Source organism: Comamonas kerstersii, from assembly GCF_002056725.1.
GTDB lineage: Bacteria > Pseudomonadota > Gammaproteobacteria > Burkholderiales > Burkholderiaceae_C > Comamonas > Comamonas kerstersii.
Genome location: NZ_CP020121.1, coordinates 2,756,504 through 2,810,672, shown reverse-complemented (window position 1 = coordinate 2,810,672; position 54,169 = coordinate 2,756,504). Strand labels below are relative to the sequence as shown.

Genomic DNA, 54,169 nt, shown 5'->3' with positions numbered 1-54,169 from the left:
CCTTGTTGGCGGGGGGGTATTGGGCGGGAGCGATAACTTCGGCACCGCGCAGCCATGCGGCGGTGGCCGCGTCGACCTCAATCTCTGCGCCTTTTTCATGCGCTTTGCCCGCATGGGTGTGCGGCTTGAGCAGCGTGACTTTTTCAGTGGCTGCAACGGCTTTTCCGTTGACGTCTGCGGCGGTGGTTTTGGGTGTGCTCATGGGTGGCCTCACTTTTGGAGCAAATGGGTCAGTTGATAGGTTTCGACGTACAGCACCGTGGAGGCGTCGTAGTCCATGACGCGGCCGCCTTCCCATGCCAGGGCAGTGGCGCCAGGCACCGGGGGCACCCAGCCCAGCAGTGCGCTGCGCACGGCACCAATCACCTGGCGCAGCTCCTCGCTGAGCTGCCCGCCTGCACCGGCGCGGTAGTTGCGCACGGCCAAGGCCACGCCAAAGCGGGTCTCAGCGGGCTGCACGCGGGGGCCACGGGGTGCGGGCCCAGCGCTGCCGGATTCCCCCGCAAAAATCACATAGGCCGAGGGCGTGCGGAAGGTACTCAGCTGTTGGATGGCCGCGTACTCGGCCGCGCCGCCCACTTCCAGCAGCACGGGCACTTGGGTTTTCAGGCGCTGCTCCACCAGGCCGGTGTCAAACGGCTCAAAGTTCATCGGAATGCCCCCAGCTGGCGGCGGCCGAAGACCGGGGCATCACCGGCAAAGCGCACATCGGTGCTGCTGCCGCCCGTGGCCACGGTGTCGTCAGCGCCCAGGCTGAACTTGCCGTCTGCAGTGAGCTGCAGCAGCTTTTGCGCATCGCGGTAGTCGCGCACGATGGGGTCGGTGCTTTCCATGCTCAGGCGGCTCTTGTGCAACAAGTAGCGGGCAATGGCGCGGCTCCAGCCGGTGACCAGCGTGGGCACCGGGTTCAGGGGCAGCGCATAGCCGCGCTTGGCCAGGAAGCCGTCAACCATGGCGTCGGCCTCGGTGACAGCGTTCAGGATGCGCGCCAAAGCCTCATCCGCCACCGCCTGATCCGCTGGTGCCCAGCTGCTGCGGTCGGTGCCGCGCAAGGTCGCGTCCATCAGCGCGGTGTCCAGGGTGCGCTTGCCATCGGGTGTGGCCACCTGGGCCAGCTCGGTGGCACCGGGTCGCTCAGCAAGATCAGGGGGGAGGATGTAGGGCATGGCGGTGCGACCTTGCTTTACAGCCAGCCGGAGACAACCACTTCCAGACGATCCTTGAGGTCGTTGGTCTCGGTGGTCACTTCATTGCCCACGGTCACGGGCACCAGCTCGGCAGTCATCAGCTTGTTGGCTTGACGCTGCAGCGCGGTAGGCACCACCAAGGTGGTCGCTTTCAGTGCCAAGGGGCGGCCCATATCGCCTTTGAGGCCTTCAATCGCATTGATAGCGGCCCACAAGTTATCGCTGTTCAAAGGCTTGTTGCTGGCATAAGCCATTTGCCAGAAGCCAAAGCCCACATTGCGGCGTGCGTCTACGCCGTATTGGAACTCTGCTTTCGTGAAGACATTCGGATCTGTCTCTGCCGTCATCGCCACAAAGTGGGGGTTCTTGCGGTTCTGGAAGATCAGAGGCTTGATGGAGCGGCTGGTGTCCAGCACATACCACCAAGGGCCGTTACCGCCAGCATCCACGTTGCTGACGGCCTCTACCTTGCCCGATGCGTTCTTGACAGGGTGATTGGCTGCAAAGAATGGCTTGCCGTCGTAGCACTTTTCGGCGGTGCCGCTAGACAGCAGGCCAAAAATCAGCTGATCAGGGTGCGCGGCAGCGGCGCGGCCAAGCTCACCCATCAGGGGCGTATAGACGCCATAGGTGTCATCTTCAATCGCGGTGCGGGGCACACCCACGGTCAGCTCGAAGGGCTTGTTCTTGATGCTGTAGCCGTGCGCTTCCAGGCCGTGGATGACGCGCTCGCCAATCCATTCACGCATGCCGGGCACCTGGCCCAGCCAGCCGTACTCTTCGGTACCCGTGGAACTGGGAACGACGGTGGCGAGCTTTTGGTAAATGCTCTGGGCTTCGTTGAGACCGCCTTGGAAGGCGGTTTTAAAACCCGTGAACAGGGTTTTCAGGCTAGATGGGGTCAGTTGCATGGTGCTGCCTTTTGACTGGTGGTAATGGGGTGCCAGGCCGGGGCTTAGGCGGTGGTGGGCACGGCAGCCTTGCCGATGTGCACCCAGACACCGACGTCGTCCACGTCGATGATTTCGCCTGCGATGCACGTGCCGGTCTTGGACACGGTGCTGTCGTCGGCCACAAAGGCGTTGTTGCCAATGTCTGCGCGGGTAATTGCTGCGGCCGCAGTGCTGTTGTCAAAGCGGAAGACACCGCGCTCACCCGGCACGGTTCCATCGGCCGGAACGGACTGGCGTGTGGATACGGCACGCACCGGCTTTTTGTCGGCTGCCACGGCGGGCTTGGCAGCGCCTGTGGCGTCCAGCACATACATCCCCCCGGCATAGAGCACGGTGGAAGCGGCGACGGGGTCACCCACCAGCATGGCGTCGCCACGGCGGGGGGTGTTGCGGTTATCGGTTAGAGCGGCCATGGGGTTTCCTTGAAGTGGTCGGTCAGTGGATCAAGCTCAGGCCGCAGCCTTGCTCTTGGCGAAGTCCTCGGGATTGATGCCCATGGCGCTGCACACGGCCACTTCCGAGGCATCCAGACCATGCGCGCCCTTGGCGGTGTTTTCAGGCTGCTTGCCTTGGGTCTGGGTGCCGGTCAGCGCAGCGATGGGCTGTGCAGTGGCCAGATAGCTGGTGAGCGCAGTCATATTGGTTTGGCCCAGCTCACGCGCCCAGGGCTCCATGGTGGGCTGCAAGCGCCCGTCTGCTAGCGCGGGCTGGATGAGGGCGTCGATCTCGGCCTCCTGCTGCTTGGCGGTCAGCGCAGCCAGTTGGGTTTGCAGAGCAGTGAGCGCAGCCACTGGCGCATATTCGGCAGGGTTGGGCTTACCGGTGGCCACAGCAGCCGTCAGCGCGGCGATCACCGTCTCGGCCTTGGCGTCAGCGGGCAGGCTCAATGCTGTGCACGCGGCGGTAGCCACTTGGGTGGCGGCCTCACCGGCGGCGGCTTTGGTCTGCAGGTCTTTGATGGAGCCCACGGCGGTCAAGGCAGCAACAGCGCCTTTTTCGTCGGTGGTGTTGGGCAGGCCAAAGGCTGCCAGCACAGCGGCTAACAATGGATTCATGGTGGTTTGCTCCTGGGGGGCGGGAAGAAAGGCCGCCGTTGCAGCAGCCAGAAGGGAAAGCGGCTCCAGCCCGTGCAAGCCGGGGTGGTTGGTGACAGCGCCCATGTGAATGGCCAGGACGTGGCCCTCCGGCTGGGAGTACTCAAACACGGGGCTGAAATAACGGTATTGCTTGGCGGCAATCAGCGCTTTGGCTTCGTCTGTCCACTCGACTTCGCCAAAAAGCCCACGGCCTTCAACCCAGCGCAGCCGGTGCAGCCAGCCCGCGGCGGGCGCGGGCTGACCGTTCTTTTCTTTGTGCAGGGTCTGGTGCTCGTAGTCGATCACCGAGGGCTGACCGCGTGCGGCGTGGCGGGCGATCACTTGCGCGGCCAGCTCGGCGTCGATGTACCAGCTGGCCACATCCATGGCGCGGCCATCGGCGGGCAGAAACTTTCCCGCCGGGGTGCACTGCACCAAGTGGCGGCCGCCGCCGATGTCTTCGCCGATAGCGGTGCCTTCGAGCGCAAAGCTGCAGGCAGCCAGGGCCAGATTGCCGGCGCCTGCACTGCACAGTGCGATGGCGCTGGCTGCGGCGGCAAGGGGGTGGGTGCGGTGTTTTTGGGCCATAGCCGCCATGGTCGGCGGCTGCGGCCTTGTGGTCTTTTAGCGGGCGCTAGTGATTGCCTAGCGGCCCAGCAGCCAGTCCCGTGTGATGGTTTGGATCTCGCGCTCGTCCTCGGTGCTGATGCCCAGGAATGGCCGGGCGGGCATGACGGCTTCGTGCGCAGGAATGGTAACGGCCATGCTGCGCTGGGCCTTTTTCTTTTTCACGAAAAGGCGCTCTGTGCTGCCCGCGCCAAAGTGCACGGTGCTTTGGCGGGCTGGCTGCTCAATGGTGCCACCATGCTGGTGGATGGCCGCATAGACACTGTTGCTGCCCCAGCGCACCGCATCATTGCCCACCGGCTGCCAGTGGATGCGGCGCAGGTAGCCGTCCAAAGTGAGCACCTTGTCTTTGTTTTTCTTTTTGCGCTTGAGGTAGCGCGGGGTGAGCGCCTGCCATGCGGTGCCATCGGGGCCGGACTGGCTTTTGAAGCGGGCCTCTGTGCTGCTTTGCCCGTATTCGCCCAGCTGGGCCAGCAGCTCGGCGGGGTTCTCCAGCCGCGCTTGAATTTGCCCCAGCACGTCGGGGCCAACCATGGATAAATCAACGCGGATGTGGGTGCCTGCCATTTTTGGGCTCCTGTGCTTACAATGTGATCAACTCATCGGGGGAGAAGGCCGCGCCAGGCCCACCGACCCTACCCCCGGAGGAGCCCAGCAAGTGGCGCTTTGCTGGGCTCGCCGTTTCAGCTGCGTGCATATACCTGCACGCCCACGCGCCACTCTTCGGCGCTGCCGCTCGCACCCTGAAACAGGGTGACACCGGCCCAGCCGTCATCCCCCAGCTCAAACACTGCCAGCGCTGGCAGCGCTTGGCCTTGCACCGCAAACTGTGCGATGTAGCGGCGGCGCACCACTGCCTTTTGCAGGGTGTAGAGCCACTCCAGCCGCACCCAGATTTCGTCCGGGTGGAGCAGCGCTTGGGCCAGCAGCGGCAAAAAGGTTTCACGGCCACGCTTGGTGACCTTCCACTCGCCTTGCGCCGTCTGGAACAGCTCTTTACCCACGACCAGCCGCTCACCCACTGCATCGCGCACGATGGCGGGCTGCTCCAGCGTGGCCCCCAGCGGCTGCAGGAATGCCTGCACATAGGCTTCGGGGGCCAGCCCTTGGGGCAACAGCGCATCGCTGGTGACGGGGCGTGGCGGCGGCAGTGGTGCCAATGGGCGGGTATTGGGCAGCCCTTGGCCGCCCGCGCTGCCCGGCACGGGTGGGTCTGGCCGCTCAGGCGGTATGGCGCTGCGCAGGCGGCAGCTGCCGGGTGCGTACTCAAAGCCGGGGCCAACGCCTTCGGGCACCTGCACCGTGCGCGGGCCGTTGGGACTGTTTTTGCCAATGGTGTGCTCGACAAGGCGGATCTCGGGCGCGGTATCTGGCCCGCTCTTGCCCAGGCGCTGCAGATCGCGTGGCCACAGGCCGCGCACCTTGCACTGGCAGCCCCAGTCGTTGGGCGGGAAGTGAATGCGCCACCACGGGTCTTCACGCAGCAGCACCAGGCCATCCCACGCGACGTGCTGCATGCGTGGGTGCTCGACCCAGTCGCTGTGCTCGTACTGCCAGTACGGCGCGGCCTGCAGCTGCTGCCAGCGGCCAGCGGCGTAGCTGGTGGACAGGTTGGTGTCATAGATGACGCGGCTGCGCCAGTTGCGCCCGCCGTTGTAGTCCCAGCCGTGCTTGGCGACGATGGCATCGAAGTCCTTGCGGAAGGTCTCCAGCGTAGTGCCCTCGGAGATGGCTTTTTCTACAGCCGCCCGAAAGTCCGTGACGATGTCGTTGCGGTTGGCCCCAGCCACGACGAACGCCCAGTCATGCTCGTGGGTGTAGATGTCTGTCCAACTGGTGGTGGGCAGGTTGAGCTTGCGCTGAAAAAAAGCCTGCTGCTCCTTGAACGGAAAACTGCCATACGCGGCGGCGGGTGGGCTAGTGGCCATAGCCAGCCGCCTCCTGCAGCACGTCATGGCGGCCTGCCAACTCGGCCGTAGCCAGCGCATCGGCCAAGGCACTGGCGTACTGATCCAGCGTCATATCGGGCAGCAGCTGCTCCAGCCCATCGCGGATGTCTTGCAGGCTGGTGGCCCGCATCACCAGCTCGCGCAGTTGGGCCACCCAGCCGCCCGCTGCCGGGTCAGCCTGGCGGGCCAGCTGGGGCAGCATGGCCCCGGCCACGGTGCGCGGCTGAGATGGGGCTGTCTGTGCGGTCAGCGCGGCGGCGGCCGCAGGTGGAGTGCCGGGCACAGCAGGCGCGGCATGGGCAGCTATGGTAGTTGGGGCTGGGGTCAGCACCTCTTCGCCTGCTTGCGGCAGCGGAATGCCCAGACGGCGGTTGGCCCAGGTTTTGGGCACTTGCACGCCAACAGCCACCAGCTTGGGCAGAGCGTTGGACATGGACTCCATGTCCTCGGTTTCGTCGGCCGTCAGCCGCATGCGTGGGCAGCGCTTGATACCACCCGGCGCCAGGCCATTGAGCGTGGCCATGGCGTAGACCAGGTCGCGGGTCAAGGTGGTGTTGAGCTGGCGCAAGTCGCCGTCGCGCAGGTCTTTGCGCACCTCGTTGTGCACATTGCCCAAGGCGTTGGTGCTGCTTTTGCCATCGGCCCCGCTGGTGAGCGTGCCGCCCAGGATGACCTTGGACTGGTTGCGCTCACACCAGCTGATCATCAGCTCAAAGGCTTTGGGGTCACCCGTGGCAGCATCCTTGAAGTCGATGAGCATGCCGTCGGGGATGATGCCCGCCGCGTTGTGGCCAATGCCCACCAGGGCACGCAGCAAGGTGGCTTTTTCCTTCTCAGTGGCATTGGCCGGGTATTTGCCCAGCCGCACAGGGATGCCATAAATCTCCAGAAACTCGGCCAGGTCGCCCACGGAGTAGTTTTTGAACAGGTACGTCCACACCAGCTGGCGAAACAGCGCCGTGCGCTCCAGGTAGCCGGATTTGGCCTTGTGGATGTGGGTGATCCAGTTGAACGGACGCAGCACCTCGCCCTGAATGCCGTCAGCGTCTGCGGTGTTGGAGCGCAGGCGCAGCTCCTGCCGGTAGCCACGGTGCAGCTGGAACCAGCTTTGCGGCCGGTGCGTGACGGTTTTGGGCAGCCACAGCTTGCCCTCACGGTGCCATTCCATTTCAAGGCATGCAAAGCCTTTTCCGATCGCGTCGGTGGCGTCAAAGATCACGTCTTCAAAGTCGGGGATAGCCTGCACCAGCTCGCCCAGTTGCTCGGCGTTGCGCTTTTCCAAGGCGCTGGCGCCCTCGGGCGGCACGACCTCCCAGTCCACGATGCAGGCGCGGCGGCGCTTGCCCATCTCGCTGGCAATGTGGCCGTCCTTCTCTTCCATGTCTTCAAACAGGTCGAACTGGGCCGTGAGGTCACCTTGCTCGGCCGCGTCCAGGATGGTGGCCAGTTTGCTGGGGGTGAGACCGCGTGTGGGGTGGGACTGCAGCTCACGCTGCAGGTGGCCCAGCTGGGAGGTTTGCGGGGTGCGGATGTCATCCATCTCAATCGGCTGGCCATCGGCCCCCAAAATCATGCTTTTTGCCATGTGGGCACCTCGTGAAGGGGATTGCGCCAGCGCATTGCATGGCTGCAAGGCGCGGCAAGGCGTTTACGGGCGTTTACAAGGCCGCAAACACAACAAACCGTGGGCGTTGCATACCCTCGGCCTAAAAATCGCTTAAATCGCCGGATTTCGGCAGCTGGGTGTTGCGGCATCACCAGCCCTCGGCCTCGGGCATGGCCCAGTCGTTGTCATCCACGGCGCTGGGGTCGGCCCGGTGGTCAAAGCCACGGGCGTGGGTGGGCACGGGGATATAGTCGATGGGAATAATCTTGAGCTTGGCCGCCGCATGGGCGTACACGCAGGCCATGGCGCGGTCGCCGTGGCTGTCGCCTTCGGTCTTGCCCTCCGGGATGCGCGCCACCCCGCGCACCAGCCTGAAGGCGCGGTGGTCTTGCAGCAGGCCATCGTGCTTGGGCAGCGTGATTGTGCCGTCTTCAAACGCGGCCTTGTAACCGGGCATGTTGTCGCGGTACCAGCCCTCGGTGGGCATGAGCTTGAGCACCATGGCCCCATAGCGGTCTTCGGCGGATTCACCGATGTAGGAACCATTGCCCCGGCTGTCAATGACGATGCCCGAGCAACGGGGCAACGCATCACAAATGGCGAACAGCACCTGCTCTTGCTGCTTGTAGGGGACGTTTTTCAGCTCGACCAGGAACGGCACACGCTCATGCAGGTTGGCTGCCACCTCCACCGGTGCCAGCACAGACAGGTCGCCCGTGCGCGCAAAGTCCATGCCCAGCGCGTGGCGCAGCTCGGGGGTGAGTTTCTTGAGCAGGGGCCGCAGCGTTTCGTCGATCCAGTCCTGCATGAGTGCTTTGCGCACTTCCGGGCTGGACTGGTTGAATGCTTTGGTGCCCGTAAAGCGGATGACGGGTGCCTCCACCATGCGGCTTTCCACCTGCACGCGGGTGAGCCAGGCACCACCGCCCTGGGCGGGAATGCAAAACAGCTCTTCGCCCTCGTTGGGGCGGTAGCGGTTGATGATTTCTTGCCGCCACTGGGCCTCGCCCTCGCGGCTCCAGGGCCGCTTGCTGACCGCACAGATCTTGCGGTATAGGCCATCACGCAGGGCGTCGTCAAAGTCCACGCGGTGCAGGCTGTAGGGGTAGCGGCCTGCGCGCACATCGGTAATCAGTTCGTTGAACGGGTTGTCCTCGCCGTTGTGGGTGCTGATGATGCGGATTTGCCCGCCCCACATGGTCATGGCCATGGCGGCCTTGAGCAGCTCTTTGATGTCGTCCACAAAGGCGGCTTCGTCAATCACCAGCCGTTCACCGGGGCGCCCCTTGGAGCGCAGGTTGCGTGGGTTGCTGGTGAAGGCCTGAATCTTGTGGCCGCTGTCGAAGTGGATGCTGTAGCTGAGGATTTGCTTGTCTTCCTCTTCCAGCACCGACTCTTGAATCTGGCTGGCGGCCGCATTGAAGGCCTTGGCCCAGCCGGCACAGTCCTGGATGAAGCCTTGGGTCATCTCCTTGTTGTAGGAGATGTAGTAGACGTTGGCCCCCTCGGCGCTGGCGGCATACAGCACGTCGTCGGCCGCCTCGGCATAGCTTAGACCGATGCGGCGTGACTTTTCCATGATCTTGACGGGTGCCATGTCTTCCACCCACTTGACCTGGTAGGCCATGAAGATGGCCTGGCTCAGCTCCGTAGGCTCTGGCGCTTGCAGCTCGGGGGTGACCTGCTCCATCACATGGTCCCCATGATGGCGGCGCGCAACGCTGCCACCCCGTTGGCGGACAAGCCAGCGGCCTTGGCCGTGGTTTCTGCGGTGGCGGCGGCGTCTTCCAGCGCTTTCTTGCGTGCCTCGGCCTCTACCTTGGCCTGGAATTGCTTCAAGTTGACGCTGGAGCGGGTGAGCGTGGCAATGTTCTTGGCCGCTTTGCTGAGCAAGGTGACGCGCTGGCCGGGGTCGGCCTCGGGGTCGTCGGCTTCTTGCAGCAGCAAGATGGCGTCAAACAGCTCGGTCTGCACCATGGCAACCAGGGCTTCAGAGCGGGCGTCTTCGTCGTCACCAGCATGCTGGCGAATCAGGCGTGCGGCTTCGGTGCTGGCCCGGATGGCGTTCAAGCGCCGATCCAGCTTGGCGCCGTAGCGGTGCAAGGCCGAGCGGCTGGGCAGTTCGCCCTTGCTGGCCTCGGTGGGAAAGCGCTCTTGCAGGTCTGCAATCAACGCATCCAGCGTCTGACTGCCTGTGGCCAGCATGGCCTGAATGTAGGCCTTGACGTCAGGACTCATGCGGTCGATGGAGCTTTTGCGGCCCATGGCTCAGCCCGCCCAGTACTTCTGGGGCCGGGCAATGCCAGGCTCGCAGTCGATGGTGTATTCGGCAATGTCTACGCCATTGCGGGTCAGCTCTGCATGCCAGGGGCCGCTGGGGTCTTTGCGCAGCTTGACCAGGTCACGGTCGCCCAGATAGTCCAGCTCACGGCGCAGCTCCAAAGGGCTGGCGTCGGGGTAGATGGACTGGGCCACGGACAGGATGGGCGACTCCTGCGCGCCACAAGGGCGGGCATTGTTCAGTGTGAGCAAGATGAGCCAGCGCAGGCTCTCGCGGCGGACTTTGGCGTGGTCAATGTGCATGGCTTACCCTCTGTTGTTCTGGATGCTGGCAACGCGCAGCTGGGCGTTTTCGAGCTTGACGGCCACAGCGTCCAGCTTGGCTTCAATGACGCTTTGACCCCGGATGTAGTCTTCGCGGCGCACGTACTGCAGCGGCAGGTCGGCCCGCAGCTGCAGCATTTCGCGCTCAAGGCGCTGCCACTGCGCGGCCTCTTGTTTGTTGGTCTGCTCCATGCTGTCCAAGCGCGAGAGCAGTTGCAGGTGTGCAGCGTCCTGGTGCTTTTGGGCTTGCATCAGCCCAAACTTGAGCAGGCCCACCACCACACCAAGCCCCGAGAGCAGCAGGCCTACCAGCTGCCAAAAATCAATCTGCAGGCTCACAAGAACCGTCCTTTCATGCGCTCTTGGGCGCTTTGGCACTTCACGCAGCGCGTGCACCCTGGCACCGCCCAGCGGCGTGCTTGTGGAATTGGCTGCTCACAGTCCTGGCATTCGGTGGCTGAATCGGTCATGGCTTTGCCCTGCAAGCCCGCCCTTGTGGCCTGGCGGCGCAAGGCGGTATCGCGCTGGCGTGCCTCCAGGTCTTGGGCGCGGTCGATGTCGTCAGTCACTGGGCGGCTCCTGCGGCTGGCACGGTGCAGACACGGCTGTGCCATTGCTGGAGGCCGAGGACTTGGTCTCGGAGGCGGTCAGCGTCTGCTGCCAGCACTGTGTATCTGTGGCTGCACGTGCCGAGTAGCTCTCGGGCGGTGGTGGCTTCGCGAGTGCAGGCGGCAAGGCCGGTGTCGTCAACGGTAAAAGGCTTGGGTCTGCTGTTAAGCCGCTTGATTTCTGCGCGCAGGCTGCGCTCAGTAGCGGCAGCAAGAGCAAAGCGCTTTTCAGTAGTTGCTTGGCGTTGTGCTTGTTCATCGGCCACTTTCTCGGCCGCACGCTGGCGCACGGCGTTGGCCTGGCCGGTGGCCAGATTGCGTTGGTAGGTTTCGGCGTTCCAGGCTTGCTGCACACGGGCAGCGCCTTGTGCATCGCCTTTGGCGATCAGATGGCCTTGGTAGCTGTGCACGCCCCAGACCAGGGCGGCCAGCGATGCTGCCCCCAGCAGCCAGTGCAGGCCCGGCTTCATAAGCCCGGCCCCCAGTGGCTGTAGCGGGGCTGCAGCTCATTCAAGATGCGGCGCGGATACTGCAGGTTCTCCCCGCAGTGCACAGCTGCGCGGCGGGCTTTCCCGCAGGCTGCGTCCACTTGCTCGCGTGTGGGCTGGGTGGCACCGGAAGCCACGGCCTCACGTTGCCAATGGCCCAGCCCGCCGTTGTAGGCACGCAGCGCCACCCACATGCGGTCGTAGCTGCTATAGCGGGTGGGCGTGCGGTCGTAGAGGTATTTGTTGTAGCCCACCAGGGCACGCAAGGCCCAGGCAGGGTTGTGCGGCAGGCAGGCTGCGGGGGCAATCTTGTTCAGGTCACACCACCAGCTGGCGGTGGCGGGCATGAACTGGGCCAGGCCCCCAGCGCCTACGCGGCTGATGGCCTCTGGCTTCCAGGCAGATTCTTGGTGTACCTGTGCGGCAAAGACGGCCACGGGTGCATCCAAGCCCCACACGCTGTGTGCGGTGCGCACCAGCTGGGCACGGTATTGCTGGGCTGCGGCTGGCACCTGGGCCTGCACAGGCTGAGCGCAGGTGCTGAGCACAGCACCTGTCAGCGCTGCAGCAGCCAGCAGCCAGGCACGCATGGAACGGGCGCGCATGGCTTATCCCCCCATGCTGACCGCAATCATTGCGGCCGCGATGATGACGGCCCGGCGCAGCATGCAGCCCAGCATGAAGTGCAGCGGTGCCGGGTCAATGGGGCCGCAGGTGGCGGTCATGACCTCGTCCAGCGGGATGCGTTGCCCGTCGCCTGCGAGGATGTAGCCGCGCTCCTGGTCTTCTTGCGTGATCTCGATGCCGTCCAGGTCCCAAAGGGTGCGCAGCGCACGGGTGTCGGGGCGTGCATAGGGAAAGACTTTGCGGTCAATCCAGTACCCGGACACAGCGGCCACAGCGATCAGGTTGAGCTTGTACAGGCTGACGGGGATTTGCTGCGGCGCGATGAAAAACACCGCCAGCGACAGCAGCGCTGCAATCAGCCACCAGCTGGTCAGTCTGGGCAGCTTGGATTCGGACACGGGGGCAGGGGCCATGGCGTACTCCATAAAAGACTTTCGGTCTGAAAGCCTTTACTGTGAAGCGCCGCATGCCTGCGGTCTTTTACCCCGCGTTACTAAAACAAAACGGCCAATTTGGCCGTTTTCAAATCCGCCAAATTGGCAGATTCCAGCGTGTCATCGTCGTGGGTGACAAGCTCAAGGAATGCACTGGCTCGCCAGTGAGTGCCAGCTCATCAATCTGTTCATCATCCAGAACCAGCATTTCAAACAGCTTGGACTGTGAATCGACTGATTTCAAAAGCGTCGACGTCGACGCTTTTGAGAACTTCAACGCCGATTGCATGAATTTCTGTGCCACGCGGGTTTCAATGCCCAGTGCTTTTGACCTGGGTGCTTAAAACCGCCAAATTGGCGGATTTGGCGGTCTTTGCCGCTGACTGCATAAAGCGTTGTTCTCAGGAACGTCACAATGCCAAGCCGTGCGCGACGGCTGGCAATGATCGCGGCCAGTGTGGCCAAGCCAAAAAAAACGATAAAGCCCAGTAGTTCCATGGTTTGCCCCCCCGGCGCTTATGCGCCTATTTCTTCGTGCATTTTGATTTCGCTTCGTTCAATGATCGTCTCACAGTAGCGGCGTGCACGAAATACCTCCCCGTCAGTCAGTTCAAGCACGCGGCTGGTGCCGAACGTGGTCTCCATCCACTTCACCACTGTCTGCTCTTTGCCGGTGCGGCGCATCAGCCGCAGCAGCTCCCTCCGGTCCACCGTGAGGCGCTGCTTTTTTTCAGTCTGCACTACTGGCCGGTTTTGAATGTGCAGGGTCACCTGGTTGACCACCACCGGGCCGCCTGCCTGGCCTATCTGTACATTGCCTTTGCCTACATCAGCCATGGTCATGCCAGTGCCCATATTTGCGGCCTCTGCTGCAGGCGTAAGTCCTTGCACTGGTGGTGGCGGGGGTGGCGGTTCTGTCTGTGGGGCCGGGCCATTGTTTAACACGTACCTCACTGCGGTTCGCAGCTTTTTTTTGAACCATTGCCACATTTCACACACTCCCTGCCGTGACCCGGCCTTTGTTGTTATTGCCCGATTACTGCCCTTGCTTGACTTTCACCCTCGCGCCTTGGCCCACCTGCACGTTGCCATCGCCCACATGCGACATCGTCATGCCGCCTGGCGCCCCCGACGCTAATGCCGCGATGGCGGCCTTGCGCACGGCAGGCGCCGCATCACGAAAGAGATGCAGCAGGGTTTGCTCTTCCATGGTGAGCTGCGGTGCTTGTGTGTCTCCGCGTTTGCCCGTAACCACATAGGCCACGTCTACGCCGGCCATGGCCACGCCTGCCAGGTATTCGGCATCTGGCGTGCGATCCCCTGCCTCGTAGTTGATCTGCGCGCGTTTTTGCACGCCGCCGATGGCGGCGAACCGTTCCTGAGAGACCTTGAGGCGCTCCCGTTCTTCGCGCAATCGTTGCCCTATGCTCATTTAGACACCAAAAAATGTATTGCAAAGGTGCACAAACGTGCACATAATGCGTTCAACAAGTTCAACAAATCACTACTAGTTAGCGCTAGTAGCTACACAAAGGGACGCAGCATGACACCCAAAACTTGCGAACAGGCCCCGGTGCTCAAAACGCGCGAACAAGTCCGCAACGAGTTCAGAAGCAAGGGCTTATCGATCTCCGCGTGGGCGGTGAAGCATGGTTTCAACCCTGCGCTGGTGACCGCCATCATCAACGATGACGATGCCAGGCCCGCACGCAAATGCCTGCGCGGCGACAGCCACAACATTGCTGTCGCGCTGGGCATCAAAAGCGGCGAGGTCTCCCGCGAGCGTCTGGTTGCCTGAGCGTCCCTATGTTGCAGCGAAATATTACAGGCAATCCGCCGGGCCAGGCGCAGCTGATGTTTGCCCAATGTCACCGCGTCACCCCCCGTACTTGCGGGTTTGAGGCAAGTCATTGCCGTCCACCAGTCCTGCCAGCTGGCACAGGTACAGCTGCCAGCTGTTCCATGCAGCGCCGTCGCGGTCTTTTCGTCCATCTGCCCGTGCCTGCAGCTCCAGCCTTTGCGCTGCATCCAGCAGGCTTTGCCGTGGCAGCTGGCGTGCCAGCTCAACCAGCAGCCAGTGCTGCGCCCATGCCTGGTCCTCGAGTGGCCGCAGGCGCTGCTGCACGGCCCGCTCGACCAGCTTTTGCATCAGTGAAGTGTCAACGCCCATATCGCCTCCATGCAGTTCGTTGGGGCCAGTGTCAAGGCGCGGTGCATTTCAGCGTGGATTTTTTTCGGAAGACATGAGGAAGGAGGAAGTTCAGATGCGCCTGCGCAATTGGAAACAGTACAGGCCCATAAGCCTGCCGGACGCCATCCGGGCCTGCAAGGACTACGCGCTGGAGAAAAAGGGGCTGTCTGTGGCCAGGATCTGCGTGTTCCTGTGCACCAACGAGGACACGTTTTACAAGTGGGCAAGCACTGGCCGCATGCCCGCTCTGGTCATCCCCCAGTTTGAGCTGATCTGTGGATGCCACTACGTGAGCGACTTTTTGTCGGCCCACGCTGGCCGCATCGTCATCCCGATGCCCAAGGGCCAAAAGGCCACGGAGTCTGCGCTGCTGGCCGTTAACCAGGCATGCGCGGACGCGGTGTCCACGCTGGCCAAGTTCTATGCCAACCCCGCCAGCGTGGACACCGGCGCGCTGTTGGCTCAGTTGCGGCAGCACCTGGAGCAGGTGGCATTCCACCACGGCAATGTCCAGCGCTACCACCAGCCAGAGCTGGAGGGTTTCAGCCATGACGACTAACGCCATCCCACTGGACGCTGTGCGCGCTGCGCTGACAGGCTGCGCCGTGAAAGCAAAGCGCGACAGACAGGGCAAGCCCACCGGGCGCGTGGCCGCATTTACGCGCTATCAGCACTTTGCGCCCTGCTGCAGCCGCAAGGGCGTGCCTGCCGACACGTTCATTCACTTTGCGGTGATGGAGCACGGCGAGCTGTCTCGCCTCGTGGATCGCGTCAGCGCTGAGCATGGCGCGGATGCCGTGCGCCACATCTGGGGCGTTGGCGTGCGTGCCCTGAAAGCAGAGATTGGTGCGGGGGTGCTTGTATGAGCGCCGGTGTCACCAAGAGCGCAGCACCCGTGCTGCAGGTCCTCGAAGCCCTGTGCGGCTTTGCCGAACAAGGCGCATCCAACAAGGACCTGGCCGACGCCTGCAAGACCACCCCCGTGCAAGTGACCCGTGCCACGCAGACGCTGATTGCTTACGGCTGGTGCCGCAAGAGCGATGAGACGGGGCGCTTTTACCCCACGGCCGCTTTTACCCGCCTGACTTTCAAGGTGTTGGACAGCTTTGACAAGGCCCAGCGGCGCCTGGAAGACCGCCGCCATTCGATGACTTCTGGTTTTTAACTGTTAACTGATTGGAGAAACCACATGGCTCGTACCCCTAACGCAGTGCTTAAACCCGTGGCCGACGTCGTGCTCAACGACCAGGCTGTTGCACGTATTGAAAGCGCACAGGAGGCGCTGGCTGTCATGGACCAGGAGGCCCAGGCCCGCGTCCGCGCTGTGGCCTTGAGTGTGGGCTATGAGGGCACATTGAGTGTGGGAGCGCTGGAAGGCGAGATTCGCTTTTATCAGCGCCGCACGGTCGAGGCCATTTTGGAAACCGGCAAGCGCTTGCTGGTGCTCAAGGAGATGACCCCGCATGGCGAGTTCAAGCAGCGTGTGGAGATGCTCGGATTTTCCGAGCGCACAGCACAACGCTTTATGCAGTCAGCGGCAAAGACCGCCAAATCCGCCAATTTGGCGGTTTTAAGCACCCAGGTCAAAAGCGCCAGTGCATTCCTTGAGCTTGTCACCCACGACGATGACACGCTGGAATCCCTCAAGGACATGGACGACATCGACCGCATGAGCGCCAGCGAGCTGCGCCAGGCCCTGCGCCAGGCCAAGGAGGACAACCGCTTCCTGGCAGAAAAGCGCGACAAGGAGTCGCAGCGTGCCGACAAGCTGGAAAAACAGCTGCGCTCTGGTCCCAGCACGCAGCCACTGGACGAACGTCTGCAGGGCTTTTGCGCCGATATCAACAAGGCTAACGACGCGGCATGCGAGGCATTGCTGCAGGCCAAGCAGCAGGCCCAGGCGCTGGAGCGCTGGTGGCTGGAAGAAGCCGCCAAGCAGCCCGGCTACTCGCCTGGCGACTACGTGCCGATGCCCGATGAGGTCAAGGCAGCGGCCCAAAAGCTCTACGACAACCTGTCACGCCTGACTCTGTCCGCCGCCGCATTGCGCCAGGAGCTGTGGGACACCTACGGCCAGGACCTGCAGGCTTTCGTGGATACCACCGCCGCATAAGCCATGCACACCGACCTGGAGGCTACTGACATGGCTTCACTGAGCCCTGCAATCTGCGATTACATCCGTCAGCTGGCGCGCAAGCTGGATGACGCGCCCCACGGCACGGGCGGCAAGCTGCTGGACGAGGCCACCGCATTCCTGGGCATGAGCCGCCAGACCGTGTACCGCCACCTCAAGAAGGTGGCGGGCTGGGAAAGTGGCCGCAAGTGCCGTGCCGACAAAGGCACCACTAGCGTGAACAGCGCCGCGCTGCTGACGCTGGCCACGATCCAGCGCGAGAGCGTGCGCGACAACGGCAAGCAGACCATGCACACCCCGGTGGCACGCAGCGTGCTGGAGGCCAATGGCCTGCAAGTGGACGTGAGTAACGCGCACCTGAACCGGCTATTGCGTGACCGCGGGTTGAATGTGCAGGCCCAGCGCCAGGCAACGCCTGCAACCAAGCTGCGCTACCCGCACCCCAATCACACGCACCAGGTGGACCCCAGCCTGTGCCTGGTGTACTACCTCAACGGCCGCCAGCACATCATGGAGGACAGCCAGTTCTACAAGAACAAGCTCGAAAACCTTGCGAAAGTGAAGTTCAAGGTCTGGCGGTATGCCCTCTACGACGGTGCGTCGGGCGCAATCGTGGTCTGGTACTGCGAAGCAGCGGGCGAGACCCAGGCCAACCTGTTCAACTTCCTGATGCACGCATGGGGCAAGCAGGATGGCCGCCTGTTTCATGGTGTGCCCAAGGTGATGGTGTGGGACAAGGGCTCGGCCAACACATCGCACGCTATCGGCCACCTGTTGCGCGCGCTGGAAGTGGAGGCGATCACCCACGAGGCCGGCAATGCACGCGCCAAAGGCGGCGTGGAAAACGCCAACAACGTCATCGAAACCCAGTTCGAGAGCCGCCTGCGCTTTGAACCTGTGGACAACGTCGAGCAGCTCAATGCTGCGGCCACGGCCTGGTGTGAGGCATACAACGCCAACCTGATCCCCGGCCAAGACACTCGCCTGCGCCGCGATGGCTTGGCCGAGCCTGTGTCGCGCTATGCACTGTGGCAGCGCATCCGCAGCGATGAACTGCGCCTGCTGCCTGATGTGGAGGTGTGCCGCGCGCTGATGGCGGGCAAAGAAGTGGAACGCAAGGTGGATGCGCACCTGTGCATCCGCTTTAAGCACCCCAAGGCAGAGTCCACGCGCACCTACAGCCTCAGCGGCCTGCATGGCGTGAATGTGGGTGACGTTGTCAGTGTGCGGCCCCTGGTGTATGGCGAGCAGGCCATACAGATCGAGCTGCAGCGCTACGACGGTGAGCCGCTGGTGTACCGCGTCGAACCAGAAACCGAGTTTGACGAATTCGGTTTCCCGCTGTCTGCCGCCGTGCCTGGCGAGGGCTACAAGTCCCACGCCAAGACCGTGGCCGAGGCGGCCGGCGAGGCGATGGACGAGCTGGCCTTCCCTGGCCAGGACGCCACGGCAGCACGTCAAAAAGGGGCTGTGCCGTTTGGCGGCGAGATCAAGGCGCACAGCTACCTGGCCGAAGTCGAGCACCCCAGCTATCTGCAGCGCCCCGGCGTGGAAATCGCCACACCTGCGCACGCCAAGGCCGAGCCGGTGCTGCTCGACGCTGTCACCGTGATGCTGCGCATCCGCAAGGAGCTGGGCCGCAATCTGACGGTGCAAGAGAACCAGTTTATGACCGCGCGTTTCAAGGACGGCGTGCCAGAAGACCAGCTGGCCGTGCTCATTGAGCAGCTCAAGAACGCCGGCAAGGATCAGCCCGCACGCGCCGCTGGCGGCCTGCGTGTGGTGTGAAAGCGAGGGAAATGATGAACCAAGAAACCGACCTGCTGCAGCTGCACTTGCACCAGATCCTGAAAGACCTGTGCACGACCCAGGCTGCGCTGGCCAAGTACCTGCGCAAGCAGCTCAAGCTGCCCATTTCATCGGCCACCGTGTGCCTGATTTGCCGCTACGACAGCTGGCCCCGCCGTCCGAGCATGGGCTACGAGGTGCTGGCGCCCCATATCAAGCGCTTTCTGCTCGAGAACGGCGCCACCGCACAGCAGCTGGAAATTGCGTTCGAGCGCGTACACGGCCCCCGCGAATCTCTTAACGGAGGTGAGCCACTGCAGCGCGGCAACGCTGCAGCGGCCCCTGTTTCCCCCGGCCAGAAGGCCACTTTTGATGAGGACTTGACGATGCTTTTGCGACACCAACGCCTGGCCCCCGAGACCCGCCAGCACTTCAAAATTGTACGGGACTCTTTTGTGAACGAGATGTGCGGCCCCGACGATGTCTTCCTGAGTGACGATATCCGGTATGTGCGCGCCGCAGTACGCCAGACCGCACAGCACGGCGGCATGCTGGCTGTGACAGGCGAGTCCGGCTCGGGCAAAAGCACGATCCGCAAGGACTTGCTGGCGTGGATCGCGGCCAGCGGTGAGCCTGTGATCGTGATCGAGCCCTACGTGGTGGGCATGAGCGCCACCAGCAAGGCCGGGCGCCCGCTGCTGGCAAGCGATATCACTGCCGCAGTGATCCGCAACCTGGCCCCCAGTGTGTCTCCCCGACTCAGCCACGAGCGCCGGACCGAGCAGATGCACAGCATCTTGCGCGAGAGCGCCCGTGTGGGCAACAAGCATGTGCTGATCATCGAAGAGGCACACGATCTGGCCGTGCCAACGCTCAAGGCCATGAAGCGCTTTTACGAGCTGGAGGACGGCTTCAAAAAGCTGCTATCCATCATCCTGATCGGACAGCCCGAGCTGGCACGCAAGCTCAGTGAACAAAGTCCGGAAGTGCGGGAGGTGGTGCAGCGCTGCGAGCTGGTGACGCTGCCGCCGCTGGACAACAACGTGGGCGACTACCTGGCTTTCAAGTTCAAGCGTGTGGGCATGGACGCGGAAAAGATCATCGAGCCTGGTGCGGTCGATGCCATCCGCACCGTGTTGCGCCGCCATGTGCGCGAAACCTTCGGCGCACGCCAGGGCACGGTGCAGTCCCTGTGCTATCCGCTGGCGATCAACAACCTGCTGACCCGCGCCATGAATGCCGCCGTGCAAATCGGTGCGCCCAAGGTCACGGATGAGCTGGTGATGGCGGCCATTCGCGGGGGAGACTGACATGCGCCGTTATCAAGTGCTGATCACGTTCGACGATGGCCGCCGTGGCGTGCTCTCTGGCCTTTTTGCCAGTGACTGGCAGGCCATCGACATGGTGTACCGGGCCTTTGATGACGAAATGGTGCTGGCCGCTGTGCCGCGCCGCTTGGAGGTCGCATGAACAGCTGCCGCAAATCTCGTCGCGTGCACCCCCTGGCGTACCTGGTGCTGTGGCTGGGCATCGGGTTGCTGGCCACGCTGGCCGCCCTGGTGCACGTCGTCGGCCGGCCGCCTAGCTCGGCGCAGCTGGAAGCGTCCCACATGGCCGGCATGCGCGTCGGCTATTCCATCTGCCTTGGCGTGAAAGAAAGCGATGCAGAGACGCTGCCAAGGCCCCGTTTAACTGCAACCACTGGAGGTCGACCATGAGCGGAATCAAGATGGGCCAGGCCAATCGCCTGCTGATCCAGTACCTGGCTGAAAACGGCCCTCGCACCATGGAAGCGCTGCTGCTGCGCTTCCAAGGGCACACAGCGTGCGATATGTCGCTGCGCCTGCGAAAGCTGGCCAGCAACTGGTGGGTCGAACGCGGCAAGTCGCCCACCGGCGAGACAGTGTGGCAGCTGCACCCGGACGCACGCACCAAGCTGCCCGATCTGGGCATCACAACGAGCAAGCGCGGCCGCCCGCGTGACGTGGTGCGCCCGCCGTCTGCCGACGCGGCCCAGCCGCGCCGCGTCAATTTGATGTCGGCCCCGGTCTGGACCCCGCCAGTGTCGGCGCCGGCGCGCCCAGGTGCAATGGATTTCATGGCATGCCCCAGCCGCGGCTTTTGATGAGGTGACACATGGATATCGACAACCGAACCCCCGCATCTGTGCTGGAACTGGAGCAAATGGGCGCAGCGCTGGCCAGGGAAATGGCCGCAACCCTCAAGGGACGCACGATCTGCACGCCCGTGATCCTGCACGCATTGATCACGTTGCACCTTTTTCATGTGCGTTCCATGCCTGTCGACGCACAACGTGAGATCGGCTTTGCCATGGCTTCGTATGCCGGGGAGCTGATCTCAGCGCCCTATGCAAACCCTCAGCACGACGCACACCAATTCCCCACCGATTTACCCACTGCCTTGCAATAAAGGAACGACAAACCATGAACCAAAATATTCCTGAAACCATTCCTGGCTACTGGAAAAACGCGCAGGGTGCCCTGGTGCCGGAAGACAAGGTCAAGCCGATCGACAAGCTGCGCGACCAGCTGGTGCGCAGCCTGGTCGAACAGGCCCACGCGGCCAGCAGCACGCTCAAGCAGTTCAAGCTGCACGCGCTGACTGAAGTAAGCGCTCTGGTGGAAACCAGCGTCGAGCAGTACGGCGTGAAAACCGGCGGCGACAAGGGCAATGTGACCTTGTACAGCTATGACGGCAAATTCAAGGTGGTGCGCCAGATGCAAGAGCGCATTACGTTCAGCGAGCAGCTGCAGGCTGCCAAAGCGCTGATCGACAAGTGTGTCGCGCGCTGGTCCGAAGGCGCCAACGACAACATCCGCGCTCTGGTGAACCATGCTTTCCAGGCCGACCGCGAAGGCAACATCAGCACGGGCCGCGTGCTCGGCCTGCGTCGCCTGGATATCCATGACGAGGAATGGCAGCTCGCCATGCAGGCCATTGCGGACAGCATGCAGACCGTTGGCTCCAAACCCTATGTGCGCTTTTACGAGCGCGATGACCAGACCGGCACATATAAGCCGATCGCACTGGATTTGGCGGTGGTATGAGCGCGTTAGACCGACCTGTAAAGTGCTGCCGCTGCCGTTTTATACATACGGAGGCTGACCGCGTGGACCAGCCTTGCAAGCGGATCAATGGGGTTATTGAAACGGTATGCCCTCGATGCGGCTGCAAATCTTTCTACGACATGACACCAATTGTGGCGTGGTGCTATCCGTCCGGGCTGATCGCTTTTGGCACTCAACTGCCCCCGGAAGAAAACCGGGTATGGGCAGAAATTGGCAGCGGTCCCGCCTATTCATTCAGACCCTTCATTGCGGCAAAGGCTCGCCGAGGCTACGGAGAAGATGCTTTCAAGCACATAGTGCCCGGCATGTCAGAGGCAGAGGGGCTGCATGACAAGCACGCTGCATTTAGCCGCTGGATAGCCTCTATCAAGCCACGGCGACCGCGTGATGGCATTACGGTCAAAGAGCCGCAGCCATTTGTCAACGCTAACTAATAGATACCCCCCAGCTTGGCCCAACCAGCTGGGGGTTTTTACAAGCACTTCGCCACTTAGACCTATGAAGACAGTCGATGCCATTAACAACGCACAAGACAAGGCCAAGGCATACCGCAATGGCATGATCAAGCTCGTGCATGTGGCCCGCCGCGAACTGGGGCTGGACGAGCCGACTTATCGTGCCATCCTGCAGGCCCAGGGCGGCACCGAGTCACTGTCTGCCATGACCAATGGCCAGATCGACAAGGTGCTCACCTATCTGAAATCCCAGGGCTTCAAGGTGCGCCGCGCGCGCGCCGACCGCAAGCAGGCCGACAACCCGGACGCCCGCAAAATCCGCGCCCTGTGGCTGCTGCTGTATGAACTGAGCGCGGTCAAAGACCCATCAGAGGCCGCACTGGCGGCGTACGTCAAGCGCGTGGCCAAGGTGGACGACCTGCACTGGGCACATGGCACCCGCAAGTACTCCACAGCTGCTGGCGCCAAAAGCCGCGACCGCGCTGAAATCGTCATCGAAACTCTCAAGAAGTGGGCCATGCGCTTTCTGCCGCAGGCGATCGACCAGCTGAAAGCCGAAGTGCGCGGGCTGTACCAAAAAGGCGCGCTCACCGAGCAGCAGCTCGAGCACGCGCAGGCAGCATTCAGCCGCGATCTAACGCCTGGCGTCGGGTTTGATTCGCATAATTTTGTCTGGGACAATTTGCGCATCGCCGTGGGGCGACCTTTCCCACTACATAGCGCAGCAACGGACGATGTCCAAGTTCACAGACCGCGATTCCCACATGGCACACCGCAGGCATGAGTTTCTGGCGGATATGCAGGACGTCGCCAAAAAGGAGCTGACAGCATATCTGCCAGAGCCAGCCGCGGAAATGGTGGCTAGTGCGCTCACCGACCACCTGGCCACCCACTGGGGTGGCCAACTTATCAACATCCCCAAAGATTACCGTTGGCGCTTGAGCCAGCGCGACTCCGAAATCTACGCTGCTTTCAACGGGTACAACCATGCCGAGCTGGCCCAGCAGTACGGCCTCACCCAGATCCACATGCACCGGCTGATCCGCAACATCCGCGACCGACTGAAAAAGGCTTCCGACGCACGGAACCGTGACCTTTTTCACAGCTGAACCAAAAAAATTCGCCCGCCTGCGTGTTTCAATAGGGGAAAGAGAGTTTCAACACCGGGTTTCGATAAATTCCGGCCAATCCCACAATGTCCCGATTTATCACGTTCCCCGGTATCTCTTTATCTCACTCTCTTTCATCTGGAGATGCCATGAGCAACAACTGCCCCCATTGCGCCCGTGAGCACAGCCATGCCAACCTCACGCAGTTCTTTACGGAAGTCTTTAACACGCTGTCTGAACTGCGCCCAGGCTGGCATGGATCTGCGCTTCAGCCACTTGGGGAATGCTGCCCATGAATATGGCCCTTTGGATTGTCTTTGGACGCAATCACATGAAATGGAACACCGGATGACCTCACGCCGCAAGCGCCAGCGCCGCGACAAGCGAGCGCCTTGGCCAGACTTTGATGAACCCCAGCCCCGCCAGTGAGCGGGGCTTTTTCATGACCCAAGCCCGCAAGGGTGACTATCAGCCTGAAGAATCATGAGCCATACACACTTTGCATTGCTTGCCAAATTTGGCGATGTGAACATCCCGCTGGAGAAAATCTGCAAGGACTTCTTTGGCATGGAGCCCAAGAAGGCCAATGAACGCGCATGCCTGCAGGATCTGCCAGTGCCTGCGTACAAGCTGGGAGGCCAGCGCAGCCCTTGGTTAGTGGATGCCAAGAAGCTGGCTGACTATATTGACCTGAAGAAGAAAGAGGCCGAAAACGATTGGCTGAAGATGCGTGCTTAACGCTCAGGCACGTTCTCAGGCCTCAGGTGGGTATAGCGTTTGAGGGATGACCAGGATTCATGCAATGTGAACTGCGCTACCTCTTGAATGCTGTACCCCTTTTCAAACAAGCGGCTGGTGGCCTCGTGCCGCAAGTCATGAAAATGCAGCCCTTCAATCTCCAGGTAGTGGCATGCCCGCGTGAAAGCAGCCCCTACGCTCTTTGGGTTGTACGGAAATACTTCCTCTGCCGTTCTGGGCTGTGCCAGGATGATTTCCATGGCCGGTTTCAGAACACGAAACTCACGCCTGTTCCCTTTTTTCTGCGTTGGATGCTTCACGTCATCCAGCCAGCCCGTCCCCTTTTCAAAGTCTATGTCTGCCCATTTCATGCGGCAGACTTCTTCCTGACGCCGTGCAGTCAACAGCGCAAACCTGAAAATGTCCTGCATTGGGATGCGAGCACGGGCGTCACGGCTCCCAAAATACTCCAGCAGTTTCTGTTCTTCTTCAGCAGCGAGCCGACGCTTGCGCTGCACGGGCTTGGCAATGAGCTTGGTGCGCAAGAGCTCTGCTTTTGCCGCGTCTACAGCCACAAGCGGCTGTTTGACGTCAAACAGCGTCGCACCTGACAAGAAGGCTTGCCGCAGCCAGATGATGTCGTTGAGCACTGTGGCCGGACCAGCACCGTCATTGAGGCGGCGCCCCTTTGCGTACTCAATCAGGTCCATTGCCGAGAGGAAGCGCGCATCTTTGTCTGCCAGGCCAGATGCCCGCAGCCGTGTGATGTCGGCCTTCTTGGAACGCCCCCACTCAGTGATCCCTTTGGACTGCTGAACATATGCATCCAGCAGTTGACCAACCGTAATTTTTTCTTTTGGAAGCGCCCCCATTGCTCGCGCTTCCTGAAGCACTGCTTCTCGACGCTTTAGCCAGGCCTGCGCCAAAGCCTTCTTCGTGAAGGTCTGTGCTTCTGTGTGCACAATAACGCCCTGCTCTTTAAGGCGAATCTGTGCCGTGTATGCGGTAGATCCATCCGCACGCTTCCTTGCCGATATGGTTCCCATAGTGTCCAGTGCTACAAGCCTCATCCGTAGCACTCACTGTAGCACTGCAGTGCTGAAAACGGGGTTTTTTGGCGTTTTTTGGGGTGCTACAGACGGTGCTACAGACCGCCAAAAATGCCAATGAATTCCAAAGAAACCAATACAAATCAAGAAGTTAAGTCTTATCCACGCATGAGCGTTGCGCCGATGCTGGATTGGACCGACCGACATTGCCGCTACCTGCACCGTCTGCTGAGCAAGCACACCCTGCTCTATACCGAGATGATCACCACGGGCGCCCTCATCCACGGCGATGTGGCACGCCATCTGCGCTTCAATGAGGAAGAGCACCCCGTTGCCCTGCAGCTGGGCGGCAGTGAGCCTGCCGATCTGGCCAAGGCCGCCAAGATTGGCCAGGACTGGGGCTATGACGAGATCAACCTCAACTGCGGCTGCCCCAGTGAGCGCGTGCAGCGCGGTGCCTTCGGTGCCTGCCTGATGAATGAAGCCCCGCTGGTGGCCGACTGCGTCAAGGCCATGCGTGATGTGGTCGATGTGCCAGTGACCGTCAAACACCGCATTGGCATCGACAAGATTGAGAGCTACGACTTTGTGCGTGACTTTGTGGGCACGGTGGCTGAAGCAGGGTGCGACACCTTTATCGTGCATGCACGCAACGCCTGGCTACAGGGCCTGTCGCCCAAGGAAAACCGCGACATTCCACCGCTGCGCTATGAAATCGTGGCCCAGCTCAAGCGCGAATTTCCGCATCTGACGATTGCCATCAACGGCGGCATCAAGACCGACGAAGTGGTGCAGCAGCAACTGCAGGCCGTTGATGGCGTGATGATTGGCCGCGAGGCCTATCACAACCCCTGGTGGCTCTCCCGCTGGGATGAGCTGTATTTTGGCGCGCCACCTTCAGAGCTGACCCACATGGATGTGGAACGCGCCATGGTTGAATACATGGAACGTGAAGCGCGCGAGCACGATACGCACTGGTATGCCATTGCACGCCACATGCTCGGCCTGCGCCACGGTCTGCCCGGTGCGCGCCGCTGGCGTCAGGTGTGGAGCGACCACCGCCTCAAGCATCTGCCCGCCAGCGAAGTCTCGGCCATTGCCAACACCAAGCCATCGACCGCTGAAGCCCAGTAAATCCCGCTGAAGGGCTCAAAGTCCTCTAAAAACATAGCTGCCAGCGCTTGCAAATGAAGCATTTCAGATAGGTAAGTATTTGAAATTCTTATAAAACATGCGCTGGCAGCTATTATTTTTTATACCTTCCCAAGCGGCATGGTGTACACCTACAGACAGCCTGTCACCGCAGCGACTGCATCTGCAGAAATTGAGAGTTCCAAAGTGACCGCCCGTGCTTTATATTGCACTGCAACATTTAGCAGTGGGCCTCACTATGCTCTACCAGATCTATGAAACCCAGCGTGCGCTGATTGAACCCTTTGCCGACTTCGTTCAGGCTACGTCCAAGCTCTACAGCAACCCCTTGCTGCCGCTGTCGCAGATGCCTTTTTCGCAGCGCATGGTGGCTGGTTTTGATCTGTTTTACCGCTTGGGCAAAGGCTATGAAAAGCCGCAGTTCGACATTCAGTCCGTGCCTGTCCATGGCGTCAATGTCACGATTTTGGAGCGCGTCGAAATCGATAAGCCGTTTTGTGAGTTGCGCCGCTTCAAGCGTTTCTCGGACGATCCGGCAACGCTGGATGCCTTACTGCAGCATCCGCCCGTTCTGGTAGTCGCCCCCCTGTCCGGGCACTACGCCACCTTGCTGCGCGACACCGTGAAAAGCCTGCTCAGCGACCACAAAGTCTTTATCACGGACTGGAAAAACGCACGCCAGGTGCCACTGGAAGAAGGTGACTTCCACCTGGACGACTACATCAACTACGTGCAGGACTTCATCCGCTATCTGCAAAAACAGTACGGCAACTGCCACGTTATCAGCGTCTGCCAGCCCACGGTGCCTGTGCTGGCCGCCATTTCGCTGATGGCCAGCCGTGGCGAGACCACCCCGCTGTCCATGACCATGATGGGCGGCCCCATTGATGCACGCCGCTCACCCACCGCCGTCAATGATCTGGCCACACAGCGCAGCTTTGAGTGGTTCGAAAACAATGTGATCTATCGCGTGCCCAGCAATTACCCCGGCGCAGGCCGGCGCGTCTACCCCGGCTTTTTGCAGTACGCAGGCTTTGTGGCCATGAACCCCAACCGCCACGCCAGCAGCCACTACGACTATTTCAAGAACCTGGTTCAGGGAGACGACGCCAGCGCCGAGCAGCACCGCAAGTTCTACGACGAATACAACGCCGTACTCGACATGGATGCCCACTACTATCTGGAGACGATTGAAACCGTGTTCCAGGAGTTCAAGCTGGTCAACGGCACCTGGGAGGTGCGCGCACCCGATGGCACGATCGAGCGCGTCAAGCCTGAAGACATCAAGACCACGGCGCTCTTTACGATTGAAGGGGAGCTGGACGATATCTCCGGCTCCGGCCAGACCCACGCCGCCCACGACCTGTGTGCAGGCATTCCCAACGATATGCGGCTGCGCTATGACGTGATCGGCGCGGGGCACTACGGCATCTTCAGCGGTCGCCGCTGGCGCGACATGGTCTACCCCAAGGTGCGCGGCTTTATCTATGCCCACCAGCCTGCCTCCACTGACAGGCCCGATCCCCTGCAGCAAGGGGAATATGTGGCCGAAGCTGACATACCACGCTGATTTGCGCGACACTCTGGCCTCTTACAAGCCCCATCCACCGGCGCGGGACTGCCTGTGCCGCCACGGTCGTTGCTGAAAACTGCATGCCTGAGACACCTACCAAGCCAGCCCTGACAGGACTGGCTTTTTCCATTGATGCTGCCCTGCCACAGACGCAATGCCAGCGCTGCGGCTACCCTGATTGCGCCAGCTATGCCCAAGCCATTGCCAGCGAAGGCGCGCCCATCAACCAGTGCCCGCCCGGTGGCCAAGAAGGCATTGCCCGCCTGGCCGCCATTACCGGCCGCCCCGCTGAGCCGCTCAACCACAAATTTGGCATTGAAGGGCCGCTGACCGTAGCGCGCATTGACGAAGACTGGTGCATAGGCTGCACGCTGTGCATCAAGGCCTGCCCGACCGATGCCATTCTGGGTGCGAACAAGCGCATGCACAGCGTGATCCCGCAGCACTGCACAGGCTGTGAACTGTGTATTCCTGTCTGCCCTGTGGACTGTATTTCTCTGGACGTCGTCAGTGGCGAGCGCACCGGCTGGGACGCCTGGTCTGCCCAGCAGGCCGAGCACGCCCGCCAGCGCTACCACGACCACCAGCAGCGTCTGGCACGCAGCCAGCCAACGGTTACTGCGCCCAACGCCCAGGCTGCCGCGCCTGTCCCTGAAGTCGTGCCTGACAAAAAGGCCGCCATTGCTGCGGCGCTGGCCAAGGCACGCCAGCTACGCAAGAGCAACTGATGGAAGCTTCTGGCGCGGGGTGGCTGCCTGTGCCTGGCTCTGCGGCGCGCCATCTCCCACAAAGCTCTTGTAGACCCCGCAGCCCAGGTACACCCCATCCTGCTTGCACACGTAGGACATCTTGGTCTGCACTTTGCCTGTCGTGGGATTGGTAATGTCGTACTCCACCCAGCCAGCGCCCTGTTCGGCCTGCGCCACGATGGCTGCCAGCAGGGCATCGCCATCTACGCCAGACACATCCTGCACGCGGCTACCGCATTTCTCGGGATGGCCTCCAAAGGCCAGGTAGCGGCCACTGGCATCAAGCACAAAGACATACATGTCCCGGTCATGGAAGGGCTGCTGCGGGTCTGACAGGGCCTCCCAGTACTGCTGCAGCGGCATGCCCAGGCGCCGCAAAGCCACGGCGCGCTGCACCAGTGCTTCGGCCTCTACTGCCGTGCCCTGCTGCAGGCGAAAGCGCTCCACCACCCGCGACAGGGTCTCGGCACGCTGCTCCAGCGCCTGTGCCTCCTGCACCACACTGCGTACCATTTGCGCGTTTTCCTGCGTGACACGGTCAATGCCATGCACGGCCTGCTGGATCTGCGCCAGCCCCATGTCCTGCGCCTGCCCTGAGCCGGATATGGCCTCCACATGACCCGCGACCTGGCGAATGCCCTGGGCCACCTGTTGCATGCCAGCGCCTGCCTGGCGAATCAGCCGGGTACTGCTGGCCACCTGCTCTATGGAGTCCTGAATCAGATGCCGGATCTCCCGCGCTGCCTCGGAGGAGCGCTGTGCCAGGCTGCGCACTTCAGAGGCCACCACGGCAAAACCCCGCCCCTGCTCTCCTGCGCGCGCTGCTTCCACCGCCGCATTGAGGGCGAGGATATTCGTCTGAAAGGCGATGCCATCAATCACGGCAATGATCTCGGACATACGGTCTGCGCTGCGCTCAATCGCTTCCACAGAGTGCACCGCCTGTTCCATGACACCGCTGCCCTGCTCCACGACCTGGCGCAGCTGGGTGGTGTATCGGTCTGCCGCCACAGCCGCCTCGGCATTGTTCTGCACCACAGCGGTCACCTGCTCCACGCTCACCACGGTCTGCGTCACATTGCTGGCCTGCAGCTCGGTACGCTCCGCCAGGGCCTGGTTATCCTGCGTGAGTGCATGCCCGGCCTGTGTCACCAGTGCGGCATTGCTGCGAATTTCCGCCACCATGCTGGACAGCGCCACCACCATGCTGTCCAGCAGACGTGCCATCTCGCCGAGTTCATCCTTGCTGCTGGCTGTGATGCGGTGGGTCAGATCGCCATGCGCCGCCTTGTCCATGGCCTTGAGCAGACGTGCCACCTCATACGAAAAATTGCGATAGACGCTATAGAGCACAAACAGGAAGAGCAATCCACCTGCCGCAGCCACCGCGCCTTGCAGCGCCACGTCCTGTGAAAAAACCGCCGTTGCCCATAAGGCAGCCATGGCCGCCAGCCCACTCACAGCTACACAGCCCAGTTTTCCTGCCAGCTTGCAGCGCCTCAAGATCCACAGCATCTCCGCCCTCGCCTTTGATTGGTATTGACCCCAAAGTTTGTAATCCCATGGTGCTGGCGCTGCCTCGGGAGTTTTCCTAGCCGGGCACGTAATCCTCAAGCAAGCCAATGCTGCATTCATGCTTTTTTTGCATTTAGAATGCAAATTTACGCATGAAGCGCATGAGCGCTTGTATTGATATCCCATAATGTGCGGATCATGAATCCCCTGCTCCAACACTTACAGCCTTATCCATTTGAACGGCTGCGTCAACTGTTTGCGGGGGTCACCCTTCCCTCGCATCTGAGACCCATCAGCCTGGGTATTGGTGAGCCTCGCCATGCCACGCCCCACTTTCTTACCGAGCAGCTGACCGCCCATCTGGACGGGCTTGCCAGCTACCCTGCCACGGCGGGTTCCATGGAACTGCGCCAGGCCTGCAGCCACTGGCTGCAGCGCCGCTATGGCATTGCCGTGGATGCCGCCACGCAGATCTTGCCTGTCAATGGTTCGCGCGAGGCGCTGTTCTCATTTGCCCAGACCATCATTGACCCCACCCAGCCCGGCGCTACCGTGCTGTGCCCCAATCCCTTCTATCAAATCTATGAAGGGGCCACCCTGCTGGCCGGTGCCCAGCCCTGCTTTGTGCCGAGCGACCCGGCGCGTAACTTTGCCGTGGACTGGGACAGCGTGCCTGCCGATGTCTGGATCAAGACGCAGCTGATCTATGTATGCTCGCCCGGCAACCCCACGGGTGCGGTCATGCCGCTGGATGAATGGCAAAAGCTGTTTGACCTGTCTGACAGGTACGGTTTTGTGATTGCCTCAGACGAGTGCTATAGCGAAATCTATTTCCGCGATAAGCCGCCGCTGGGTGGCCTGGAAGCCGCTGTCAAACTGGGGCGCACCGACTACCGCAACATCGTGGCTTTTACCAGCCTGTCCAAGCGCTCCAACGTGCCCGGTCTGCGCAGCGGCTTTGTGGCGGGTGATGCCCAGCTGCTGAAATCTTTCCTGCTCTACCGCACCTACCACGGAGGCGCCATGGGCCTGCCTATCCAGCATGCGTCGATGGCCGCATGGTCGGACGAAGCCCATGTGCAGGAAAACCGCGCCATGTACCGCGAAAAGTTCGCGGCGGTCATGCCTATTCTGGAGCCTGTCATGGACGTGCGCCTACCAGATGCCAGCTTTTACTTGTGGCCACGCATTCCTGATGCACTGGGCATGAGCGACACGGAGTTCGCCCGCGAGCTGCTGGAATCCACGAATGTCACCGTGCTCCCAGGCAGCTATCTGGCACGAAACGTGCATGGGTACAACCCTGGTGCGCAGCGCGTGCGTCTGGCTCTGGTGGCAGAGACTGCAGAGTGTGTGGAAGCCGCGCAGCGCATCGCTGACTTTATTCAAAAGAAACTGAAATAGACCATGACCCAACAACTGCAACAAATCATCGACTCCGCCTGGGACAACCGCGCAGAAATTTCTGCCAAGTCGGCCCCCAAGGAAGTGGTGGAAGCCGTGGACTTCGCCTTGAACGCACTGAACAACGGTAAGTTGCGCGTCGCCAGCCGTGAAGCTGTCGGTCAGTGGACCGTGCACCAGTGGCTCAAGAAAGCCGTGCTGCTGTCTTTCCGTCTGAATGACAACAAGCTGATGCAGGCAGGCGACCTGAATTTCTTCGACAAGGTTCCTACCAAGTACGAAGGCATGAGCGAGGCTGACATCGCCGCCACCGGCGTGCGCGTGGTGCCTCCTGCCGTGGCTCGCCGCGGCTCCTTCATCGCCAAGGGCGCCATCCTGATGCCTTCCTATGTGAACATCGGCGCCTATGTGGATGAAGGCACGATGGTGGACACCTGGGCCACCGTGGGCTCCTGCGCCCAGGTCGGCAAGAACGTGCACCTGTCCGGCGGCGTGGGCCTGGGCGGCGTGCTCGAGCCCCTGCAGGCCAACCCCACCATCATTGAAGACAACTGCTTCATTGGTGCGCGCTCGGAAATCGTGGAAGGCGTGATCGTGGAAGAAAACTCCGTGATCTCCATGGGCGTGTACATCGGCCAGTCCACCCCTATCTTCAATCGCGAAACCGGCGAAATCAGCTACGGCCGCGTACCTGCGGGCTCCGTGGTGGTCTCGGGCAACCTGCCCAAGAAGACCAAGGACGGCAAGGACTACTCCATGTACGCAGCCATCATCGTCAAGACGGTGGATGCCAAGACACGCTCCACCACCAGCCTGAACGACCTGCTGCGTGACTGATAGACGCGCCGCATTGCGCTCTTGATACGACTCAAACGCCTAGGTATGTCCTAGGCGTTTTTCTTGGTTTTTTTGTTGCACACTCAGGGGCATTCTGGTTTCACACAACAATGAGGCGAGGGAAAACCTATGGGCATGATGGAGCGCTTGCTACGCTTGATGGCGGAGAAAAAAGCTTCGGACATTTATCTGTCTGCAAGCTCGCCAGCACTGATCAAGATTGATGGTGTCTGCGTACCCATCAACAACCAGCTGCTCAGTCCAGACACCCCGCGCGCCTTGCTGGCCGAAGTCGTCAAACCGCAAGACATGGAAACCCTGCAGGAAACAGGTGAGCTCAATATCGCCGTTCCGCTGCAAGGCGTAGGCCGTTTTCGTATCAGCGCCATGCGCCAGCGCGGCACCACTGCCGTAGTGATTCGCTTTATCTCCCAGCAAATCCCCAAACTGCATGACCTGCAGCTGCCTTCCATTCTGGAGCAACTGGTGCTGGAAAAGCGCGGATTGATTCTGGTCGTCGGGGCAACAGGTTCGGGCAAGAGCACCACGCTGGCTGCGATGATCGACAGCCGCAATGAACAGAAAACGGGCCATATCCTCACGATTGAGGACCCGATTGAATTTCAGTTCAAAAACAAGCGCTCCATCGTCAACCAGCGTGAAGTGGGCTCTGACACCCAGTCACTGCAGACTGCGCTCAAAAACGCGCTGCGCCAGGCACCGGACGTGATTCTGATCGGCGAAATCCGCGACCGCGAGACCATGTCTGCCGCCATTGCCTACTCCCAGTCTGGCCACCTGGTGCTGACCACCCTGCACGGCAACAACTCCTACCATGCACTCAACCGCATTCTGAGCTTCTACCCCGTAGAGGTACGTGCCACCATGCTGGGCGATCTGGCTTCATCCCTCAAAGCCATCATTACCCAGCGCCTGCTGCGCACGACCACTGGCTCACGCGTTCCAGCCACTGAGGTACTGCTCAACACCAAACTGGTGTCTGAGCTGATTGAGAAAGGTGACTTCTCCGGTGTGCGCGACAACATGGAAAATTCCATGGCCGAAGGCTCTCAGACCTTTGAAGAAGACATCGCGCGCCTCATCACTAATGGCACAATTGAGCGCAGTGAAGGCTTGGCCAACGCAGACTCACCCACCAACCTGATGTGGCGCCTGCAAAACGCACCTCAAGGCAATGTGCAGCCCCTCCGCACGGAGGTACGCGCCCCTGCTGATGAGACTTCTGCGGTTCCGGCCCTGCCTGCGTTTGACAGCGCATTGCTCAACACCTGAAAAGCTCCGTGACAGTTGTCAGGGGGCACAGACTGCAGTTGCATGCTGCAGTCTCGTCTGGATTCCTTTTATGTCTCGCACCCTGCAACTGGCTGAGCAATTGATCAGCCGCCCCTCCGTCACCCCTGAAGATGCGGGCTGTCTGGAGCTTTTAGCCGACCGCCTGCACGCGCAGGGCTTTACCTGTGAACGTCTGGACGGAGGCCCTGACACTTTCCGCGTTCACAACCTCTGGGCTATCCGCCGCAGCCAGCACCCCAACGCCAAAACCCTGGTCTTTGCAGGCCACACCGATGTGGTGCCCACAGGCCCTGCCGAGCAATGGTCCCACCCGCCATTCACCCCTACCTACCAAGACGGCAAGCTCTTTGGTCGCGGCAGCAGCGACATGAAGACATCGATTGCCGCCTTTGTGGTCGCGGCAGAAGAGTTTTTGGCAGATAACGCCGAGACTCCGTTGAATATTGCCTTCTTGCTGACCAGCGACGAAGAAGGCCCCGGCCATGATGGCACCAAGATCGTGGTCGAAGCGCTGCGCGAACGTGGCGAGCCACTGGAGTGGTGCATCGTAGGCGAGCCTACCGCCGTGAAGCAGACAGGCGACATGATCAAAAACGGCCGCCGCGGGTCGCTGAGCGGTCGCCTCACCGTGGAAGGCATTCAGGGCCATATCGCCTACCCACAACTCGCTCGCAACCCCATTCACCACGCCCTGCCTGCGCTGGCAGAACTGGCCAGCATCGAGTGGGACCAGGGCAATGCGTTTTTCCCGCCCACCAGCTGGCAGATCAGCAATATGCACGGCGGCACGGGCGCGACCAATGTCATCCCTGGCGAAGTCGTGATTGACTTCAACTTCCGCTACAGCTCGGAAAACACGGCCGAAAGCCTGAAGCAGCGCGTCAAATCCGTGCTGGACAAGCATGCGCTGGAGTATGACCTGGCCTGGGCGCTGTCTGGCGAGCCCTTCCTGACCACGCCTGGCGATCTGGTCACTGCTGTACAGCAAGCAATTCGCGCTGAAACCGGGCTGGAGACTGAGCTTTCGACCAGCGGCGGCACCAGCGATGGCCGCTTTATCGCCAAGGTCTGCCCACAGGTGATAGAACTCGGCCCACCGAACGCCACCATCCACAAGATCGACGAGCACATTGCCATCGCCGATGTGGAACCGCTGAAGAACATTTACCGCCGCGTGCTGGAAAACCTGCACACACGCCTGCAGCCTGCTGCACTGGAACAAGGAGCCGCTGCATGAGCCACGCTTACACCCTGCCCCACGGCAACACCGTGGGTGAATTGATTACAACCGGCGCTCAATGCCTGGAACAAGCTGGCGTAGGCTTTGGCCATGGCACCAGCAATGCCGAAGAAGAAGCCATCTGGCTGGTGCTGTTCAAGCTCGGCTTGCCTATCGACGCTCCACTGGGCGACGAAGAAGCTTCTGTAGAAAATCAGGCTGTAACGCCCGAGCAGCAAGCGCTGGTAGCTACACTTTTTAAAGAGCGTATCGAGACACGCAAGCCTGCGGCCTATTTGACGAATGAAGCCTGGCTGATGGGCGTGCCGTTTTATATCGACGAGCGCTCCATCGTGCCACGCAGCTTTATTGCAGAGCTGCTGGCCGACGGATCCATCGACCACTTCCTCTCGGACAAGACCAAAAACGTGCTGGACCTGTGCACGGGCAACGGCTCGCTGGCCTGCCTGGCCGCCATGGCCTACCCCGAGGTCAACGTCACCGGCGCGGATATTTCCACGGATGCACTGGCTGTGGCCCGCATCAATGTGGACAAGCACGGTCTGCAGGAGCGCGTGACGCTGGTGGAAACCGATGGCCTGTCCAAGGTACCCGGCCCCTGGGACCTGATCCTGTGCAACCCGCCCTATGTGAATGCCGACAGCATGTCCAAGCTGCCTGCCGAATACCTGGCCGAGCCAGAACTCGCGCTGGCCGGTGGCACAGACGGCATGGACTTTATCCGCCAGCTGTTTGCCGATGCACCTGCCTGCATGACAGAAGACGCCGTGCTGGTGCTGGAAATTGGCAATGAACGCCCCTTCTTTGAAGCGGCCTTCCCCGAGATGCTGGTCTACTGGCTGGACACCAGTGTGGGTGAAGATGCCGTACTGCTGGTCACACGCCAGGAACTGCTGGCCCATGCCCAGCGCACGGCACAATAAGTTCCACACCAGCTTGGAATCATTTCAAGCCTTTTTGGCCTCTAGCGCTTATGCAGCAAGCGCTAGCAGCTATTAAATTTTTAACACCCGCATGATTTGCAACATCTGCGGGTGCGCTTTTTTCTCAAATCTCGATGATTACCCTGAAAAACGTCACCCTGCGCCGTGGCACCAAAGTTGTGCTCGACAGCGTCAATGCCACCATCAACCCCGGCGAGCACGTGGGTCTGGTGGGGCGCAACGGGGCAGGCAAGTCATCGCTGTTTGCCCTGCTCAATGGCACGCTGCATGAAGACGGCGGCGACTTTTTTATCCCTCCGACCTGGCGCATGGCCCAGGTGGCCCAGCACATGCCAGAAACCGACGAATCTGCCACACAGTTTGTGCTGGACGGCGACACACGCCTGGCTGAAGTGCAGGCGCGCCTGAAAGCCGCAGAAGCCTCTGGCGACGGCATGGCCATTGCCCAGGCCCACGCCGACCTGGCCGATGCCGGTGCCCACGATGCCACCGCGCGTGCGCAGGCCCTGATTCTGGGACTGGGTTTCAAGACCAGTGAGCTGGAGCACCCGGTCAACAGTTTCTCCGGCGGCTGGCGCATGCGTTTGCAGCTGGCTCGCGCGCTGATGTGCCCTTCGGACCTGCTGCTGCTGGACGAGCCCACCAACCACCTGGACCTGGACGCCCTGGTCTGGCTGGAAGCCTGGCTCAAGCGCTACCCCGGCACCATGATTGTGATTTCGCACGACCGCGAGTTTCTGGATGGCGTCACCTCCGTTACCTTTGAACTGGCCAGCGGCAAGATCACGCGCTACGGCGGCAACTACAGCAAGTACGAAGAACTGCGCGCCCAGCAGCTGGAACTGCAGCAGGCTGCTTTTGACAAGCAGCAGGACAAGATTGCCCACCTGCAAAAGTTCATTGACCGCTTCAAGGCCAAAGCCACCAAAGCCAAACAGGCACAAAGCCGCATGAAGCAGATTGAGCGCATGGAAAAAGTAGCACCTGTGCTGGCCGATGCCGAGTTCACCTTTGAATTCAAGGAGCCCGCCAACCTACCCAACCCCATGCTGGCGATTACCGATGCCAGCTTTGGTTACACCGACGATGCAGGCAATGAAACCGTCATCCTGCGTGGTGTGAACCGCTCGGTGCTGGCCGGTCAACGCATCGGCATTCTGGGTGCCAATGGACAGGGTAAATCGACCCTGGTCAAAACCATTGCGCGTACCATGCCTGCGCTCGGCGGCAAGGTCACCGAGGGCAAGGGCCTGAACATTGGCTACTTTGCCCAGCAGGAACTGGACGTACTGCGCCCCGATGAAGACCCGCTGCAGCACATGACGCGCCTGGCCAAGGATCTGGGTGCCGATGCCCCTGCCGCCAGCCGTGAGCAAGACCTGCGCAACTGGCTGGGCACCTTCAATTTCACCGGAGACATGGTCAAGCAACAGGTAGGCAGCATGAGCGGCGGCGAAAAGGCGCGCCTGGTGCTGGCCATGATTGTCTGGCAGCGCCCCAACCTGCTGCTGCTGGACGAGCCTACCAACCACCTGGACCTGGCTACCCGCGAAGCACTGGCCATGGCCATCAATGACTTTGATGGCACGGTGATGCTGGTCTCCCACGACCGCCACCTGCTGCGCGCCGTGTGTGAAGACTTCTGGATGGTGGGGCGCGGCGTGGTCGGCCCGTTTGACGGCGATCTGGACGACTACCAGCGCTATCTGCTCGATGAATCCAAGCGCCTGCGCGAAGAAGCCAAGCATGCCGAGCTACAGGCAGCCGCTGCCGATGCACCTGCGCAGGACGCGGCTGCACCCCAGATGGATCAGCGTGAAGCACGGCGTCTGGCCGCACAGGCGCGCCAGCAGCTGGCGGAAAAAACCAAGCCTCTGAAAAAAGAGTTGGAGCAGGTAGACAAAAAAATGGCCGCGCTGTCTGCAGAAAAAACGCAGCTGGAAGAAAAGCTGTCCACGCAAATTCCACCCGCAGAAATTGCTGAAGCCGGCAAGCGGCTCAAGGCGGTGGGCGATGAGCTGGACACACTGGAAGAGCGCTGGCTGGAGCTGAGCGAGGAGATCGAACAGCTCACCCAGCAAGCAGGTCTGGGCGCTTAACCAATGACTGCCAGGCCGATCATCCACCGGCTTGGCAGTCACTGGACTGGCCCTTGACAGGGACAGTCTCTCAGGGCTGCGCCTGTGTGCTGTGCTTATGCTTATGCTTATGCGGATGCAATGGACTGAGCCAGGCGCTCAATCGCCGCATCACTCAGGTCATCCACTTCCCATGAGCTGCGTTGGTCCCACTGCACAAAGTGCTTGGACTGTGAGCGCTCGTACAGCGGGTCGTAATGCAGGTGCATGAGCTCGTCAAACAACGATGGCAACGCACGAGCCTGCGCCCATTCCTGCCAGCGTGTCACGGTGGCATTGCCCTGGATTTCCTTCAGGAAGGACAGGCGTTCACAAAGCTTTTCTACGTCATCGCCCAGGTAGGCATAGTCGCGCAGCAGATAGCTCAGGCGCGCTGAGGCGCTGGCCTGAATCTCTACCACCGCCGACTGGCGCATGCACTGCACCAGCACCAGAGGCAGTGCCACGCGGCCAATCTTGGGGCTTTCGCCTTCCAGGTAGACGGGACGGCTCAGGTCCAGCGCCTTGAGCTCGCCAGCCAGCAAGGTCTCGAAATGCTTCTGACTGGGCTGTGCAACACCAGGCAGACTCCCGAGCAAGGAGCCCTTGTGGCGCGCCAGCCCTTCCAGGTCAATCACCTGCTCGCCCAGCTGCTTCAGCGCATGCAGCACACGGGTTTTGGCGCTGCCCGTAGCTCCGCAGAGCACACGCATCTGCATCTGTGGAACGATGGATTCAATGTCGTCCACCACCTGACGGCGGAAAGCCTTGTAACCACCGGCCAGCTGCTGGGCATCCCAGCCCACCAGACGCAACCAGGTCACCATGGAGCCGCTGCGCAGCCCCCCGCGCCAGCAATAGACCAGCGGTTTCCAGTTGGCAGGCTTATCGGAAAACGTTTCATACAGGTGCTTGGACAGGTTGGCTGCCACCATGGCAGCGCCCAGACGCTTGGCTTCAAATGGGCTGACCTGCTTGTAAATCGTGCCGATGGTGACGCGTTCTTCGTTGCTCAGCACGGGGCAGTTGATGGCGCCCGGGATGTGATCGAGCTCGAATTCCGCTGGAGTTCTAGCATCAATGATGGTGCTGTAGCTGTCAATTTCCGTGACGCGCACGGGTTGTCGATGGGACATCAGTTAGTCAACGCTTCTCATATGGCCCTTGAGACTTCGTACGATCGACATCTCAAAGCCCAGCAAACACAAAAGGAAGGTCGAACTCGACACACCCATTAACCGTATGGCGCAAGCATACGGATTCACAAATCCCCTCGCCGCTGCATTACCTCCGGCTGCTATGGAAGCCGCAGCAAGTAAGACTGAGCCTGACAGGAAATTCAGGGATTTACATATGTATACCTAATTTCAAAACGTGTAAGTATTGAGCTGCATTCTCCAGTCTTCGGTATCGGATAAAGGTCTATACGTGGTCTTGTATGAGACATAACTCTAGAATGCGCCGCACAAGCGTCAAGTTTTAAAAAGGTAACCCCATGGTGCAATTCTCCAGACGCCAGTTCATGAAAGTGACTGGCTCAAGTCTGGCAGCATCCAGCTTGGCGGTAATGGGTTTCTCGCCCACTGCTGCACTTGCGGAAGTTCGCCAGTACAAGTTGACCGCCGCCACAGTGACACGCCAGACGTGTACTTACTGCTCGGTAGGCTGCGGCATTTTGATGTATTCGATGGGCGACGGCACGCTCAACAACAAGCTGTCCGTCATTCACGTCGAAGGTGACCCAGATCACCCAGTGAACCGCGGCACACTGTGCCCCAAGGGCGCATCGCTGCTGGACTTTGTTCACAGCCCCAGCCGCCTGCAGTACCCCGAGTACCGCGCTCCTGGTTCCAGCGAGTGGAAGCGTATCTCCTGGGATGAAGCACTGGATCGCATCGCAAAGCTTCTGAAGGAAGACCGCGATGCCAACTTCATCGAAAAGAATGAAAAGGGCCAAACGGTTAACCGTTGGGTCACTACCGGCATGCTGGCGGCTTCGGCCTCCAGCAACGAAGCCGGTTATGTCACGCACAAGGTAGCCCGTTCCTGGGGTCTGCTGGCGCTGGACAACCAAGCACGTGTCTGACACGGCCCAACGGTGGCAGGTCTTGCCCCAACATTTGGCCGTGGCGCTATGACAAATCACTGGGTTGACATCAAGAACGCTGATGTCATCCTGATCATGGGCGGTAACGCTGCTGAAGCGCACCCCTGTGGTTTCAAATGGGTTACCGAAGCGAAGGCGCACAACAACGCGCACTTCATGGTAGTTGACCCCCGCTTTAACCGTTCTGCCGCTGTGGCCGATTTCTATGCCCCTATCCGTTCGGGCTCGGACATCGTGTTCCTCGGAGGCATCATCAACTACCTGTTGACGAACGACAAGATCCACCACGAATACGTGAAGAACTACACAGACTTCTCGTTCATCGTGCGTGAAGACTTCGCGTTCGACGAAGGTATCTTCTCGGGCTACAACCCTGAAACTCGTACCTACGACAAGGCTTCGTGGGATTACGAACTGGGCGAAGATGGCTTCGTGAAGGTGGACCCCACCCTGCAACACCCTCGTTGCGTGTACCAGTGGCTCAAGCGCCATTACGCTTCCTACACCCCTGAAAAGGTGGAAAGCGTCTGCGGTACGCCCAAGGAGAAGTTCCTGCACGTTGCAGAAAAGTTTGCTTCCACAGCGCAAGCTGGCCGTGTTGCAACCATCATGTACGCCCTGGGCTGGACACAGCACACCATCGGCGCACAGATGCTGCGTACTGGCGCCATGATTCAGCTGCTGTGCGGCAACATCGGTGTGGCCGGTGGTGGTATGAACGCGCTGCGCGGTCACTCCAACATTCAGGGCCTGACCGACCTGGGTATTCTGTCCGCTTCGCTGCCTGGTTACCTGTCGCTGCCTAACGAAGCTGAGCAGGAATACTCCAAGTACATCGCTGCACGCACCCCTAAGCTGCTGCGTCCCGGCCAGATGAACTACTGGCAGAACACGCCCAAGTTCCATGTGAGCTTGATGAAGGCGTGGTGGGGCCCTGCTGCAACTGCGGAAAACAACTGGGCTTATGACTATCTGCCCAAGCTGGACATGCAGTACGACATGCTGCGCATCTTCGACCTGATGGTGCAAGGCAAGGTCAATGGCTACATCGCCCAAGGCTTCAACCCTCTGGCGGCTCTGGCCAACTCCAACAACGTGCGCGAAGGCTTGAAGAAGCTGAAGTTCCTCGTTGTGATGGATCCGCTGGTTACAGAAACTTCCGAGTTCTGGAAGAGCTACGGCGAGTTCAACGATGTGGACAGCGCCTCCATCCAGACCGAAGTGTTCCGTCTGCCTACGACCTGCTTCGCTGAAGAAGACGGTGCAGTAGTGAGCTCTTCGCGCGTGCTGCAGTGGCACTGGAAGGCTTCCGAACCTCCAGGAGAAGCCCGCACCGACATAGCCATCATGTCGGGCCTGCACCTGCGCCTGAAGAAGCTTTACGAAACCGAAGGCGGCAAGTTCCCTGACCCTATCGTCAACCTGTGGTGGCCTTACGCCCGTGCAGACCATCCTACTTCCGAGGAAATCGCCAAGGAATACAACGGTCGCGCACTGGTAGACCTGAAGGATGCCAACGGCAACATCATCCGCAAGGCGGGTGAACAGCTGGGCGGCTTTGGAGAGCTGCGTGATGACGGTTCGACCGTGGGCGGTTGCTGGATCTGGTCCGGCTGCTGGACATCGTCGGGCAATCAGATGGCTCGCCGTGACAACAGCGACCCAACAGGTATCGGCAATACGCTGAACTGGGCGTGGGCATGGCCTGCTAACCGCCGCGTGCTGTACAACCGTGCCTCGGCTGACCGCCAGGGCAAGCCATTCAATCCAAACCGTGTTCTGATCGAATGGAACGGCAGCAAGTGGGTCGGTGCAGACGTACCAGACATCGCTCTGACAGCCAACCCTGAAGTGGTGAATCCGTTCATCATGAACCCCGAGGGCGTGGCTCGCTTCTTCTCGCGCAAGGGCATGAACGACGGTCCATTCCCAACGCACTACGAAGCGTTCGACAACCCACTGGGCTACAACCCCATGTACCCCAAGAACAAGCTGGCAGTGATCAACCCTGCTGCTCGTATCTTGAAGTCTACCGAAGGCACTCAGGGCTCGCCCGAAGAGTTCCCGCACGTGGGTACGACCTATCGTTTGACCGAGCACTTCCACTACTGGACCAAGCACGTGCAGCTGAACAACATCATTCAGCCACAGCAGTTCGTGGAAATCGGTGAAGCGTTGGCCAAGGAACTGGGTATCGAAGACAACCAGATGGTGAAGGTCTCGTCCAAGCGTGGCTTCGTGAAGGCAGTTGCCGTGGTGACCAAGCGCATCAAGCCTCTGCAGATCGACGGCAAGACCATCCACCAGGTGGGCGTGCCCATCCACTGGGGCTTCTCGTCGACAGGTCGTAAGGGCTATCTGGCCAACAACCTGACTGCTTCGATTGGTGATGCCAACAGCCAAACCCCTGAATCCAAGACCTTCCTCGTGAAGGTTGAGAAGGCATAAGGAGGAATAGCTGATGTCTTCAACCATGTCTCTCGATATCAAGCGTCGCTCTGCGACGACTACCCCCTCCCCCAGCGCGCGCGGCGCGCACGCTGGCGAGGTGGCCAAGCTGATCGACGTCTCCAAGTGCATTGGCTGCAAGGCTTGCCAAACAGCTTGCATGGAGTGGAACGATCTGCGCGATGCCATCGGTGTGGTGGATGACGGTTATAACAACCCGACCGATCTGACCGATCAGTCGTGGACCGTCATGCGCTTTACCGAGTACGAAAACGAAGCCACAGGCAATCTGGAATGGCTGATCCGCAAGGACGGCTGTATGCACTGTGACGACCCCGGCTGCTTGAAGGCTTGCCCTTCGCCCGGAGCCATCGTTCAGTACAAGAACGGTATCGTTGACTTCCAGCAAGACCAGTGCGTGGGCTGCGGCTACTGCGTCACAGGCTGCCCATTCAACATTCCACGTATCTCCAAGAAGGACAACAAGGCGTACAAGTGCACCTTGTGTTCGGACCGCGTGGCTGTTGGCATGGAACCTGCTTGCGTCAAGACCTGCCCTACCGGTGCCATCATGTTTGGCACCAAGGAAGCCATGAAGGATCAGGCCGAGACTCGTATCGCCGACCTGAACCGCCGTGGCTATGCCAACGCTGGCCTGTACGACCCACAGGGTGTGGGCGGCACGCACGTGATGTACGTTCTGCATCATGCTGACAAGCCATCTCTCTACAAGGGCCTGCCTGACGATCCTTCGATCAGCCCCATGGTCTCTCTGTGGAAGGGCGTTGCTAAACCTTTGGCTGTTGCAGCCTTGGGCGTTGCTGCCGTTGGCAGCCTGTTCCATTACATCACCAAGGGCCCGAACGACGTGTCCAAGGAACTGGAAGATGAAATGGAACGCAAGGACGCCGAAGCTGAGAAGAAGGAGAAGAGCAAATGAAACGCAATCCCCGCGACCTCGTGCGCTATAACGCATCGGAACGCGCCAACCACTGGGTGGTAGGCATTTGCTTCATCTTGCTGGCTCTGTCTGGCTTGGCGTTCTTTCACCCCGCCTTCTTCCCGCTGACTCAGCTGTTTGGTGGCGGCCCATGGACTCGCATCCTGCACCCCTATATCGGTGTAGTGATGGCTGTGTTCTTCATCATCATGGCGTTCCGCTTCTGGCGCTTGAACGTGATTGAGGCTCGCGACATCGAGTGGCTCAAGAACGTGAACAAGATGATTGATGGTGATGACCATGACATGCCTGAACAAGGCAAGTACAACGGCGGTCAAAAGCTGCTGTTCTGGGGTCTGGTCATCGGCATGGCTCTGATCACCATCTCCGGCTTCCTGATGTGGCGCGCCTGGTGGAACCTGCCCGTGGACGTGGTCCGCTCGGCTTCCGTCATCCACGCCGTCGCAGCAGTCTGGATGATTGGCCTGATCATCATGCACGTCTATGCGGCTATTTGGACCAAGGGTACGATCCGCGCCATGCTGTATGGCACAGTGACACGTGCTTGGGCCAAGCAACACCACCGCGGCTGGTATCGCAAGATGACCGGCGACAACAAATAAGTCGCCGCAGAAGCTGCAATAGAAGTCACTTAGACGCTTGTTGATTACCGCCGGTATTGCCCAGCTGGGCGTACCGGCGGTTTCAATTCAGGGATTTATTTCATGCAAACACGCATTCTCCAACCCGGCGAAATTGAAGCACTGGACAAGACCTCCTTCCCCCGAGTGCTGCTACCACAAGTCTCCACACTGTTTGCGGAACGTGCTGCGCGTCTGCGTCAACTGGCTGACGGCAATCCCATTGCCGACTATCTGCAATTTGCAGCCAAGATTGTGGATGCACAGCATGCGGCTGCAGGCTCCGTAGAGCTGCGGCCCATGGACCGCAGCAACATCGAGCGCTCGCAGCAGTTCTCCATGCCCCTGCTGCCCGCCGCCGACCACATTGACCCCGCATGGCAGCAAGTACTGAATGCCATGCTGGACACTCTGTCTGGCAGCGAAGGCCTGCCAGAGCCCCTGCAGCCTTTGCTGCAGTCGCTGCGCGACCTGAGCCAGGACGAGCGTGACACCATTGCCAAGCGCCTGCTGCAAAAAGAAGTGGCCGCGCGCCACATTGGCATGGCTCCTTTCATCATGGCTGCCCTGCAAGTCACCTACGCCAAGCGTGCTGCAGCCCTGGATGTGGAAGATGTTCCCTACACCGACCCTGCCACCATCTGCCCAGTCTGCGCCAGCGAGCCTGTCTCCAGCGTACTGCGCATTGGCGGCAAGGCCAACGGTCACCGCTATCTGCACTGCGGCACCTGCTGCACAGAGTGGCAGCTGGTACGCGTGAAGTGCTCGCACTGTGAATCCACCAAGGGCATTCACTATCAGAGCGTTGAAGGCAGCAAGGAAGTCGTGACCGCTGAAACCTGTGACGAATGCGGCACCTACCGCAAGGTCGTCAACCAGGAAAAAGACCCCATGGCCGAACCTCTGGCCGATGATCTGGCCACCCTGACGCTGGATTTGCTGATGAGCGAGAACACCCAGTTCAAGCGTGCCAGCGCCAACCCTCTGCTGTTTGTGGCTGTGGCCGAAGAACAGACAGACGCACAAAGCGCGGAACTGGTAGACCCTGCGGCAGAATAAAGGCTTCCGCATCCGCCGAAAGGCCGCGCAAGCGGCCTTTATTTTTGTTAGTACCGTTCACACCACCGTGCCAACCGCAGATCAAGGGTGGTGGGAGCGGGCCTTAGCCCCATTGCGAGTTCCACATTGAACACTGCCGCCCCCCGTCTGCCTTCGGTAGACAAACTGCTACAAACCCCCGTCTTGCAAGGCTTGCAGACTGAATTTGGCCGCTCCAGCGTGACCAATGCAGTTCGGCAAGTGCTGGATACCCTGCGTCTGCAGCTGCGTGATGGCTCGCTGCAGGCCGAGCAGGTGCAGGAAACTGTACTGACCACCGCTGTGCAGCAGCGCCTGACTGAGCGCTTTGCACCACGCCTCAAATCTGTGTTCAACCTCACGGGCACCGTGCTGCACACCAACCTGGGCCGCGCCCTGCTGCCGCAGGAAGCCGTAGATGCCGTGGTCGAAGCCCTGACCAACCCCGCCAATCTGGAATACGACCTGGAGACTGGCGGCCGTGGCGACCGTGATGATCTGGTCGAGCAGCTGATCTGCGAACTCACCGGCGCAGAAGCTGCCACCATCGTCAACAACAATGCCGCTGCTGTGCTGCTGACACTGTCTACCCTTGCACCCGGCAAGGAAGTGGTGGTCTCACGCGGTGAGCTGGTGGAAATTGGCGGTGCTTTCCGCATTCCAGACATCATGAAGCGTGCAGGCTGCCAGCTCGTGGAAGTGGGCACCACCAATCGTACGCACGCCAAGGACTATGCCGAGGCCGTCACCGAAAACACCGCCCTGCTCATGAAGGTGCACACCAGCAACTACGAGGTGGTGGGCTTTACCAAGAGCGTGTCAGATGCCGAAGTGACCGCCATGGCGCACGAGCGCGGCCTGAACATGATCGTAGATTTGGGCAGTGGCACCTTGGTCGATCTGCGCGACTGGGGCCTGCCGCATGAAGTCACCGTGCGCGAGACCGTGGAAGCAGGCGCTGATGTGGTGACCTTCTCTGGCGACAAGCTGCTGGGCGGCCCACAGGCCGGCATCATCGTCGGCCGCAAGGACTTGATCGCCAGGATCAAGAAAAACCCCATGAAGCGCGCCCTGCGCGTGGGCAAGCTCACACTGGCCGCGCTGGAGCCCACGCTGCGCCTGTACCTGCACCCCGAAAAACTGGCCGAGCGTCTGACCACGCTGCGACTGTTCACCCGTCCCCAGGCCGATATGCAGGCGCAGGCCGAAAGCCTGGTGCCGCAACTGCAAGCGGCGCTGGGTGCAGCCTGGGTGGTAGAAACTGCCGCCATGAACAGCCAGATTGGCAGCGGCGCCCTGCCCGTAGAAAACCTGCCCAGCTGGGGCCTCAAGCTCTACCCCGCCAGCGGCAAGCAGGCGGGCCGCCAGCTCACCCAGCTGGAAGCACGGCTGCGCGCCCTGCCGCGCCCCGTCATTGGGCGACTGCATGACGATGCCCTGTGGCTGGACCTGCGCTGTCTGGAAGCGCACATGCAGCCCCAATTTGAGCAGCAGCTCTCGCAGCTCTCAAAATAAATAGCTGCCAGCGCTTGATTTATAAGTGATTCAGATATAAATCATTCTGAAACCCTTGTTTTTTCAGCGCTAGCCGCTCTTTTTTTCATAAAAGCTACCGAGACAAGCCTGTACCGCAACCACGATGGACCGGCTTGTTTCCGCAGCGCTTGATACGCACCGCTGTCACGTGCACCGTGCATGACTGCGGTGCACATTCGGGAAGTAATTGCATGATCATTGGTACCGCCGGACATATCGACCACGGAAAGACCACCCTGGTTCGCGCGCTCACCGGGGTGGAGACCGACCGCCTCAAAGAAGAAAAAGCACGCGGCATCTCCATTGAACTGGGCTACGCCTATGTGCCGCTGCCCAATGGCGATGTCATGGGCATCATTGACGTGCCCGGCCACGAACGCTTTGTGCACACCATGGCCGCCGGTGCCGTAGGCATTGACCATGCCCTGCTGGTGGTGGCTGCAGACGACGGCGTCATGCCCCAGACGCTGGAGCACCTGGAAATCCTGCAACTGCTGGGCGTGAAAAAAGGCACGGTGGCGCTGACCAAGGTAGACCGTGTGCTGCCCGAACGCATTGCCGATGTGCGTGCAGAAATTGAAGCCATTCTGTCGGTCACTGCTCTTGCCGGCAGTCCCATTTTTGAAACGGCGGCCAGCCAGCCCGAAGACCCCGGCGTTGCGCATCTGCGCGCCCACCTAGAAGTGCAGGCGCAGATGATGCACGCCCGCCCGCAGGATGGCCTGTTTCGTCTGGCCGTAGACCGCGTCTTTACCCTGCCCGGTCAGGGTACGGTGGTCACAGGCACGGTGTTCAACGGCAAAGTCGCTGTGGGAGACGTGCTGCACCACTCCAGCAGCGGCAAAGAAGTGCGCGTTCGCAGCATTCACGCCCAGAACCAGGCCGCAGAGGCGGGCGTTGCAGGTCAGCGCTGCGCACTCAACCTTGCAGGCATTGCCAAGGAAGACATCATCCGCGGCGACTGGATTGCCGACGCCCGCGTGCTGCAGGCCACCGACCGCATCGACATCCGCATGCACCTGCTGGCCGAAGCCCCCCGCATGCAGCAGTGGACCACGGTGCACGTACACATCGGCACCCAGCGCTGCACGGCCCACATTGCCCTGCTGCAGGACGAGCCCATAGAACCCGGCACAGAAGCCGTCGTCCAGCTGGTGCTGGATGAGCCCGTCTTCGCCATCCCCGGGGACCGCCTGATTCTGCGTAACGCCCAGGCCACCCGCACCATTGCCGGCGGCATGGTGCTGGACCCTTACGCCCCCGCACGCAAGCGCCGCAGCGCGGAACGCTTTGCCTACCTGCAGGCGCTGGAGCAGCTGATTGCCACCGGCAGCCCCGAAGCGCTGATTGCCCACTCCAGCTACGGCGTCAGCCTCTCGCAGCTGCGCTGCCTCAGCGGCCATGCGCTCGATGCCCTGCAGCTGCCTGGCGTGCAGCGCATCGGCCAGACCGACGAAGATGCCATCCTGATCGACGCCGCACGCTGGAAGCAGCTGCAGCAGCAGGTGATAGACACCATCACCCATTTCCACGAGAAATACCCGGACGAGCCCGGCATCAACGCCGCACGCCTGCGCCGCATGGCCTGGCCCGGCCTGATCCACGCACAGCACGACAAACTCTGGCGCGCACTGATTGATCAACTGCTGGCTGAAAAGCACCTGTCCAGCAGCGGTGCCTGGCTGCACCTGCCCGGCCACAGCGTGCAGCTGACTGCCAATGAGCAGACGCTGGCCGAGCAATTGCTGCCCAAGCTGCAGGAAGGCCGCTTTGACCCACCCTGGGTACGCGACCTGGCCAATGACACCGGCACCAGCGAAGAACTGGTGCGCCAGCTGCTGCGCAAACTCGCACGCCAGGGCCAACTGTTCCAGGTGGTCAAGGACTTGTTCTACACCGCCGCCAACATGGACGAGCTGGCACGCATCATCAAGACGCTGGCCGATGCCACGCCCAACGGCGAAGTCATGGCCCGCGAATTCCGCGACGCCACCGGCCTGGGCCGCAAGCGCGCCATCCAGATCATCGAATGCTTTGACCGCCTCGGCTATACCCGCCGCGTGCGGGACGCACACATCCTGCGCCCCGATGCCCAATGGCATAGCCACAAGGCCTGAGCATAAAATTGCCCGTGTTCGCGCATGTATCTTGCGCAACGCGCTACAATTTGCGCCTCTTCTTTGGAAGGCAATCGTGCCCGGTGGTGCGGCCAGGCTTCAAACTTGGTGGAGGGTGTTAGCCACTCTCGGGTTGGTTCGACTCCAGCTGCTTTCCGCCAAATTCAAAAGCCTTGGCTCCGTGTGGAGCCGAGGCTTTTTTCATTTTTAACTCATGACTAAAACTGAGTTGCAGACCGAATTGACCACGCGTTTCTTTGAAGTTACTTGAACCTCTTTGATAAGAAATATTGCCCCATGCACTCAGACTTTCAGTACTGGAAGGCATTACGACCCAGCAGTCACTGGATCGCATCGCCGAACTGGTCGCACAGTGGCGACAGACACACCAGACCGGTTCAGCACACTAAGCAATCGTGACAGGTAACGCTTTGATGACCATAGCTGCTGACCGCGCCCTGGTATGGATACGCAGAGACCTGCGCTGCAACGATCACGCTGCGCTCTACTACGCACTGCGCCGTTTCAAGCAGGTGTACTGCGCTTTTGTGTTTGATACCGACATCCTGCATGCGCTACCCAGCAAACAGGACCGACGCGTGGAATTCATCCATGCCAGCGTCGTGCAGCTGCATGAGCAACTCCGAGCGCTCGGTGAGCAAAGCGGCGTGCAGGGAGCCGGCCTGATCGTGCGCCATGGGCCAGCCTCCCAGTGCATTGTCCAGCTCGCCAGCGAACTGGGCGTACAGGAAGTTCTGACCAACCGCGACTACGAGCCTCAGGCCATGGCGCGCGACCAGCAGGTGCAGCAGGCACTGCAACAACTGGGCATTGCCTTTAGTGATTACAAAGACCAGGTGCTGCTGGACAGGAACGAAGTCCTTACACAGCAAGACAAGCCCTATAGCGTTTTCACCCCGTACAAGCGCGCCTGGCTTCAAAAACTCGATGCATTCCAGCTCACACCCTACCCCGTAGAGCGCCACGCCCACCATCTGGCAACATTGCCAGCACAAAATCTGCTGCCGACACTGGAAGAACTTGGCTTTGTCCGCACCAACTTGCACACACTGCTCCTGCCTATTGGCATGCAAGGCGCCCAGCAATTACTACGGGACTTTCTGAGCCGCATGCACCTCTACCATGAAGCCAGAGACTATCCAGGCCGCAAAGGGGTGTCATACCTGTCCGTGCATTTGCGCTTTGGCACGATTTCCATCCGCCAAATCGCTCAACTGGCCCATGAACGTGCAGCACAAGGTGACGAAGGCGCACAGACCTGGCTGTCTGAACTGGCCTGGCGTGACTTTTATTTCATGATTCTGTGGCATCACCCCCATGTGGTGACGCAATCTTTCCGCCCTGAATATGACGGCGTGCAGTGGGATGAAGCCCCTGCACTGTGGCAAGCCTGGTGCGAAGGCCGCACCGGCTACCCGCTGGTGGACGCCGCCATGCGCCAGCTGCTGCAGACCGGCTACATGCACAACCGCCTGCGCATGGTCGTTGCCAGCTTTTTGACCAAGGACCTGGGCATTGACTGGCGCCGTGGTGAGCAGTTTTTTGCACAGCATCTGAACGACTACGACCTCGCTGCCAACAACGGTGGCTGGCAATGGGCGGCCTCCACAGGCTGCGATGCCCAGCCCTGGTTTCGCATCTTCAACCCCATTACCCAGTCACAGCGGTTTGACCCAGACGGTCGTTTTATCCGGCGCTATGTGCCAGAGCTGGCCAGATTGCCAGACAAACACATCCACTTCCCGGCCAGCATGCAGCCACAGCAATTGCAAGCCTGCGGCGTGCAGTTAGGCAAGGACTACCCACAGCCCATCGTAGACCACGCTTCGGCGCGCCAGAGAACACTGATGCGCTTTCATTTTCTCAGCCAATCAGACAGCTGATGCAGCCATCACACCTTGGCCATGGAGAGAAGCACTTCTCCTGCAGCGCTGCATGAACGAGCTTTGTAGGATGACGCTTCCGCACACCACCACCCTCACACCATGGATGCATTACTGACTCACGGAACGGCATGGATCGTCAGCCTGAGCCTTGCGCTACTGCTTACCGGCTTGGTAGCAGGCACGCTGGCAGGCCTGCTTGGTATTGGCGGTGGGATTGTGATTGTTCCCATGCTGTATTTCCTGTTTCACCTGCTGCAGGTAGACCCAGCCGTGCTGATGCATGTGGTGATTGGCACATCCCTGGCTACCATCATCCCTACCTCCGTGATGAGCAGCCGGGCACACAACAAGCGCGGCAATCTCGATAAAGCACTGGCCATGCAGCTGCTGCCTGGTGTCTTGCTGGGTGTCTTGCTCGGTGCGCTGACCAGCCGCTATCTGGCAGGTACATGGCTGACTGTCATTTTTGCCAGCATGGCCTTGTTGATCGCCATCAAGATGGGCATCAACTTTCAGGCCGCACCGCTTGGCCAGCATATGCCTGCACGCATAGGCAGCACTGCATTTGGCACCTTGATTGGTGGTGTTTCCACCCTGATTGGCGTCGGTGGCGGCACTTTGAGCGTACCTATTCTGTCCAGCTTCGGTGTTCCCATGCGCACTGCCGTGGGCACCAGCGCCTTGATTGGCTGCTTTATCAGTATTCCGGGCACGCTGGCTTTCATCATCAATGGCTGGCACCAGAGCCAGCTGCCGCCCTGGAGTCTGGGCTATGTCAATGTGCTGTGCTTTGCACTCATTGTGCCAACCAGCATGCTCAGCACCTCCTGGGGTGCTGCCCTTGCAAGCCGCATCAACAACCAGCACCTGCAAAAGGTATTTGCCTTGTTCTTGCTGATCACGGCTGCGCATATGTTCTACGGATTGCTGCAACAGCACACCTGAGCGCTACCACCTCAAGCCCCTGCTGCTCAAGCACCAGCAGCACCACATTACGCCGACCGCCTCAGTCTGCATGCACTGCTTGGCCGTGGAATTCACTTTGCTTTGCAAAGTGAGAAACAATGCGCGCTTCGTGCTCTCATTTTTGGAATCATGTCACTGCACATTTCCCACGCCGAGTTTCTTGACTATCAGGCCTTTGTCTATGAACACACAGGCATCAGCATGCACGAAGGCAAGAAAGCCCTGATTTGCGGACGCCTGAGCAAACGCCTGCAGTATCACCAGATCAATTCCTATGCGGAATACTTTGCGCTTATTCAAAGCCCCCAAGGCGCATCAGAGCGACAGGTCTGCATCGATCTGCTCACCACCAATGAGACCTATTTTTTCCGTGAGCCCAAGCACTTTGAATGGCTGGCTCAGTACGTGCAGCAATTGCCACCAGGCGAACAGCCCCTGCGCGTATGGAGTGCAGCCAGCTCCAGCGGGGAAGAGGCATACAGCATTGCCATGACACTGGCTGAGCATTGCAAGCAACCCTGGCGGGTACTGGGCTCTGACATCAGCACCCGCGTGCTGGAGCGCGCCTGGACGGGCCACTATCACCTGGAGCGCGCCAGAAATATTTCCCCTGCCTACCTCAAGAAATACTGCCTGCGCGGCACCGGCAGCCGTATCTGACCTTCATGCTCGGCAACGATGCCTATGCCATTGGCATTCTGTCGATCAAGGAAATCATCGAGTACACCACGATGACCGAGGTGCCTCTGATGCCTGCCTGTGTGCGCGGCGTGATCAATCTGCGCGGCGCTGTCGTACCCGTCATGGACTTGCAGGTACGCTTTGGCCAGACACCCAGCCCGGTCACCAAGCGCACCTGTATCGTCATTGTGGAAGTACTGGGCCCCGAAGGGCAGCAGGTCATGGGCGTAGTGGTCGATGCCGTCAATGAAGTGCTGGATATTGATGCCAGCGACATTGAGCCGCCACCAGCCTTTGGAACCCGCATTCGTACGGACTTCATCTCCGGCATGGGTAAGGTACGCGGCAAATTTGTGATCTTGCTCAATGTGAATCGCGTGCTGGACCTGGACGATCTGCAGGCCATGTCCGAAGCGCTGTCCGTAGCCAGCGACATGGCGTAATCGCTGCGCCCTGAGAGCCCTAGGGTTCTCAAGGTAGCCATCCAGATAGCAGTCCTCCAAGATGGGGCCAGGAGGACTGCTATGACCTGGATGAATTACGTCACTCAGATTCAATTTGACTTTGGCGCTGTGCGCCTGCTTCCCCAGGAATGCCAGCGGCTTGGCATTCACCGGCCACTGATCGTGACAGACGCTGGCGTCAAGGCGGCAGGCGTGCTGCAAAAGGCGCTGGACACACTCACGGACCTGCCTGTTACCGTGTTTGATGCCACCCCATCCAACCCCACAGAAACTGCCGTGCGCACGGCTGCCCAGCTGTACCAGCAGCATCAGTGTGATGGACTGATTGCCGTGGGCGGCGGCAGTGCCATCGACTGCGCCAAGGGCGTTGCGATTGCCGTGACCCACCCAGGCCCACTCAAGCACTACGCAACCATTGAAGGTGGCTCTCCACGCATCACCGAAGCGGTAGCCCCCATCATCGCCGTCCCGACCACCAGCGGCACAGGCAGCGAAGTGGCGCGCGGCGCCATCATCATCGTGGATGACCAGCGCAAGCTCGGGTTTCACTCCTGGCATCTGGTGCCCAAGGTCGCCATCTGCGATCCTGAACTCACCTATGGCCTGCCCCCGCTGCTGACCGCAGCAACGGGCATGGACGCCATCGCGCACTGCATGGAAACCTTTATGTCCGCCGCCTTCAACCCTCCAGCTGACGGCATTGCCCTGGATGGCCTGACACGTGGCTGGGCACATATTGAACGCGCCACACGCAATGGCAAAGACGCTGAAGCCCGCAGACAACTCATGAGTGCCAGCATGCAAGGTGCGCTGGCTTTTCAGAAAGGGCTGGGCTGTGTACACAGTCTGAGCCATAGTCTGGGTGGGCACGCCCCACACTTGCACCACGGCACGCTGAATGCCATTTTTCTGCCTGCTGTCGTGCGTTTTAATGCCGATGCCGAACCCGTGCAGCGTGAGCAGCGTCTCGAAAAAATGGCCCACGCCATGGGACTGCGCAGCGCCAGTGACATACCAGATGCCATTCGCGACATGAATGCACGACTGGGCCTGCCCCAAGGCCTGTCAACGCTGGGCGTACAGCCCGAAAGTTTCCAGGCGGTGATTGATGGCGCACTCAAAGACCACTGCCATGGCACCAATCCACGACTGGCAACGGCCGAAGACTACGAATCCATGCTGCTGCAGTCCATGTGAACACACCCTAACCCAAAGGCATTTCCGCACGCTTGAGGGTGCGCAGCACAAACATGGACTGGCTGTGCTGAATGCCTTTGATCTTGTAGAGCTTCTCACGCAGCAGGCGTTCGTAGTCGCGCGTGTCCTTGACCATGACGCGCAGCAGATAGTCGTAGGTGCCAGAGACCAGGTGTGCCTCCACCACCTCGGGAATGGTCGCCAGCTGCTCGCCAAACTTTTCCAGCGTGTTGTCGCTGTGGCTGTTGAGCGTGACCATGAGCAGCACCGTGTCGTTCAAGCCCAGCGCCTGGGGATTGAGGCGCACGGTATAGCCTTCGATCACGCCTTCGTCTTCCATGCGCTTGATGCGTGTCCAGCACGGCGATGGGCTCAACCCCACTTCCTGGCCAATCTCCTGCAAGCTGGCACGTGCATTACGCTGCAAAGCAGCGAGAATTTTTCGATCTGTTTTATCCATGCAGCAAATTTTGCTGCATATCCATATTTCAAAAAATATTTTTCTAAAAAACTTCAAGTTTCATAGCGCAG

The 54,169-nt window shown here is 60.5% G+C and carries 62 protein-coding genes and 1 tRNA gene (1 of these 63 only partly in view); 37 read left to right on the top strand and 26 right to left on the bottom strand.

Annotation, left to right across the window (positions count from 1 at the left end; translation table 11 throughout):
- From B5M06_RS13275 to B5M06_RS13180, 20 genes are all read right to left on the bottom strand, one after another.
- A protein-coding gene (locus B5M06_RS13275) for a DUF7210 family protein (RefSeq protein ID WP_054065233.1) crosses the window boundary here: on the bottom strand, positions 1-202 show its 5' portion. The gene continues 5 nt to the left of window position 1, outside the view; only the first 202 of its 207 coding nucleotides appear in the window; it begins with the start codon at positions 200-202; its stop codon lies off the left edge, out of view.
- A gap of 8 nt (positions 203-210) precedes the next feature.
- A complete protein-coding gene (locus B5M06_RS13270; RefSeq protein WP_054065232.1) occupies positions 211-651 on the bottom strand; it encodes a phage tail terminator protein in 441 nt (146 codons plus the stop codon).
- Positions 648-1,166, bottom strand: a complete 519-nt coding sequence (locus B5M06_RS13265; protein ID WP_054065231.1) for a gp436 family protein — start codon at positions 1,164-1,166, stop codon at positions 648-650. The genes B5M06_RS13270 and B5M06_RS13265 overlap by 4 nt, the downstream gene beginning before the upstream one ends.
- A gap of 17 nt (positions 1,167-1,183) precedes the next feature.
- The gene (locus tag B5M06_RS13260) at positions 1,184-2,098 is read right to left on the bottom strand and encodes a Mu-like prophage major head subunit gpT family protein (RefSeq protein ID WP_054065230.1); all 915 of its coding nucleotides are present in this window, start codon (positions 2,096-2,098) and stop codon (positions 1,184-1,186) included.
- 44 nt (positions 2,099-2,142) lie between these two features.
- The gene (locus B5M06_RS13255; protein WP_080025247.1) at positions 2,143-2,553 is read right to left on the bottom strand and encodes a hypothetical protein; all 411 of its coding nucleotides are present in this window, start codon (positions 2,551-2,553) and stop codon (positions 2,143-2,145) included.
- A 36-nt stretch (positions 2,554-2,589) separates the two neighbouring features.
- A complete protein-coding gene (locus B5M06_RS13250; RefSeq protein WP_080025246.1) occupies positions 2,590-3,804 on the bottom strand; it encodes a phage protease in 1,215 nt (404 codons plus the stop codon).
- Positions 3,805-3,861: 57 nt separating this feature from the next.
- Entirely contained in the window at positions 3,862-4,410 is a 549-nt protein-coding gene (locus tag B5M06_RS13245; RefSeq protein WP_054066369.1) for a phage virion morphogenesis protein, read from the bottom strand.
- 116 nt (positions 4,411-4,526) lie between these two features.
- A complete protein-coding gene (locus B5M06_RS13240; RefSeq protein ID WP_054066368.1) occupies positions 4,527-5,771 on the bottom strand; it encodes a PBECR2 nuclease fold domain-containing protein in 1,245 nt (414 codons plus the stop codon).
- Entirely contained in the window at positions 5,761-7,377 is a 1,617-nt protein-coding gene (locus B5M06_RS13235; protein WP_054066367.1) for a DUF935 domain-containing protein, read from the bottom strand. The genes B5M06_RS13240 and B5M06_RS13235 overlap by 11 nt, the downstream gene beginning before the upstream one ends.
- A 169-nt stretch (positions 7,378-7,546) precedes the next feature.
- Positions 7,547-9,088: a terminase large subunit domain-containing protein gene (locus B5M06_RS13230; protein ID WP_054066366.1), complete on the bottom strand. Its 1,542-nt coding sequence runs from the start codon at positions 9,086-9,088 to the stop codon at positions 7,547-7,549.
- The gene (locus B5M06_RS13225; RefSeq protein ID WP_054066365.1) at positions 9,088-9,663 is read right to left on the bottom strand and encodes a phage protein Gp27 family protein; all 576 of its coding nucleotides are present in this window, start codon (positions 9,661-9,663) and stop codon (positions 9,088-9,090) included. Before B5M06_RS13225 ends, B5M06_RS13230 begins: the two co-directional genes overlap by 1 nt.
- Positions 9,664-9,666: 3 nt before the next feature.
- Positions 9,667-9,981 carry a hypothetical protein gene (locus tag B5M06_RS13220; RefSeq protein WP_054066364.1) on the bottom strand — a complete coding sequence of 105 codons (315 nt, stop codon included), beginning with the start codon at positions 9,979-9,981 and terminating at the stop codon, positions 9,667-9,669.
- 3 nt (positions 9,982-9,984) lie between these two features.
- Positions 9,985-10,341 (bottom strand): hypothetical protein, encoded by a 357-nt coding sequence (locus B5M06_RS13215; RefSeq protein WP_054066363.1) that lies wholly within the window; start codon positions 10,339-10,341, stop codon positions 9,985-9,987.
- A complete protein-coding gene (locus B5M06_RS13210; protein WP_054066362.1) occupies positions 10,338-10,571 on the bottom strand; it encodes a TraR/DksA family transcriptional regulator in 234 nt (77 codons plus the stop codon). Before B5M06_RS13210 ends, B5M06_RS13215 begins: the two co-directional genes overlap by 4 nt.
- Positions 10,568-11,080, bottom strand: coding sequence for a hypothetical protein (locus tag B5M06_RS13205; protein WP_054066361.1), 513 nt, complete (start codon positions 11,078-11,080; stop codon positions 10,568-10,570). The genes B5M06_RS13210 and B5M06_RS13205 overlap by 4 nt, the downstream gene beginning before the upstream one ends.
- Positions 11,077-11,703 (bottom strand): transglycosylase SLT domain-containing protein, encoded by a 627-nt coding sequence (locus tag B5M06_RS13200; protein WP_054066360.1) that lies wholly within the window; start codon positions 11,701-11,703, stop codon positions 11,077-11,079. The genes B5M06_RS13205 and B5M06_RS13200 overlap by 4 nt, the downstream gene beginning before the upstream one ends.
- Before the next feature lie 3 nt (positions 11,704-11,706).
- Positions 11,707-12,138: a putative holin gene (locus B5M06_RS13195; protein WP_080025377.1), complete on the bottom strand. Its 432-nt coding sequence runs from the start codon at positions 12,136-12,138 to the stop codon at positions 11,707-11,709.
- A 109-nt stretch (positions 12,139-12,247) separates the two neighbouring features.
- Positions 12,248-12,463 (bottom strand): hypothetical protein, encoded by a 216-nt coding sequence (locus B5M06_RS13190; RefSeq protein WP_080025245.1) that lies wholly within the window; start codon positions 12,461-12,463, stop codon positions 12,248-12,250.
- 212 nt (positions 12,464-12,675) lie between these two features.
- Positions 12,676-13,002, bottom strand: a complete 327-nt coding sequence (locus B5M06_RS13185) for a hypothetical protein (protein WP_162777412.1) — start codon at positions 13,000-13,002, stop codon at positions 12,676-12,678.
- Between the two features lie 193 nt (positions 13,003-13,195).
- Positions 13,196-13,591, bottom strand: a complete 396-nt coding sequence (locus B5M06_RS13180; protein WP_080025244.1) for a helix-turn-helix domain-containing protein — start codon at positions 13,589-13,591, stop codon at positions 13,196-13,198.
- A 111-nt stretch (positions 13,592-13,702) separates the two neighbouring features.
- On the opposite strand from B5M06_RS13180, the gene B5M06_RS13175 reads away from it, so the two are divergent.
- The gene (locus B5M06_RS13175; RefSeq protein WP_054066355.1) at positions 13,703-13,957 is read left to right on the top strand and encodes a DNA-binding protein; all 255 of its coding nucleotides are present in this window, start codon (positions 13,703-13,705) and stop codon (positions 13,955-13,957) included.
- A gap of 78 nt (positions 13,958-14,035) precedes the next feature.
- Here B5M06_RS13175 and B5M06_RS13170 read toward each other — a convergent pair whose 3' ends face one another.
- The gene (locus tag B5M06_RS13170; protein WP_054066354.1) at positions 14,036-14,329 is read right to left on the bottom strand and encodes a hypothetical protein; all 294 of its coding nucleotides are present in this window, start codon (positions 14,327-14,329) and stop codon (positions 14,036-14,038) included.
- 94 nt (positions 14,330-14,423) lie between these two features.
- On the opposite strand from B5M06_RS13170, the gene B5M06_RS13165 reads away from it, so the two are divergent.
- The 15 genes from B5M06_RS13165 to B5M06_RS13105 all read left to right on the top strand — a co-directional run bounded on the left by B5M06_RS13165 (position 14,424) and on the right by B5M06_RS13105 (position 23,663).
- On the top strand, positions 14,424-14,909 hold the full coding sequence (locus B5M06_RS13165) for a hypothetical protein (protein ID WP_054066353.1): 486 nt from the start codon (positions 14,424-14,426) through the stop codon (positions 14,907-14,909).
- Positions 14,899-15,216, top strand: a complete 318-nt coding sequence (locus B5M06_RS13160; RefSeq protein ID WP_054066352.1) for a hypothetical protein — start codon at positions 14,899-14,901, stop codon at positions 15,214-15,216. The genes B5M06_RS13165 and B5M06_RS13160 overlap by 11 nt, the downstream gene beginning before the upstream one ends.
- Positions 15,213-15,515 carry an IclR family transcriptional regulator gene (locus B5M06_RS13155; protein WP_054066351.1) on the top strand — a complete coding sequence of 101 codons (303 nt, stop codon included), beginning with the start codon at positions 15,213-15,215 and terminating at the stop codon, positions 15,513-15,515. The genes B5M06_RS13160 and B5M06_RS13155 overlap by 4 nt, the downstream gene beginning before the upstream one ends.
- Before the next feature lie 24 nt (positions 15,516-15,539).
- A complete protein-coding gene (locus B5M06_RS13150) occupies positions 15,540-16,463 on the top strand; it encodes a DUF3102 domain-containing protein (protein WP_080025243.1) in 924 nt (307 codons plus the stop codon).
- Between the two features lie 3 nt (positions 16,464-16,466).
- The gene (locus tag B5M06_RS13145) at positions 16,467-18,272 is read left to right on the top strand and encodes an integrase (RefSeq protein ID WP_240183927.1); all 1,806 of its coding nucleotides are present in this window, start codon (positions 16,467-16,469) and stop codon (positions 18,270-18,272) included.
- 14 nt (positions 18,273-18,286) lie between these two features.
- A complete protein-coding gene (locus tag B5M06_RS13140; protein WP_162777411.1) occupies positions 18,287-19,582 on the top strand; it encodes an ExeA family protein in 1,296 nt (431 codons plus the stop codon).
- Position 19,583: 1 nt separating this feature from the next.
- Positions 19,584-19,742 (top strand): hypothetical protein, encoded by a 159-nt coding sequence (locus B5M06_RS17060; RefSeq protein WP_162777410.1) that lies wholly within the window; start codon positions 19,584-19,586, stop codon positions 19,740-19,742.
- Entirely contained in the window at positions 19,739-19,990 is a 252-nt protein-coding gene (locus tag B5M06_RS13135; RefSeq protein ID WP_054066348.1) for a hypothetical protein, read from the top strand. The genes B5M06_RS17060 and B5M06_RS13135 overlap by 4 nt, the downstream gene beginning before the upstream one ends.
- Entirely contained in the window at positions 19,987-20,397 is a 411-nt protein-coding gene (locus tag B5M06_RS13130) for a hypothetical protein (RefSeq protein ID WP_054066347.1), read from the top strand. Before B5M06_RS13135 ends, B5M06_RS13130 begins: the two co-directional genes overlap by 4 nt.
- 11 nt (positions 20,398-20,408) lie before the next feature.
- On the top strand, positions 20,409-20,702 hold the full coding sequence (locus B5M06_RS13125; protein WP_054066346.1) for a hypothetical protein: 294 nt from the start codon (positions 20,409-20,411) through the stop codon (positions 20,700-20,702).
- Positions 20,703-20,716: 14 nt separating this feature from the next.
- Complete coding sequence (locus B5M06_RS13120) at positions 20,717-21,340, top strand: DUF3164 family protein (protein ID WP_054066345.1); 624 nt, start codon at positions 20,717-20,719, stop codon at positions 21,338-21,340.
- A 140-nt stretch (positions 21,341-21,480) separates the two neighbouring features.
- Entirely contained in the window at positions 21,481-21,795 is a 315-nt protein-coding gene (locus B5M06_RS16870) for a hypothetical protein (protein ID WP_162781734.1), read from the top strand.
- Between the two features lie 64 nt (positions 21,796-21,859).
- Positions 21,860-22,600, top strand: coding sequence for a gp16 family protein (locus B5M06_RS13115; protein ID WP_054066344.1), 741 nt, complete (start codon positions 21,860-21,862; stop codon positions 22,598-22,600).
- A complete protein-coding gene (locus B5M06_RS13110; protein ID WP_080025241.1) occupies positions 22,551-22,925 on the top strand; it encodes a Mor transcription activator family protein in 375 nt (124 codons plus the stop codon). The genes B5M06_RS13115 and B5M06_RS13110 overlap by 50 nt, the downstream gene beginning before the upstream one ends.
- A gap of 483 nt (positions 22,926-23,408) precedes the next feature.
- Positions 23,409-23,663, top strand: coding sequence for a pyocin activator PrtN family protein (locus tag B5M06_RS13105; protein WP_054066342.1), 255 nt, complete (start codon positions 23,409-23,411; stop codon positions 23,661-23,663).
- Here B5M06_RS13105 and B5M06_RS13100 read toward each other — a convergent pair.
- A complete protein-coding gene (locus B5M06_RS13100; RefSeq protein WP_054066371.1) occupies positions 23,660-24,709 on the bottom strand; it encodes a site-specific integrase in 1,050 nt (349 codons plus the stop codon). The genes B5M06_RS13105 and B5M06_RS13100 overlap by 4 nt on opposite strands.
- A 120-nt stretch (positions 24,710-24,829) precedes the next feature.
- On the opposite strand from B5M06_RS13100, the gene dusA reads away from it, so the two are divergent.
- The 3 genes from dusA (at position 24,830) to B5M06_RS13085 (ending at position 28,165) form a co-directional block, all read left to right on the top strand.
- Entirely contained in the window at positions 24,830-25,846 is a 1,017-nt protein-coding gene (gene dusA / locus B5M06_RS13095) for a tRNA dihydrouridine(20/20a) synthase DusA (protein WP_080025375.1), read from the top strand.
- A gap of 256 nt (positions 25,847-26,102) precedes the next feature.
- The gene (locus B5M06_RS13090) at positions 26,103-27,434 is read left to right on the top strand and encodes a polyhydroxyalkanoate depolymerase (RefSeq protein ID WP_054066340.1); all 1,332 of its coding nucleotides are present in this window, start codon (positions 26,103-26,105) and stop codon (positions 27,432-27,434) included.
- Positions 27,435-27,517: 83 nt separating this feature from the next.
- Positions 27,518-28,165 (top strand): RnfABCDGE type electron transport complex subunit B, encoded by a 648-nt coding sequence (locus tag B5M06_RS13085; protein WP_054066339.1) that lies wholly within the window; start codon positions 27,518-27,520, stop codon positions 28,163-28,165.
- Here B5M06_RS13085 and B5M06_RS13080 read toward each other — a convergent pair.
- A complete protein-coding gene (locus B5M06_RS13080) occupies positions 28,148-29,701 on the bottom strand; it encodes a methyl-accepting chemotaxis protein (protein ID WP_080025240.1) in 1,554 nt (517 codons plus the stop codon). The two genes, B5M06_RS13085 and B5M06_RS13080, sit on opposite strands and share 18 nt — an antisense overlap.
- A 198-nt stretch (positions 29,702-29,899) precedes the next feature.
- Here B5M06_RS13080 and dapC point away from each other — a divergent pair, with 198 nt between their 5' ends.
- The 6 genes from dapC to B5M06_RS13050 all read left to right on the top strand — a co-directional run bounded on the left by dapC (position 29,900) and on the right by B5M06_RS13050 (position 37,539).
- Complete coding sequence (gene dapC / locus B5M06_RS13075) at positions 29,900-31,105, top strand: succinyldiaminopimelate transaminase (protein WP_054066338.1); 1,206 nt, start codon at positions 29,900-29,902, stop codon at positions 31,103-31,105.
- A gap of 3 nt (positions 31,106-31,108) precedes the next feature.
- A complete protein-coding gene (dapD, locus tag B5M06_RS13070; RefSeq protein ID WP_054066337.1) occupies positions 31,109-31,942 on the top strand; it encodes a 2,3,4,5-tetrahydropyridine-2,6-dicarboxylate N-succinyltransferase in 834 nt (277 codons plus the stop codon).
- A gap of 129 nt (positions 31,943-32,071) precedes the next feature.
- Positions 32,072-33,235 (top strand): PilT/PilU family type 4a pilus ATPase, encoded by a 1,164-nt coding sequence (locus B5M06_RS13065; RefSeq protein WP_054066336.1) that lies wholly within the window; start codon positions 32,072-32,074, stop codon positions 33,233-33,235.
- A 70-nt stretch (positions 33,236-33,305) separates the two neighbouring features.
- On the top strand, positions 33,306-34,493 hold the full coding sequence (gene dapE, locus B5M06_RS13060; RefSeq protein WP_054066335.1) for a succinyl-diaminopimelate desuccinylase: 1,188 nt from the start codon (positions 33,306-33,308) through the stop codon (positions 34,491-34,493).
- Complete coding sequence (prmB, locus tag B5M06_RS13055; RefSeq protein ID WP_054066334.1) at positions 34,490-35,419, top strand: 50S ribosomal protein L3 N(5)-glutamine methyltransferase; 930 nt, start codon at positions 34,490-34,492, stop codon at positions 35,417-35,419. Before dapE ends, prmB begins: the two co-directional genes overlap by 4 nt.
- Positions 35,420-35,553: 134 nt before the next feature.
- On the top strand, positions 35,554-37,539 hold the full coding sequence (locus B5M06_RS13050) for an ABC-F family ATP-binding cassette domain-containing protein (protein ID WP_054066333.1): 1,986 nt from the start codon (positions 35,554-35,556) through the stop codon (positions 37,537-37,539).
- 107 nt (positions 37,540-37,646) lie between these two features.
- On the opposite strand, the gene mnmH is transcribed toward B5M06_RS13050, so the two are convergent.
- Positions 37,647-38,693, bottom strand: coding sequence for a tRNA 2-selenouridine(34) synthase MnmH (mnmH, locus tag B5M06_RS13045; RefSeq protein ID WP_054066332.1), 1,047 nt, complete (start codon positions 38,691-38,693; stop codon positions 37,647-37,649).
- A gap of 359 nt (positions 38,694-39,052) precedes the next feature.
- Between mnmH and fdnG the strand changes: the two genes are divergently transcribed.
- From fdnG to B5M06_RS17055, 7 genes are all read left to right on the top strand, one after another.
- Entirely contained in the window at positions 39,053-42,112 is a 3,060-nt protein-coding gene (fdnG, locus tag B5M06_RS13040) for a formate dehydrogenase-N subunit alpha (RefSeq protein WP_080025239.1), read from the top strand.
- A 13-nt stretch (positions 42,113-42,125) separates the two neighbouring features.
- Complete coding sequence (gene fdxH, locus B5M06_RS13035) at positions 42,126-43,052, top strand: formate dehydrogenase subunit beta (RefSeq protein ID WP_054066329.1); 927 nt, start codon at positions 42,126-42,128, stop codon at positions 43,050-43,052.
- Positions 43,049-43,675, top strand: coding sequence for a formate dehydrogenase subunit gamma (locus tag B5M06_RS13030; RefSeq protein WP_054066328.1), 627 nt, complete (start codon positions 43,049-43,051; stop codon positions 43,673-43,675). The genes fdxH and B5M06_RS13030 overlap by 4 nt, the downstream gene beginning before the upstream one ends.
- Before the next feature lie 102 nt (positions 43,676-43,777).
- Complete coding sequence (gene fdhE / locus B5M06_RS13025; protein ID WP_054066327.1) at positions 43,778-44,752, top strand: formate dehydrogenase accessory protein FdhE; 975 nt, start codon at positions 43,778-43,780, stop codon at positions 44,750-44,752.
- Between the two features lie 126 nt (positions 44,753-44,878).
- Entirely contained in the window at positions 44,879-46,285 is a 1,407-nt protein-coding gene (selA, locus tag B5M06_RS13020; protein ID WP_114070916.1) for an L-seryl-tRNA(Sec) selenium transferase, read from the top strand.
- Positions 46,286-46,497: 212 nt separating this feature from the next.
- Entirely contained in the window at positions 46,498-48,423 is a 1,926-nt protein-coding gene (selB, locus tag B5M06_RS13015) for a selenocysteine-specific translation elongation factor (RefSeq protein WP_054066326.1), read from the top strand.
- A 65-nt stretch (positions 48,424-48,488) separates the two neighbouring features.
- A tRNA-Sec gene (locus tag B5M06_RS17055) sits at positions 48,489-48,584 on the top strand.
- Here B5M06_RS17055 and B5M06_RS17050 read toward each other — a convergent pair.
- Entirely contained in the window at positions 48,542-48,751 is a 210-nt protein-coding gene (locus tag B5M06_RS17050) for a hypothetical protein (protein ID WP_162777408.1), read from the bottom strand. The two genes, B5M06_RS17055 and B5M06_RS17050, sit on opposite strands and share 43 nt — an antisense overlap.
- Positions 48,752-48,857: 106 nt before the next feature.
- Here B5M06_RS17050 and B5M06_RS13010 point away from each other — a divergent pair, with 106 nt between their 5' ends.
- From B5M06_RS13010 to B5M06_RS12990, 5 genes are all read left to right on the top strand, one after another.
- The gene (locus B5M06_RS13010; protein ID WP_054066325.1) at positions 48,858-50,327 is read left to right on the top strand and encodes a cryptochrome/photolyase family protein; all 1,470 of its coding nucleotides are present in this window, start codon (positions 48,858-48,860) and stop codon (positions 50,325-50,327) included.
- Positions 50,328-50,429: 102 nt separating this feature from the next.
- Entirely contained in the window at positions 50,430-51,275 is an 846-nt protein-coding gene (locus tag B5M06_RS13005; protein ID WP_054066324.1) for a sulfite exporter TauE/SafE family protein, read from the top strand.
- 150 nt (positions 51,276-51,425) lie between these two features.
- Entirely contained in the window at positions 51,426-51,956 is a 531-nt protein-coding gene (locus tag B5M06_RS13000; RefSeq protein WP_054066323.1) for a CheR family methyltransferase, read from the top strand.
- Positions 51,957-51,961: 5 nt separating this feature from the next.
- Positions 51,962-52,420, top strand: a complete 459-nt coding sequence (locus B5M06_RS12995; protein WP_077345049.1) for a chemotaxis protein CheW — start codon at positions 51,962-51,964, stop codon at positions 52,418-52,420.
- 81 nt (positions 52,421-52,501) lie between these two features.
- Positions 52,502-53,638, top strand: a complete 1,137-nt coding sequence (locus tag B5M06_RS12990) for an iron-containing alcohol dehydrogenase (protein ID WP_054066321.1) — start codon at positions 52,502-52,504, stop codon at positions 53,636-53,638.
- A gap of 7 nt (positions 53,639-53,645) precedes the next feature.
- Here the strand turns inward: B5M06_RS12990 and B5M06_RS12985 are convergent, their stop codons facing one another.
- The gene (locus B5M06_RS12985) at positions 53,646-54,098 is read right to left on the bottom strand and encodes an Lrp/AsnC family transcriptional regulator (protein WP_054066320.1); all 453 of its coding nucleotides are present in this window, start codon (positions 54,096-54,098) and stop codon (positions 53,646-53,648) included.
- Positions 54,099-54,169: the final 71 nt, after the last annotated feature.

Excerpts from the sequence above, each read along its gene's own strand:
- B5M06_RS13270 (WP_054065232.1), bottom strand. The coding sequence starts at position 651 with ATGAACTTTGAGCCGTTTGACACCGGCCTGGTGGAGCAGCGCCTGAAA.
- B5M06_RS13265 (WP_054065231.1), bottom strand. The coding sequence starts at position 1,166 with ATGCCCTACATCCTCCCCCCTGATCTTGCTGAGCGACCCGGTGCCACC.
- B5M06_RS13260 (WP_054065230.1), bottom strand. The coding sequence starts at position 2,098 with ATGCAACTGACCCCATCTAGCCTGAAAACCCTGTTCACGGGTTTTAAA.
- B5M06_RS13255 (WP_080025247.1), bottom strand. The coding sequence starts at position 2,553 with ATGGCCGCTCTAACCGATAACCGCAACACCCCCCGCCGTGGCGACGCC.
- B5M06_RS13250 (WP_080025246.1), bottom strand. The coding sequence starts at position 3,804 with ATGGCCCAAAAACACCGCACCCACCCCCTTGCCGCCGCAGCCAGCGCC.
- B5M06_RS13245 (WP_054066369.1), bottom strand. The coding sequence starts at position 4,410 with ATGGCAGGCACCCACATCCGCGTTGATTTATCCATGGTTGGCCCCGAC.
- B5M06_RS13240 (WP_054066368.1), bottom strand. The coding sequence starts at position 5,771 with ATGGCCACTAGCCCACCCGCCGCCGCGTATGGCAGTTTTCCGTTCAAG.
- B5M06_RS13235 (WP_054066367.1), bottom strand. The coding sequence starts at position 7,377 with ATGGCAAAAAGCATGATTTTGGGGGCCGATGGCCAGCCGATTGAGATG.
- B5M06_RS13230 (WP_054066366.1), bottom strand. The coding sequence starts at position 9,088 with ATGGAGCAGGTCACCCCCGAGCTGCAAGCGCCAGAGCCTACGGAGCTG.
- B5M06_RS13225 (WP_054066365.1), bottom strand. The coding sequence starts at position 9,663 with ATGGGCCGCAAAAGCTCCATCGACCGCATGAGTCCTGACGTCAAGGCC.
- B5M06_RS13220 (WP_054066364.1), bottom strand. The coding sequence starts at position 9,981 with ATGCACATTGACCACGCCAAAGTCCGCCGCGAGAGCCTGCGCTGGCTC.
- B5M06_RS13205 (WP_054066361.1), bottom strand. The coding sequence starts at position 11,080 with ATGAAGCCGGGCCTGCACTGGCTGCTGGGGGCAGCATCGCTGGCCGCC.
- B5M06_RS13200 (WP_054066360.1), bottom strand. The coding sequence starts at position 11,703 with ATGCGCGCCCGTTCCATGCGTGCCTGGCTGCTGGCTGCTGCAGCGCTG.
- B5M06_RS13195 (WP_080025377.1), bottom strand. The coding sequence starts at position 12,138 with ATGGCCCCTGCCCCCGTGTCCGAATCCAAGCTGCCCAGACTGACCAGC.
- B5M06_RS13185 (WP_162777412.1), bottom strand. The coding sequence starts at position 13,002 with ATGACCATGGCTGATGTAGGCAAAGGCAATGTACAGATAGGCCAGGCA.
- B5M06_RS13180 (WP_080025244.1), bottom strand. The coding sequence starts at position 13,591 with ATGAGCATAGGGCAACGATTGCGCGAAGAACGGGAGCGCCTCAAGGTC.
- B5M06_RS13175 (WP_054066355.1), top strand. The coding sequence starts at position 13,703 with ATGACACCCAAAACTTGCGAACAGGCCCCGGTGCTCAAAACGCGCGAA.
- B5M06_RS13170 (WP_054066354.1), bottom strand. The coding sequence starts at position 14,329 with ATGGGCGTTGACACTTCACTGATGCAAAAGCTGGTCGAGCGGGCCGTG.
- B5M06_RS13165 (WP_054066353.1), top strand. The coding sequence starts at position 14,424 with ATGCGCCTGCGCAATTGGAAACAGTACAGGCCCATAAGCCTGCCGGAC.
- B5M06_RS13160 (WP_054066352.1), top strand. The coding sequence starts at position 14,899 with ATGACGACTAACGCCATCCCACTGGACGCTGTGCGCGCTGCGCTGACA.
- B5M06_RS13155 (WP_054066351.1), top strand. The coding sequence starts at position 15,213 with ATGAGCGCCGGTGTCACCAAGAGCGCAGCACCCGTGCTGCAGGTCCTC.
- B5M06_RS13150 (WP_080025243.1), top strand. The coding sequence starts at position 15,540 with ATGGCTCGTACCCCTAACGCAGTGCTTAAACCCGTGGCCGACGTCGTG.
- B5M06_RS13145 (WP_240183927.1), top strand. The coding sequence starts at position 16,467 with ATGCACACCGACCTGGAGGCTACTGACATGGCTTCACTGAGCCCTGCA.
- B5M06_RS13140 (WP_162777411.1), top strand. The coding sequence starts at position 18,287 with ATGAACCAAGAAACCGACCTGCTGCAGCTGCACTTGCACCAGATCCTG.
- B5M06_RS17060 (WP_162777410.1), top strand. The coding sequence starts at position 19,584 with ATGCGCCGTTATCAAGTGCTGATCACGTTCGACGATGGCCGCCGTGGC.
- B5M06_RS13135 (WP_054066348.1), top strand. The coding sequence starts at position 19,739 with ATGAACAGCTGCCGCAAATCTCGTCGCGTGCACCCCCTGGCGTACCTG.
- B5M06_RS13130 (WP_054066347.1), top strand. The coding sequence starts at position 19,987 with ATGAGCGGAATCAAGATGGGCCAGGCCAATCGCCTGCTGATCCAGTAC.
- B5M06_RS13125 (WP_054066346.1), top strand. The coding sequence starts at position 20,409 with ATGGATATCGACAACCGAACCCCCGCATCTGTGCTGGAACTGGAGCAA.
- B5M06_RS13120 (WP_054066345.1), top strand. The coding sequence starts at position 20,717 with ATGAACCAAAATATTCCTGAAACCATTCCTGGCTACTGGAAAAACGCG.
- B5M06_RS16870 (WP_162781734.1), top strand. The coding sequence starts at position 21,481 with ATGACACCAATTGTGGCGTGGTGCTATCCGTCCGGGCTGATCGCTTTT.
- B5M06_RS13115 (WP_054066344.1), top strand. The coding sequence starts at position 21,860 with ATGAAGACAGTCGATGCCATTAACAACGCACAAGACAAGGCCAAGGCA.
- B5M06_RS13110 (WP_080025241.1), top strand. The coding sequence starts at position 22,551 with ATGTCCAAGTTCACAGACCGCGATTCCCACATGGCACACCGCAGGCAT.
- B5M06_RS13105 (WP_054066342.1), top strand. The coding sequence starts at position 23,409 with ATGAGCCATACACACTTTGCATTGCTTGCCAAATTTGGCGATGTGAAC.
- B5M06_RS13100 (WP_054066371.1), bottom strand. The coding sequence starts at position 24,709 with ATGGGAACCATATCGGCAAGGAAGCGTGCGGATGGATCTACCGCATAC.
- dusA (WP_080025375.1), top strand. The coding sequence starts at position 24,830 with ATGAATTCCAAAGAAACCAATACAAATCAAGAAGTTAAGTCTTATCCA.
- B5M06_RS13090 (WP_054066340.1), top strand. The coding sequence starts at position 26,103 with ATGCTCTACCAGATCTATGAAACCCAGCGTGCGCTGATTGAACCCTTT.
- B5M06_RS13085 (WP_054066339.1), top strand. The coding sequence starts at position 27,518 with ATGCCTGAGACACCTACCAAGCCAGCCCTGACAGGACTGGCTTTTTCC.
- B5M06_RS13080 (WP_080025240.1), bottom strand. The coding sequence starts at position 29,701 with ATGCTGTGGATCTTGAGGCGCTGCAAGCTGGCAGGAAAACTGGGCTGT.
- dapC (WP_054066338.1), top strand. The coding sequence starts at position 29,900 with ATGAATCCCCTGCTCCAACACTTACAGCCTTATCCATTTGAACGGCTG.
- dapD (WP_054066337.1), top strand. The coding sequence starts at position 31,109 with ATGACCCAACAACTGCAACAAATCATCGACTCCGCCTGGGACAACCGC.
- B5M06_RS13065 (WP_054066336.1), top strand. The coding sequence starts at position 32,072 with ATGGGCATGATGGAGCGCTTGCTACGCTTGATGGCGGAGAAAAAAGCT.
- dapE (WP_054066335.1), top strand. The coding sequence starts at position 33,306 with ATGTCTCGCACCCTGCAACTGGCTGAGCAATTGATCAGCCGCCCCTCC.
- prmB (WP_054066334.1), top strand. The coding sequence starts at position 34,490 with ATGAGCCACGCTTACACCCTGCCCCACGGCAACACCGTGGGTGAATTG.
- B5M06_RS13050 (WP_054066333.1), top strand. The coding sequence starts at position 35,554 with ATGATTACCCTGAAAAACGTCACCCTGCGCCGTGGCACCAAAGTTGTG.
- mnmH (WP_054066332.1), bottom strand. The coding sequence starts at position 38,693 with ATGTCCCATCGACAACCCGTGCGCGTCACGGAAATTGACAGCTACAGC.
- fdxH (WP_054066329.1), top strand. The coding sequence starts at position 42,126 with ATGTCTTCAACCATGTCTCTCGATATCAAGCGTCGCTCTGCGACGACT.
- B5M06_RS13030 (WP_054066328.1), top strand. The coding sequence starts at position 43,049 with ATGAAACGCAATCCCCGCGACCTCGTGCGCTATAACGCATCGGAACGC.
- fdhE (WP_054066327.1), top strand. The coding sequence starts at position 43,778 with ATGCAAACACGCATTCTCCAACCCGGCGAAATTGAAGCACTGGACAAG.
- selB (WP_054066326.1), top strand. The coding sequence starts at position 46,498 with ATGATCATTGGTACCGCCGGACATATCGACCACGGAAAGACCACCCTG.
- B5M06_RS17050 (WP_162777408.1), bottom strand. The coding sequence starts at position 48,751 with ATGCCTTCCAGTACTGAAAGTCTGAGTGCATGGGGCAATATTTCTTAT.
- B5M06_RS13010 (WP_054066325.1), top strand. The coding sequence starts at position 48,858 with ATGACCATAGCTGCTGACCGCGCCCTGGTATGGATACGCAGAGACCTG.
- B5M06_RS13005 (WP_054066324.1), top strand. The coding sequence starts at position 50,430 with ATGGATGCATTACTGACTCACGGAACGGCATGGATCGTCAGCCTGAGC.
- B5M06_RS13000 (WP_054066323.1), top strand. The coding sequence starts at position 51,426 with ATGTCACTGCACATTTCCCACGCCGAGTTTCTTGACTATCAGGCCTTT.
- B5M06_RS12995 (WP_077345049.1), top strand. The coding sequence starts at position 51,962 with ATGCTCGGCAACGATGCCTATGCCATTGGCATTCTGTCGATCAAGGAA.
- B5M06_RS12990 (WP_054066321.1), top strand. The coding sequence starts at position 52,502 with ATGACCTGGATGAATTACGTCACTCAGATTCAATTTGACTTTGGCGCT.
- B5M06_RS12985 (WP_054066320.1), bottom strand. The coding sequence starts at position 54,098 with ATGGATAAAACAGATCGAAAAATTCTCGCTGCTTTGCAGCGTAATGCA.